The following is a 56,671-nucleotide window of genomic DNA, read 5'->3' on the forward strand; positions in this document are numbered from 1 at the left end:
GCTGGTGACGTCATTGACTTCGCGCTGGCCGATCTCGTCGGGCGAACCACAGTGAAGTTCCGTCCTTTGCTCCTTCGAGGAGATGCGGGCGGGGGCAAGAGCCGATTCGCGCGAAGGCTGGGGGAAGTGTGCGGTCTCCACGTTTGGCGGACCGACGCCAGTCGTTCCGACGGCGCAGTGTTTGGGGGGACCGACCGGCGCTGGTACTCGAGCGAGCCTTCCCATCCTTTTTTGGCCATCGCGCGAGGCAAGACAGCAAACGTGCTGGTCCTGCTCGATGAATTGGAGAAATGTGCAACGAGATCCGACTACGGACGTCTTTGGGATTGCCTGCTCGGTTTCCTCGAGCCGGAGACCAATTCCAGATATCCCGATCCCGCATTACAGACCAATCTCGACCTGTCGCAAGTGAGCTACATCGCCACGGCCAACAGTCTCGATCCGTTGCCGAGCCCTATCCGGGACCGTTTTCGCATCGTGACGTTTCCGAAGCCGACGGCGAATCATTTGGACGCTCTGCTGCCGGCGGTGATCGCCGACCTCGCCAAAGAGCGCGGCCTCGACCAGAGCTGGGTGCCACCGCTCGATAGCATTGAGCGCGAGGCCGTCGCAAAGCACTGGCCCGGCGGCTCGGTGCGGCGCCTGCGCCGCATTGTCGAGGCGATCATGCGCGAGCGCGACGTTCGCGCATGGAGGAACTGATCATGGCGGAACAGAACAACGGAAAGACACGGCCGTCATTGCCGCGGCCGCCGCAATTGCGCGGGATAACCCGCCCGCAGGGCTTAAACGGCGCAGCCTCGCCCAGTACTATCGCGGTCAATGCTCAAAGGACCGATAACGTGACCGATCCCCAGATCGTCTGCCCCAACTGCCGTACCGAAATCAAGCTCACAGAATCGCTCGCCGCGCCCCTGATCGCAGAGACGCGCCGGAAATTCGACCAGCAGCTTGCTGCCAAAGAAGCGGACTTTGGCCGGCGTGAAGATGCTGCTAAAGCAGGAGCAAGAGGAAATCGCGAAAGCTCGCGAGGCCGTTGACGAACAGGTCGCCGCGAAGCTGAAGGCGGAGCGGTCCAGTATCGCCGAAACCGAAGCGAAGCGAGCACGCCTGGCGATCGCCGATGAACTCGGCGAGCGCGACCGGCAGTTGGCCGATCTGCAGCAGATGCTCGCCGCCAACAACGAGAAGTTGGCTGCGGCCCAGAAGATCCAGGCGGACATGCTCCGCAAGGAGCGCGAGCTCGACGATGCCAAGCGCGAAGTCGAGCTCACGATCGAGACGAAGGTCCAGCAGGCACTTGCCGCTGTGCGCGACAAGGCCAAGCTGGAGGCCGAAGACGGCTTCAAGGCAAAAGTGGCGGAGAAGGAAGCCCAGATCGCCGGCATGAACCGGCAGATCGAGGAACTCCGGCGGCGTGCTGAACAGGGCTCACAGCAGCTGCAAGGCGAAGCCCTGGAGCTCGAACTGGAATCCCTGCTCCGCAATCAGTTTCCGCGCGATCTCATCGAGCCGGTGCCGAAGGGCGATTTCGGCGGCGACGTCCTGCATCGCGTGTTCGGCCCGGGTGGGCAGACCTGCGGCACGATCCTTTGGGAATCGAAGCGGACCAAACGTTGGAGCGACGACTGGCTGCCCAAGCTCCGGAGCGACCAGCGCGTAGCCAAAGCGGACGTCGCCCTCATTGTCTCCAGCGCGCTTCCAAAGGATGTCGAAACCTTCGGCTTGGTCGACAACGTCTGGGTGGCGGAGCCCCGGTTCGCCGTTCCGCTAGCGATCGTGCTCCGGCACGGGCTGATCGACCTCGCCGGCAGCCGTCAGGCTCAGGAAGGCCAGCAGACCAAAATGGAGATGATGTACGGCTATCTGACCGGTCCGCGCTTCCGCCATCGCATCGACGCCATCGTGGAGAAGTTCACCGATATGCAGGCCGACCTAGACCGCGAGCGCAAGACGATGATGCGACTATGGGCGAAACGTGAGGAGCAGCTCCGCGGCGTGCTGGACTCCACTGCCGGCCTCTATGGCGATCTCCAGGGGATCGCCGGTCGTGCAATGCAGGAGATCGAGAGCCTTGATGTGCTGATGATTGAAGCGAAGAGGGAGGCGGCGGAGTAGATTGACCAAGCAAATTTGGTTCAAGCACTGACTAGCGGCGGCGACCAGACCACGCACTTAATGGCGTTTGGGCAGTCTCAAGACGGCCTTACGAAGCTCTTCCAAGCAATCTTCTCCACGCAACATGCGGCTCATCGCGTTCAGGAGGACTTCGTCAAAGTCGCCGTTGTTTATTGGCGACTGATTTGCCGCAATGATGAAATTGTAGGGCGTCACATACCGCACGCGGAGCTCCGTCCGACCGCGCACATCTTCAAGCTTACCTTCAACCTCTGCTGCACCATCATCATATTGCGATCGGCCGATGACATGCTTGCCGTCGACCAAGCCATATTCTTCCCAATAGTAACCGAAGTGTCCCTCGTCACTCATTTCTTCAGTGATACGCTCCGCCGTCTGGGAACATATGCCGATCGGCTCCATCGGATCGAGCTCGACATAAAGGAAGTCGCAGTAATAGGGGCCCGGCTTCACGGCAGCGATCCGGCGGATCAAGAGCTCGCTCTCATCCATCTGGTACAGGCGGTCGCGAACGTGCCCGAACGCACGTATTGGCAGATTGCTTGGTCCTCGAAACCACCAAACGGGCTGAGCGTCAGCGTACTCGAGCGGCGGCTCCAGCAGCCTGAGAAGACGTGTTTTGACCTGTTCCGGCTCATCGAACCATTGGACACCACGCACGCCGGGGAAGGCTTGCGCAAAGCGTTCCGAGAACCAAACCGTGCTATGCTTTCCTCGCAATGAGGCAAGCTGTTCATCCGGTTTGTTCAAGCGTGCAAGCGCGGCATCGCCGATTATTTCTGCGAATAGCAAGTGGTCACTCGCTTCGAGAGGCCCAACGTCGCCTCGCGCTCCCCGTCGTATCGAAAGCCAGTGATGCAGATAGCGGTATGCGGATGCAGCTCCTCGCTGTCGATACAGCTCGTGAGTCAAAAAGTCCAAGCCTTCTTGAGTGTCGTATTCCGCGCCCGGGTCCGCATTGCGATCGTCCGAGTGTGCCGCCATGGCCGCATGGCGCATGATATCCTTCGGCGCCGGGTCAGCGCCGGCGTAAGGTGTAATCCCGCCCTCCCCCTTGGCATTCACGGCCAAAAAGGCGTTACGCTTCTTTTGGGCGAACCGTAGTCCTTCAATGGCTAGGCGGTCCTTGATTTCACGCGTGCCAGCCCCGGGAAGGCCTTTCAGTTCCTTGGCATTCAGAAGGCTCAGATATGCATTTTCCTTGAAAAAGCCCCGCGCGCCGTCCTTGTGAATGTCTCCTGTGATCTCGCGAGGCGTCGGCACAACGATACTGCACAGTGGCTTTCCCGGATCTGCCTCGATCAAGACGCTAGCCAGCTCTGCTTCGAGACGGATCTTGTGCTCGAGCAGCTTTTCGAGCCAGGCGCGCCGCGCGAGCGCATCCATAGGCTTGTCCGGGAACAACACGACGAGATCAACGTCGCTGCCGGCGCCAAACTGCGCCCCGTCCCGGTAGACGAGACTTCCAAATAGAAATACGCCGGCGGTGTCGATATCTTTGGCGACGCCATCGCTCCAGGCGGTGAGGCGTTTCTTGAGGTCAACAACTAGAGCTGTGTTCGTCATGACATACGCGAGTAATTGCAGCCTATAGGACGAGGTCGAGCAGCATTAACGCGACGTGGCAGAAGGGTCAAATACCCCCACTTCATCGGCGCCTCGGCGATATTGAGATTTCCCGCATCGCGCTCATTACGGAGCCGGGACCAGAGACGATCGCTCTGAAAATTAGCGCCAAATTTCACCGAGCTTGAATGTGAGGGCTTGTGCCGCCGGCCAGCCGGCGCGCACAAAGACGTCCAGGCAGTCCATCAGATCGTTCAACCTGGCGCGATCAGCAAAGATCGCACGATAGTCCGCCAAGTACCGCTGTGTGATCCGAACGATAGGATCAGAGGCCGCCGATTCGTTGCTATAGCCACCTTGCTCAGCCGATTTCACAGCTTCAGCAATCAACGCGAATACGGCCGAAGGCTCGATTGGAATGAACGTCTCAAGAGTTTGAATAAGGTGATGTGCGATCGGGGCGACGATCGCGGTAGAGAGCCGAGTTAAAATCGGCTTCGTTTCCCGATACAATCTCACACGCTCTGGCGAGACATCGTCGGTTGGGGCCACGCCGTCATAGTGAGTGCCGGCGGCAAAATGGATACGGATCGATACTTCGTCCAAGATGCCGAACATGTCGCGAACCGCGGTCTTGTCGGCTTCCGGCCAGCTATCGAACACGCGCATATCGCGGCGTGCCGCGCGGTCTTCGATCTCCCGAAAAGCTAATTCTGTAACGGTTTGGTAGAAAGCAATGGTCTTCTGTCGGGGAAGGTTGTTGGCATCTTCCGGCTTTTCGATGCTTCCCTTGAGGAGATTGTCGGAATAACGCGCCGTAAGATTTCGGATGATCCCCGCATTGCTGATGACATTACCCATCACGGCCGCAGCGAACGTATCCGCTTCGGCATTTAAGTCCCAGATATGGAGGTCAAAAATAAGAGTTTCGGCTTCGGATCGGCACGCCGCCATGCCGGGCTTGTTTTTGTTGCCATAGCGACGGATGACGCTTTTGGCGGCTCGAATGGTGCGTGGATAGTCCTGGTGCGCCATGCGCGACAGAGCATCGATAGCACCGCCGACGACACCACGAGTGACCTCCTTCGCCAAGGCATATTCCAATTCGGACCAGGCCCAGTCTCGATCAAGGAATCGAACGATCCAAAGATTCTGAACAATCTGAAGCCGCACCTCGGGGACGGGATCTCTGGCGAGCTTACGTATGGCTGCCATGATCGCGGCATCACGCCTTTTCGAAGCTCGCGTCAGATCCATCAATCCGTGCGCTGCAGCCGTACGAGCCGAGGGGCCTCCCCATGAAACACTTTCCTGGAAGCCTCTTTCGTGTTTGGCGCTGTAGTGCGGGTTTTTGCTTGCGGCACAGAAGAACAAAATATCCTTCAAGGACCGTTTGATAGAAGGGGTTGCCAATACGTTGGGCTTACCACGTGCTATGCGCGACGCCGCCTCCGCCAACTGTCCCGTTGCGTGCTCAAACAGCTTCGCCGGCACCTTGCCTGCAAACCGCTTGCTGAGGCCTACATGGCAAGCCTTCAACAGCTTGATCTGACGCTGGACAGACTCCAGAGAGAGATGGGCCGTCCCGTTGGGCATCGCCACATTTTCAACCTCCCGCAACATCTTACGAAGCGCCGCGTTTTCCGGATCTTCCAGCGCTACGCCTTCCGAGGCGAGATAGGCGTCGGTATCGAAAGCACGGGACCCACTAGTAAAGCGAACGGGCGGCACGTTCGGCCGCAGTTCCCCCGCTTGTTCCAGAGCGTTAACATAGTCTCGCATCTCGGCCGTCGAGATGAGCGCTCTTGGAATGCAGCCTGCGAGAGTGGACTTGCTCCTCTTACCTGATACGTCATCAGGGAGGTTTAGAAGCGCTCGTTCAAAAGCGTCACGCTCGGCCTGCGTCAGATGCTCATAGGCTGCCGCAATGAAGCCTCCCAATTGAAAGCGCGTGTCGGAGCTCCGCATGATGGGAGGCGCACACGACAAGGGCGAAAGCTGCCGAGCAAAAACCGACGGGTGGTTCGTGCCTGCAACCAGGAGGCTTCCCCAAACTGCGCCAATGACGACGGGCTCTTGCGCAAGCGTCGTGAGTATCTGCTCAATTTTGACAGCAGCACCATCCTCGCTCGCAAGGCGCCCTAGGTATTCATCGAACTTCTTCAGAAGGACGGGTCCATCCTGAACCGGCTGGAATCCGCCAAGATACCAGGTATGGCTCCAATCAGCCTGAAAGTTCGCCGTGAAAGGGCCGAGAGAAAACGACTCTGTCGAAGGCTCTCCCGGATAGGGTTCATAGTGCCGCTCTCGTCGAACATAGCCATGCAGGCCACGCACAACCGCACGGATTCCCGCGTCAAGATCGTCCCGAATAATCGCCGGAACAGCTTCCGACAGGAGATGCCATGCACTCTGATAGTCCTGACGGCGATTTGAGCGCAGCGACAAAATCACGCTATTGCCCATGTTCGTGGAATCGTCAGAGCTTTCAGCAAAACCATAGGCCGCATCGTAGATATCGACGGCGAGCAAGCGCCAGCACGAACCTCAGCGCATTGTCGGCGACCTGCTCAACGCCGAGATCAACGAGAAGCAAGCCCGCTCGATCAAGTACCAGCTCACCATTGCCAAGCTGCCGCTTGCCAAGGACATCGCCGACTTCCACTTCGACGGCACGCCGATCAATCAGACTCTCGTCAATGATCTCGCTGGCGGCGGCTTCATCGCCCAACTACGCAACGTCGTGCTGGTTGGCGGCACCGGCACAGGCAAAACCCACCTGGCCATTGCCATCGCCAGAAACGGCATCCGATCCGGTGCCCGCGGCCGCTTCTTCAACGTAGTCGACCTCGTCAATCGCCTCGAGACCGAGACCCGCAACGGACGGCAAGGACGGCTCGCTGAGCATCTGACCCGGATGGACTTCATCGTGCTGGATGAACTCGGCTATTTGCCCTTCGCCCAGTCCGGTGGCCAGCTTCTCTTCCACCTCGTCAGCCGGCTCTATGAGCGCGCCTCCGTCATCGTGACCACCAATCTCGCCTTCGGCGAATGGCCGAGCGTGTTCGGCGACGCCAAAATGACCACCGCGCTGCTCGACCGATTGACCCATCACTGCGACATTGTCGAGACCGGCAACGATAGCTGGCGGTTCAAGAGCCGCGACGACGATCACGCCACCCGCGCTCGTCTCGCCTCCGCTATCCCGGCCAGCTCCGACGAGACGAGCGCTACCAGCAAAGCTCGCCGCGCAAAGGGGTCAAAATTGGGCTCTGACGCAATTTTGGTGCAGCTCCGATTATTCTGCACCGATTAGCCGGGCCTGGAGCAGATCGATCTTCCCGCGGCCATACATTTGACGCCTGACGAGCTTGAGGCGCGTGATCTGTCCTTCGGTTTGTCCGTTGGACCAGGGCGAAGTGATCGCCGCCCGCACCGCCGCCTCATCCTTGGCGACGCCGTTGGCGAACGAAGCGACGAGACTGCTGCGGGCGCGCTCGATCCATGGAGTTAGTCCCGCGTCAACCTTGCGCCGGACCATCAAGTGGAATTCAGCGATGATCTCGCGTGCCTCGACCAGAGTCGGTATCCCAGCTTCGATTGCCGCTACCGTGACGGTCTCCGCTTTCGTTAGCAAGTCCCGGCCGATTGTCATTAGCCGCGCGATCGTTCTGGCCGACGGAATCCTCTGAAGATTTCGCGCGTCGGCCTTTTCAGCCCGTCGTCTGCGAGTTGCCCACTCGCTGATGACACGGAGCGAGCCTCGGAAGCCACGCGCTGTTAAGCGGCGCCAAAGTTCAGCTCCATTGCGGCAGCCGGACGCCCATTGATCGTCGAGCCATGGCAAGTGCAGATCCAACGAACTTTGCCGGGTTCGGAAGACGTCGTGGCGTTCGTCGCGGACCACCTGTCGCACCAGCTTCCTGCTATGGCCGGTCTGACGCACGATCTGCTTGATAGGTATGCCGTTCTTCGACAGAGCCAGGATAGCCGCGTTGGTCTCCTCGCGGCGCAGATAGCCCTCATACTGGAGGCGCTCGGCGGCCGTGAGCAGCTTGGGATCGATCGTGGTCGCACCGATGACGAGGCGTATCTGGCGCATCGATTTGCGCACGGCATCGAGGAAGGCCCGACTGGCGTTCTCCATCAGATGCCAACGATCGGCTACCTGCACCGCGTGCGGCAGGGCCTTTGCTGCTGCTTCGCCATATCCCCCGCCACGATCGCGAGCGATGATCGCGATCGTGGGGTGAGCAGAGAGCCAGGCTTGAGCGGTCGCTGGTTCACGATCCGGCAGCACGGTGACCACCCGGCGCCTTTCCAGGTTGCAGATGATGCTCGCGTATCGGTGATTGCGCCGCCAAGCCCAGTCATCAATGCCGATAACCCTGAGCGGGTGAGCTGGGGGACGGCTACGGCGCCGAACTACCCGAAGAAGCGTATCTTTGCTCACCGGCAGCATTAGCCGCTTTGCAAAGCCCGCTGCCGGTCGACCGCCAAGCGCCAGACCGAGGTGATGGACGATGGAGTCCAGCCTTGCCGTCCGTCGCGCCGATGGCGCCAGTACCCCTTCGGCGAAGCGCTCGGTGAAGATTTGGCGCCCGCATAGGACGGCATCACAGCGGAAGCGGCGGGCGATCACCACGAGCTCCACGATCCGCCCGGACAGCGGCAGATCGGTCACGCGTCGCCGATACCGGCTATGGATACGCCGCGAAACTGTCCCGCACGATGGACACAGACCAACACTTCCGGACGCCCGGACCGTGATGACGGCCTTATCACCCTCGTAGCACGCACTCTCTACAACAAACCCACGCGGCACCAGACTGGAGCGGTGGAGTGCTTGCTGCATGGCGCTGATTCTCCCCTAATCAATGCGCCAAACATCCCTCGAACTGCATCAAAAGTGAGTCAGAGCCAAAATTGGACGCCGATGAGGGGTCAAATTTGCAAGCCGATTGACAAGCTGACGAAGCTGAAGGGGGAGATGGGCAAGCTTGTTGCCTACGAGAAGCAGATGCTTGCTTCGCCGGATCAGCAAATCTCCCTGACCGATCCGGATAGCCGTTCGATGGCAACCAGTGGCCGCGGATCCGGCGTGGTCGGCTACAATGTCCAAGTCGCCGTCGATACCGACAATCACCTGATCATCGCGCATGAGGTGACGAACAGCGGCTCAGATCGGGCACAACTTGCCAATATGGCCAGGCAGGCGAAGGCTGTTCTGAAGGCTGAGACGCTCGAGGCCGTTGCCGATCGCGGCTACTTCAGCAGCCCGGAGATCCTCGCCTGCCACGAGGCCGGCATCACGGTAACTCTGCCTAAGCCGATGACTTCGGGCGCCAAGTCGGACGGACGCTTCGGTAAGCAGGACTTTGTCTATTTGCCGGAGGAAGACGCCTATCGTTGTCCGGCCGGGGAGCGATTGCCGTATCGCTATACAAACGAAGAAGCCGACAAGATGCTGCGGCGATACTGGACCAGCGCCTGTAAGAATTGCTCGATCAAACCCCAGTGTACGCCCCGGTCAGAGCGACGGATCACGCGATGGGAGCACGAGGATCTGCTCGACGCCGTGCAGCAGCGGCTCGATGCGAACCCGCTCGCTATGCGCCTTCGTCGCGAGACTGTCGAGCACCCGTTCGGCACGATGAAGGCACGCATGGGAGCAACGCACTTCCTGACCAAAACCCTCCCAAAGGTAGCCGCCGAGATGGCCCTCTCGGTTCTGGCCTACAATCTGACCCGAGCAATGAATATCCTCGGGATCAGGTCGCTGATCGCCGCGATCGCGGCCTGAGACCGGACCAGTTTTGGCTTCAAGACTGATGGTCCTGTAAGGCCGTTTTTACACGGCCAAGACCCAATTCGGACTTGGTTCGCGATAAACGACTTAAGCCGATCCGAAAATGAGATTAACCGCCCTCAGTCTGAGTTTTCGCTGTATGCTATAGGGCCTTCCAGCTCCGCAACAACATTAGGGAGGAGGTTAGGATGAACAAGTCCTTTGTCGCCGCCACTTTGATCGCGTTGGCGAGTTCTGCGATGGCTCAAGATGCGATGCAGGTGGTCAAGCCCGATGAGCTGACGTGGATAGAACATCCGGTCTTCAGGGGCGTGCAAACCGCCATCCTGATCGGTAACCCAACAAAGGCCGAGACGATCGTTCAGCGGGTGAAATTCCCGCCGAATTATAAAGTGCCGCCACACACCCATCCTTATGCCGAGGTCGTCACCGTGATGAGTGGCAGCTTTGGGAACGCCATGGGGAAAAGTTTGATCTCGCGAAAGGCGAGATATTGAAGCCGGGCTCCGTCTTCGCGCTGCCGGCAAAGCACCCCCATTATGTTTGGACGACAAACGAAGAAACGATGGTCCAAATTGTGTTCACCGGGCCGGGTGGCATCGAGTTCATCGATCCAGGCGACGATCCGCGCAAGAAGTAAAAACGAAGCGCCGAAGCATAAAAAAGAGGCCATCTCAATCGGTGGCCTCTTTCGTCATTCCGCACAGGCGCGATGTCGGTTGTTGGCCGTGGCTGACTTCCCATTCTCGGCCTCGCACGGTCCGCTTCCGAGGACTGAGCGGAACGCCTTCGTGAAGCTGCCGAGGGCAGCCTTTGACCCCAATCGGTCCTCGGCTGGCTCTGACAAGAACGCATATTGACACGCGCGCTTGCTGTTTGTTCCGAGTTTAGGAACCTCGCTGCGCGACTTCGCATTATCCTCAAGTATTCGCAATTATCCTCAAGTAGGAGGATCAGCAATGGCGAAAAAGGCGAAAAAGCAGACCGCCGGAGGCGGCAAGCAAGTCCGGCGCCTTGTGCGTTATCCGGCGAAGAAGGCGCGTCGTTCGGCCGGCGCCGTAAAGCGTGCGGCCAGGTACTCGGTTGGCGGTTCAAAGCGTGCGGCCAAGTACTCGGCTGGACCAGCAACTGGAGCGGTAAAGCGTGCGGCCAAGAAAGCTGCTGGCGCCATAAAGCGTGCGGCCACGTACTCGGCTGGAGCTTCAAAGCGTGCGGCCAAGAAAGCGGCCGGCGCCGTAAAGCGTACCGCTAGGAAAGTAGAGACAAGCCTAGAAGGTTGAATTCCGGACTTTGACTCATCAACCAAGCTTGTGACTTGCCGATGCCATGGCGTAAAGCTGGGTGACATTGGCACGTAAGCCATTTCGGCTTGTGGCCATCGCGTCATTTCGATCGTGTCCCGTGGCGTGGTGTAGCTGGGCGGGTGTCACCACGTTCGCCGGCATGGGCCGGATCGGTCAGCTGGCGATTGCCGGGAAGCTGACGGCGGGATCATCGCCCATTGGGGCGATGGTTTCCAGTGTCATGTAGCGGCCGCGTTGGACCGCCCACTCGTCGTTCTGTTCGAGCAGGATGGCGCCGACCAGGCGAATGATGGCGTCCTCGTTGGGGAAGATGCCGACCACTTCGGTCCTCCGCTTGATCTCGCCGTTGACGCGTTCGAGCGGATTGGTCGAGTGCAGCTTGGCGCGGTGCGCGGCCGGGAAGCTCATATAAGCCAGCACGTCGGTCTCGGCCTCATCGAGGAACGCCGCGAGCTTTTGCAATTTGGGACGTAGCTGGTCGGCGATGCGCCGCCATTGCGCCCGTGCCGCTTCGGCGTCGTCCTGGGCAAAGGCGGTGGCAATGAAGGCGGAGACCACGCGCCGCCCGCTCTTGCCGGCATGCGCCAGCGCGTTGCGCATGAAGTGAACACGGCAGCGCTGCCAGGTGGCGTTGAGGACCTTTCCGACCGTAGCTTTGGGGGCCGCTTGGATTCTGAGAGCCGAGCGTGCGGCGTCCGAAGTCGAGCGGTGGCGGTGAGGCTGTCCGAACTCGAAGCCGCGGTTCGTCTGCAAGCATGGCGCAATTCGCGGCGGCGGGTCAGAACCGACGATAATGAGCGTCTTTCCAAGCTCGAATTGGCGCGGTAGGGCTGGCCCATGAAACTCACCGCTGAACGTCCCTTCGCCAACCCGGAATCCGCCGCACGCAAGCTGGTCGAGATTGCCAGTGGCATCGAGCCCGTGCAGGACGGCCGCATCCACATAGAGAAGATCAACGCGTCGTTCCTCTATACCCTGAAGGGCAGCGGCACGGAGTTCGGCGCTGGCATCAGATGCGCGGTCGAGAAAGGCTGGTTAGAGCTGCACGAAAGCGGGACGTATGTTCGGCTGAAGACCGGGCAGCGAATGGGAAACCGCCCTTAGCCAGGCTGACGCGTGGGCCCGTCCTCATTCCCAAAACCTAGCGGCTTACCTCAACTCGCTCTTGGCGGAAATCTCTCTGCCATGGGCACGATCGTGAGAGGTCATCTGGGCGGCCGGATCACCGGCGCGAAGAAAAGGCCTCAGCTCCGGGCAATGGGATGAACTGAGGCCTCCAGAAATGGCCCCAGCTCACGGGGATATTTGGGGGCATTAGAGCTGGGGGCCACTCGGGGCCACCCTTGGGGAAGGGCACCGGGGAAACTCGGCAATTGCGTGGAACGTTCCCTGTCCGATTTCAGGTATAGAGCAACCGCGCCACTAGCGGGCTCGCCGCCGTCTTACCAGCCAGTACACGCCGTATCCAATCGCGAGAATAGGAAGGCCGGCACCTGCAATCGGTCCGGGGGCTCCTCTCGTGTGGCCGGGCGGGTCGGCCCATGCAGATGGCACGGTCGTCATCGCCAGAGTTCAACGCAAATGCCGCTGCGGAAAGAACGCCCCAATTTATCTTCATCGATCTCTCCGTGCTCCGCCAAGCGTCTTGCGAATTAAATTCGCTTATATTCAATTTAAAATTAAAACAATAATCGGAATTAAATCGACATTGTGACTGAATGACGCACCGAACGTCTTGTTCCTACGGATTTCATTGGCATCACTCAATCGATTGTCTAGATTCTGACCATGACCGACGCCGATCCTGTCCGCCTGCTCAAGCAGGAAGCCGTCCCCGATGCCGGAAGTTACGAAGTTCGCTTCGCCGATGGCCGGCCCAGCATCTTTGTCTATTGGGACGATATGCCGAGCCGCCGCCTCAGACCGGATCTGCTGACCCGCAGCGATGCCGAGGCCAAAACAATCGCCCGCATCGAAAGAGACAAGTTCGCTGGACACAGCGCATGAAACACGTCGAGGCACGTCCCTACTCCGATCCGGAGATTTGCCGCCCGTAAGCTGGTCGAGCTCACCGCCAATATCGAACCCTCTCAAGGTCAGCGGCCCGGAGTTCGGCGCCGGGATCAAGCACGCGGTCGAGCACGGCTGGCTCGAACTGCACGAGAGTGGAACCTATGTCCGGCTCCTCAACGGCGGCCAGATGCTATAATTGAGACACGTCGACCGGCGCACGGGACTGATCCATGGCGAAGGAAATCAAACAGTTGCGCAAGCAAGCTGAAAAGGCCGCGCACGCCGCAAAGGCAGCCGCAGATGCGGAAGTATCGGAGCAACTGCGGACGCTAGCGCGCGCCTTCCAAAGCCAGGCCGACGTTCTGAAATCGAAAAAGAGAGCAGGCAAGAAGCACAAGAAGCAACGGTGATGCTGACGTAAAGCCCCGCTGCCTGGCGTCCGTTAGATCATACCCAAAAGGATGAAAGTCCGATCTCAACCAGCAAGACCGTCCCTGTCATCGCGGATATGAGAAATAGGTCACCCGCCGATAGGAACTGCATGGTTCGCCTCGCATTTTGCCCGAACCATTCCTAGCCTAATCCAAATTTAAATAATGTGCACGATTTAAATTGTTTAATTGGTATTATGTTTTGCTTTATTTCTCAGTTTAATAGCGCAATATCGATGGTGGAACTTGCGATTTTGTTGGAGTTTTCTGGATATGGGCCGCTCCCCGTCGATTGTGCCTCATGTGGCAGCCCAGGATGTCTACCTTGTGGTCGAGGAATTTGCCGGCCGGCGAGCCTGGTGCGAAACAGCCGAAGAGGACACCGGACGCGCGACGCTGATGCGGCACCTGATGGACGGCTTATATGAGCATCCCACTCGTATCGTAGCATTCAACACGACAGAGGGGTGGTCGCGCGATGTAACCGTAGAGATCGCCGATGAGCTACGCCGCCGCGTTGTCGAGTTCGACGAAGTGGCGGCTTGCGTCCTGAAGTTCGTGGAGAGAGCGGCGAGGCGCTGAGGCAGGGATTCGCAATTTCGCGCCGGAACTATGTATCTGCTTAGTATGTTTAAGGCATACAAGCTGTGCCTGGCGACCGCCGGCAAGCAGGTCCCATCCGGACCGGACTGGATTCACGAGGTGAAGCACGACGGCTACCGGATGCTGGTCATCCGGGAGGATAAGCGTGTGCGCCTCCTATCCCGTAACGGCAGCGACTGGACAAAACGGTATCCCTGGATCGCAGATGCCGCGCTGAAAAACCGGCAGAAGCATTTCGTGATCGACGGCGAGGCCGTGATCCTGGGCGTCGATGGCATCTCAGATTTTAACGCGCTGCACTCGCGCAAGCACGACCCCGAGGTGCAACTTACGCCTTCGACATCCTCGTGCCCCTCCACATACGCAAGGCCAACCTGGAGAAGCTACTGGCACGCCGGCCCGATGGGATCACAGTGGCGCCCTTTGAGCGCGGCGAGATCGGGCCTGATCTATTCCGAGCAGCCTGCCGGATGGGACTTGAGGGGCTAGTCTCTAAACATCGCGATCGGCCTTACCGCGGCGGCCGGCAAAAGTTCTGGATCAAGGTCAAGAACCGCAGCCACCCCGCGATGGAGCGTGAGCTTTGACGCCCTAACCCGCCAACCTCTTTTGGAAAGGATTGCTCGTGACCGTCGAGGATGACGATGACACTCGAAGAAAAGCTCGCCCGCTTGCGCACCCACCGCAATAACATTCACCGCTACCACCGGCTGCTCAAGACCCGCCTTTCCGATCTGGAGCGCGAGTACATCGAAAGCCGTCTCTCCGAGCAACGAGCGGCGCTGGTAAGCCTCGCGCGCACGACGTTCCCGATTCCTTTTCAACCGCCGCCACCAGAGCAGCAGCCGCAGACCTGCAAGCCGGAGGTAGCTTGAGCTTGCCCGAGCGCATCAGGAGGTCGTTTCCGTGCGACAGCGGCCCATCAACGGCGTCGAGCCGGAAAGAACCGAAGATGACATTACGCGTGAGCTGCTCGGCCCGCGGGGCGTTCCGGGCGCTCCCGACCCCGCCCGCATGGTCCCGCAGGTCGAGAAGAACACGCCAAAGCACATAAGGTGGAGAACCCCAAGCTCCGGCGATGAGCGGGGCGCCAGAAGCCGAAACCTTGTTGACCTGGTCGAGTGCGGAGAGGTGGAGCAGGCAGGGACCAAGCACCATTGTTCCGAATTGCGGGACGCCTTTGATTGCGGTGAACCGATGCAGAAGGCTCAGAAGTACATCAACATTGCCGCTCTAATCGCGCTCGCTGGTTGGCTTGGTCTCTGCTTCAAGATGGGTTGGTACTGATGGCGAGGTTTTAGGGCAGTTTACTTCGACGGGGGCTGCCAGCTCGGCGAGCCAGGGAGCGCGAGCTTCGACGAAGGGGGTCGTCGGCCAAGAGTACACTTTTTGAACAATTCTTTGGAACCGGAACCCTATGGCGCGCGTAATTTCGGATTGCCCAAGTAGGCCGCGGGAATGGAATGAACGAGGACGAAGATGAGTTGCAGCACCTTCCTCAAGAAGCCTTGAGAGATGCAGGCTTTGATTTCACTTCGGCTGTTTCCGGCGAACAAGCAGTGACCCTGCTGAAGAGTGGGGTGATCCACTACAGAGCACCGGTAACCGACATCAAACTCGATGGCCACATCGGGGAGTGGGAAGTCGCGCGACAGGCCAGACTGATCGATCCGGCCTTCCCTGTCGTATACATGACCGGTGGTCATGGTGGCGAATTGCCCGTGCAAGGCGTGCCCAATAGTGTCCTGCTGCACAAGCCGTTCGCGCCCGCGCAGCTTATCACCGCCATTTCACAACTCTTGAACGTCGGCACCTCTATGCTTGGCCCGCCCCAACCATCGCCTTAAGCCGATCGGCGAACGATCCAGCGCCGGGGCCGGCGCGCACCACCATCGGCCCCAAACCCATTAACGCGCCGAGCAGCAAATAGGCCCACTCGACCGTCGTCCCGCTCGACGGATATTGCCAGCGCGGCGCATAGGCCGCCCGGATGATCAGCACGATCAGCGGAATTCCGAATTGGTGATAGATCAGCACGAACAGTTGCGAGAGCACCGTCGCCCACACGCGCTGCATTAGCGGCGATTGCGCTATCGTCGTTATGAATGCCTGATACGTCTGCGCCAGCGCTTGCGCCTGCGCTACCTCGATCGCTTTCACGCTTTCGAGCATCGCTTCGTAAAGCCGCGTCCTCAACTCCTCGATCGAGATCGTCTTGTTCTCATATGCCATGAAGGCGTCGAGCGCTTTGTCGAGCAAGCCGTTGATGATCCCCATGCCGAATTGCGAGAAGATTGCGGTGAGCATCGCCCTACCCTTTCGGCAGCGGCTCGCTGGTCGGGACTAGCTTCGTCACTTCAACGTGCCCGACATCGGGGATAAAGGCTTGCGCCGTGACGACCTCGGTTCGCAAGAAAAGCAGCGGGTGAATCGTTCGAGACATTCCGCACGGCCTGTATCGTGAGGTCGGCTCTGCCGTCGGCGGTCCGGAAGCGTTGCCCATAACTGTCCGGTCGGCCCGCTTCTTCGGTGAAGATCGAAGAAGGAAAGGCGACCGACGTGCCCGTCTGCGGGATGCGGTAGGTCGTCCACGTAATGGGCTGCGCCGAAACCGAAGCGGCCGGGACAGCGACGGCCACCAATAAACGCGGCAGGAGCTACTCGCCCTCGTCGACCTCGGCGGAATCGAGAAGCGTCAGCGCAGTCTCGATCTTGGCGAGGAGCGGCGCGATTTCCTCGCGCGCGTTCGGCCCGGGATCGCTCTCTAGCCGCCCAGGAGCGCCTGCTTCCGCGCAAGCATTGCGCCTGTGGACATCAGGCCTTCCTCCGTTGCTCGGCCGGCAAGGTCAAGAAGGACTTGGCGTGCCGACTCCGCCGCCAGTGGCCAACTCGGGTTCGGGCCAGTCTTTGACGATAAGAAACGCTAACGCGGATGCGCCCGCACTTGGACGCGCAGACCCGGATCCAGCCGCTGGTAGGCGATTTCGCCCTCCAGCTGCTGGGTGAGCAGAAGCACGATGCGGGAGCCCAGTCCGCCCGGATCTGCTCCCTCGCGGAGGCCGAGGCCGTTGTCGGAAACCGACAGCTCGATGCCGCTTCCGCTCGAGAGCGCGACCACGATATGGCCCGGTCTGTCGCAGGGAAAGGCGTACTTCAGCGAGTTAGTGACCAACTCGTTCGCGATCATACCGATCGCGAGCGCGTGGTTGTTTGCCAGGTAAACGTCCTCGCAAACCACCTGGAAAGCGATCGGTCCAGACGGAGCCAAGGACTGGAAGACCTTCTCGACGACGTCGTTCAGGAAGTAGCGCATGTTCACTGAGCGCGAATCCTGCTTGAGCGAGAGATGATCGTAGACCTCTGCCATCACCTGCAGCCGGCGCGCCGTGGCTTCCAGCGCGGCCGCGACTTCCGGCCCGCCGTGCCTTGCCTCCAGCCGGATCATCCCGCCGAGGATTGCGAGGTTGTTCTTGGTCCGATGCGCCATCTCCTGCAGCAGCACGGCCTTTGTCTTGTCCGCCAGCATGACCCGCCGCAGTTCCGCGCGCTGAAATTCCGCGACGGTGGCCGTCCCGGCTGCGGTGATCGCGAACAGGGCGTTGGTCGAAAGATAATCGATGCCGTTACTGCCGGCGTAACTGAGGTAGGCGCCGACGCCGATGGCGATGATCGCTGCGAATATTCCGGAGCCGCGGTCGAAGACCAGGCCCGACAGAAACACGCCCGGGAGCAACAGGAAATATCCCGGCGCCCCGGTCTGCATCTGCAGGGTCATTTGCAGCACGGCGCAGGCGACCATGATGCTCGCCGAGATGCCGTACCGGATGGGGCCCGGAAGCCGGTGCTCCAGAACCAGCGGGTAGAGCCTATTCATGGATTGCAAAACCACGCCCATGGGATAGCCGTTCCTGGCCCGCTGCAGCAATTCTAAGCAACCAGCTGGCATGTCCTGTAAGCTCGACCGGAACCGGACCCCTGGTCGATGGTTTACTCCACTCCGCTCAAGATTGGCCTCGAACCCCATCGTTGCCGGGGCCAATCTCGTTCGGCGCAAGCGGAAGTAGCTGCCTTGCAGGCGCCAAGTCGCTTCACGCTAGGCACTGCTCGACAAATTCAGGAGCTTGCGCGCAATGGCGCGCCGGCGAGAGGTGCGGGCGCCGGGTCATGAAATGGATGCTTGTCGTGTTGGTGGGCGGCGTAACGCCGGTCAATACCGACCTGGTGTTCGACAAATTCGCCGAATGCCTCTCCGCCGAGGAGCAGATGCGAAAGCACTACGCGGACGCGTTCGAGGCATGGGATCGATGGGCCGCAGCCAACATCGACCGGCGACGCGAGTATTCGAAGGCACGTGACCTCCAAGCCAAACGGCTGTTGAGCAACATCGGTACATGTGTCCCGCATGGCGGAGGCGATCAGCCGTCTGCCGCGCCTCCGCAGCAGCCCGCGACCGCCCCTGCACCGCAGCCCTCCGCGTTGCAAGCTTCGCCAACGCCGCAACCAGCCCCGAAACCCTGAGGCCTCCGCGAGTCCCGAACTCAAGGGGACTTCCGCAGCCGGTCATAAGGCCAGGCAGAACAGGCTTCCACGTCGGCGGGCTACCCGTCAGGAACGGCCACGCATTTTGGCCGTTCGACATCCGTAACAAGTGAGCCACCAGTGAGCGTACTTCTCGTCGAGGACGACCCTCTAATCCGCGAATTCGTCGCCGAAGCGCTGCGCGAAGCAGGCTATCACGTGATACACGTGAGCACCGGGGAGGAAGCGCTGGCCTGGTGCCAGCGCCACGTCGCGGACGTGCTGGTCACTGACGTCAGGCTGCCCGGACAGGTCGATGGGTGGCAGATCGCGGAACGCTACCGAGAGCAGGATCCGGAATTGCCGGTCATCTACGCGACGGGCTTCTCGCCCGCCACACCACGCCCTGTCCCGGGCAGCCGGATCGTGCAGAAGCCCTTCCATCCGGAGGAGATCGTCCGCATGATCAAGGAGCTCGGCGAGGAAAAGGGAGCGCGGCCGGGTTAGATGCTCTACTCGGTGGCCGAGCCGTAGCGCACTGGACCGCCGTCGGATCCATCGCTTGGGTACATCCGCCTCTCCCGTGGAATCAACCTTTCGGTAGGCCTAATTCCTCGACGGCCCGACCGCAGATCGCAGCGGGATCCTTGAGGCCGGTCTGACCGATCTCGATGATCTTCTTGGCAATCAGTTCGGTGAGGGGGTCGTTGCGATCCTGTACGCCAATCGTTCGCAGGGCCTGTTCGTAAGCTGTCGAAAGCCGCGTGATCTCTTCAGGCCCCAGAGGCGAGTTTTGAAGTATTCGGTAGATGGCCAATTGTTAGTCTCCCCGCTGGAGCGCCTCGTCGAGGGCTTGAAGGACGAGGTCCCGCTGGCTCGCGCAAGATGTGATCGCCGAGCGACCGACGGGCCGTTGAGGATGCAACCATCTCGGGGCAAGCCGAAGATGCCATCTGGAAATGGGCCGCCCTGAGGGCGGCCCATCGGCCGTACAGTTTACCAACGGCCGGTGCCGAAGCTGAAGCCGATGCTCGGGCCACCGCCATAGTAGCCATAGCCGCGATCGTAGTAGCCCGGGCCGCCATAGTAGCCGTAGCTGCGGCGGACCACATAGCCGTCGTCTCCACCGTAGTAGCGTTGGACATAGCGGGGACCGCGGGTCCGGTAGCAGCGGCCATACTCGTTGCAGACGAGTTCGGACCTGCTCGATGCCCGCGACCTCCGTCGACGCGATGGCCGCGGGTGCAAGAGGGGCGGCACTCGCAGACGACGCCATCAGGGCCGCCGCGAAAGCTCCTAGCGCGATGGTCTTCATTGGGTGTTCTCCTTCCTTGGCGAGATCAGTCGATCTCTTCGATGATGCGACGTTCATGGGGTTCGACGATGTAGGTGCGGCTGTCCCGGTTGATGTACCGGTACTCGCGAAGGGTCGGAGCATCCCGATAGACCTCTTCCGGGAACGCTTCGATCTCCACGCCTTCCGGCACGCGCTCTCCGGTGCGGATCTCGGTGCGAACCGTGCTGCCGGTGGTGCGACGCTCGCGCTCGACCGGGCGCGCCTTGGCGTGCTTGCGGATCACCTCGCGGTCTTTGTCGCTGAAGGTCGTCTTGCGCTGCTCGCTACGCGCCGGCGCGGCCGCCGTGGAACGACCCGAGTACGGCAGGACCGCGACGATCTTGTAGCTGGAGGGCTCCACGATCACGATCTCGTCCTTCACCAGCACGAAGTTGTAGCCCCGGTACTGCGGCACAATCTCCACGACATCCGCGGGCAGCGGCTGCACGCGGACGTCGCGCGGCACGACCGTGCCCACCGACAGGGAGAAGTTCACGTTGGTGAGCGGCTGCACGTTCAGGTGCGAAATCGACGTGCTGATCCGGGTCCGCTGCTGATCGTTGATGTTCACCGACGCGTTCACGTTGGTGGTCGACGAACGATCGGCCGTGTTCTGCTGATTGTTCGGCTGCTGGGCCGTGTTGGTAGACCCGGTGCCCGTCGGCGATTGCGCCTGGTTGGTGCCCGAAGCCGGTGGGTTCGCGCTCTGCGTCTGATTGTTCGCAGGCGGGTTTGTCTGCGCTTGGTTCGACGGCGGATTGGTCGGATTGGCCTGGTTGGAGGGCTGGCTGGCCTGCGCCTGGCTGGTCGAGTTGTTCGACGTGGGCGCCTGCGTGGTGTTGGTGCCCGTACCGGAGTTGGACGTCTGGCCCGTTGCGCTTTGGCCAGTCGATGACGGAGGCTGCTTCTGGGCCGAATTCGTCGAAGAATTGGTCTGCGCGGATCCCGAAGAGGAGTTGGACGACGGTGTCGACGTCGAAGAGGACGGCGTCGTCGACGTGGAATCCTGCTGACGTTGCGTAGCCGACGGATTGGAGTTCGACGTGCTCGGAGAAGATTGCGCGAAAGCCGAAGTCGCGATCGCAACTGCTGCAGTCGTGGCCAAGAATAAACGCTTGTTCATTTGAAACCTCCTAAATGCGGACATCGATCAAACCCCGGATGCACCGCGCAGTTCCTTTCCGGGAAATGTCGGCAACGCAGAGTCAGCATTTCTTCCGGGCGACGGAGGATTGCTGTGTAGCGAAATGAGACGCACCGCCCGGAGGTGGGAACACCGGAACTTCGGTCACGCCTCCTTGTTGGCAGTGACTACTTACAAACAACGAGGAGGACATCTTGAAGAAGCTGATCGTATGCGGCGCTCTCGCCGCCTTCGCTCTCGGCACCCAGGCCGCCAGCGCTGCCGAGTTCTACATCGTTCGCGACGCGACTACCAAGAAGTGCACCGTCGTCGACACCAAGCCGACGACGACCACCACGACGGTCGTGGGCGATACCGTCTACAAGACCAAGACGGAAGCCGAGTCCGCCGTGAAGACCACCAAGGTCTGCACCGAGCAGTAAACGGTTCTCGCAGGGCCAAGCCGGCCTCGCGAAGCAATTGGAGGAGAAGATGCCTGTACTGATTTTATGGGCCGTTCCCGCCGTGCTCGTTGTTGGCGGCGTCGGCTATTGGATAGTTCACATGCACTGAGCGATTAGACGCTCGCACGAACGGCTCGTCCGGCTCCGGGCGGGCCGTTTTGTTTTGAGCCTATCCGCCGGGCGCGCAAACAAGAAGGGCCTCCTGACGGAGGCCCTTCGATCTCTAACGCTTCGTCCTGTCAGTTGTAATCCGAATACTTGAACTGCGGGAGCGCCTTCAGTTGCTCCTTATTGCCGCTCATGACGGCGTGATCCGGGACCCAATCGTTCGCGTTTCGGCTCGTCGAAGCTGCGCCGGTGGTCGTCTCGCGCGATGTGGTCGAGGTGCTGGTCGAACTCGTCCGGACCGGCTCTTCGACGAACTTCAGCTTGTCCATCGAGACGGCGATGTCGTGTTCGCCCATGCCGAGGAAACCGCCGATACCAATGACCACCGCGTTGATCTTGCCGCTCTTGTCGACGAGCAGTTCGTTGATGTCGCCGAGCTTCTCGTTGGCCTCGTTGTAGACGTTCAGGCCCATGAGCTTCGAGGCGCGCCAATTGCCCTTGAGCGCCATTTTCGAATTGGCCGGGTGGGCGGTGGCCGCCGGCGCTGCGCGATCGGCCGGCTGAGTGGATTGCGCGAACGCGGCGCCGCCGATCACGGCAGTACCGAGCAGAGCGACGGCAAGAAAGCTTTTCATCGATTATCTCCTCCAACTTGAGAACCGCACCCGTTCAAGATGCCGGCGCCAACGCCGGGGATTGCCACTTGTTCCTGATGTCGGAACAGCGAGTGACGCAAGGTCCGTCACGCGCCCGAGGCGATCGAAGGACAAGGGGGCGACGCCATCACCATCATTGTCATCAATCATGTTCGCGACTTCAACTTGAGCGCAGAGACGACGCTCGAACTGGTCGACGAGTTTTGGAACAGGACGAAGGCAATCCCGCCGTGGGATTACGATGATCTCGCCAAGAAGGTGCGGAGCGCCTCGAAATCTCGCAAGAATTCGGTCGGAGTGAGGGCGCCAGAGCACGAGCTCGAGGCGGTTGAACTGAAAGATCATCGGAAGGATTCTTCCAAGCCTCTTCCCGGCGCATGGGACGAGCCGACCGATCTCTGGAAGCAAGAAAAGCCACCCGGAGACATGCTCGAGCGAAGCATGCGCAACGAACAGGAAGTCCTCAACGTCGCAGAGCCATTCACCGGCGCGCCCAACGAACCATTTCCGCCCCCTCTGCCCCACGATCACGCCAGCAATGAACCTCAGGATCCGCGGCCGCTGGAAGCGCCGCCCGCTCTAGAGCTCAGCGTACCCCACGAACCTCCCCCACGTCGGGATAATCGCGCCAGTTGCCGGCGATCCATCGGGGCGCCCGAGATACTGCGCCGAGACAGTCGATCACCTGGCCGCTCCGCAGCAACGTATCAGGCTCTCCGACGCCCTGTGGTGGGACTTCGACCTGAACAGACCCGGCTACGTGCCCGACGGAGCTCCATGGGCGCGCGCCGTCGACTTGCCCTTCTATCCGTTCGAGCAATCCTGGGCCCGGCGCTATTTCAAGCTGAAGAAGGCGTGCGCGCCATTCCCATATCCCTGCCCTGAGCGTCTGGCGCGCTACCGATCGAGGATGGAAGACCGGGCGACCAAAATCTTTGAGCGGAAGCACGGGATCAAACGGCCACCGAGGACCCGCGGTATCGATGTCAGCATTCGCGGCTCGCAGGTCAAGATAAGCCGGGCGAAGCTCCGAGACTTGGTGTGGAGCAAGACGATGATCCGTCACGGCGCCGACCTCGAGATCACCGAGACAGCCCTACGCCACCTCTGCAAGCGATATATGATCCCTATGCCAACCCGCGGGCACTTCAACCATAAGGATCCAAAGAAGCGGCCGCCGAAGCCGAAGCTGATGAAGATCCTGCGGAGCAACCCGAGGGACGGAGACGATTAACGCTTCGGCTCGGGGAAGGGGTGTCTTGTCAACTCTATTGATTGGACACGCTTTTCTGCGCAGGTGCGAATAAATACTACGGTGTTTGCAACGGTCGAGTCAGCACTACCGAAACCGTAGTTTTTGTCGCAGCAGGTGGACCCCCTTCCTGGCCAAAACGGGTGAGGTGCAATTTTGCTGTCTCTACGGCAAAGTGCGTAAGAGAGCGGACTGCTGAGCCCTGCGAGCCCTCTCAAGTGCCGCCGGTTCACGCGGCGGGCTTGCTGCACGCGACTGTGATGACTGTTGAGAAACGCCGTGTGAAATAGTTCACAAGCGGGAGGTATCTCTGCGCGTAGCATGAGCGCTTCCACTGGAGGGAAGCGCAATGAAGTGGAACTTGGCAACCTATCGAACGCTCGCGCTGACCATCGCTGTTCTAGTGGCGGCTGGTACTACTATGGCCATCGGTACTCCTCGTGGAGTCCATGAACCAATGTTGGGATCCGATTGGCAATGCAGCCGGACCATGCTGCTCGTGACCACGTGCGCACTGAAGCATTGAGCGGAATAGCCGCAGACGCGCGCTCGGTAAAGCTAGCGGGCGCTCGTTCACACATCTCGGCCCTAATAAATGTCGGCCTAACAATCGGTTAAGGAAGAACTCATAGCATGTTCCGCCGTTGACCTGCATCCCGTCACCGCATGACGGGTGGGTCCAGGACGGGGCCGATACCATGGCGGACCTCAGGGAAAAATTGGACAAACTCCGTGCCGACGCCGCGGATTTGGCCCTTATGAGCAGGCGAACGAGCGACTCGCAAAAGCGCGCACTTTTCGAACGCTTGGCAGATGAGCTCGCCATAGAGGCTCTCGAACTCGAGCAGGTGGTGAAGCTGCAAAGCCGGCGCTCCGGTCACAGCGACATGGACAAAGTCGTGCCCCTCCAGGCGCGTCCAGATCGTCGCTGACACAGCCACCGCCTCAACTCGCGGCCTCTCGTTCACAGCTGGCGAGCCTTCATGCTGCAACGGCTCATGGTCTGTCCGGTCTGGTCTACAGTCCAGACTCCTCCGGCTCCCAGGCCGGCGGGTTTTTCAATGGATTAGCCGTCCTGACAGGTGATGCCGAGGCTGTCGCAGGTGAGTGCGAATAGCTCTTTTGACTTAAAATCTTCAAAGCAGAACCTGGTGCCGATCTCCGCTCGGTCGGTCCACCAGCCGGCGTTAGCTCCCTTGGCGATGCGGGCAGCTTCGCCTCGTAACAGGTCCAGTCGTTGCCCGGCGGCACGAACAATCAGGCAATTCTCCTTGGGCATAAACGTCCTCCAACGGCAATTTGGATTCCGCAAATTGTCGGTACAGAAAACGTAGAACTTGCGGCGAGGGAAACAAAGCTTGTTGGTGATTAAAAGCAGCCGGCCTGCACGAAGGCCGCAGCGATGTTCTCGCTGCGATCCGCGCATGGTCGAAAGACACCGGGTGAAAAGATCTAAGTGAAATATACAGCCAGCCCCGGTGCAATGATCCTATCGCGACATTTCCGGCTCGCAATATGATCCATTTCACAATCGGCCGCACCATGCATCAAGGGCCGCCGCCGATGGTTTGCTGGAAGACTACGGTCAGAAGCTTCGAGAATTCAGGCTTTCGATAGCCGATGTGACTAGCCCGCTACATCAACCTGAGCACGAACAGGTTACCTTTTTGAGACAGGTGGGCGTTCGTGCCATTTTGCGCAACCAACGCTACCATGCTGAAAGCGCCCCGGCACGCAACTGCCAAAGAGCAGAGAGCTATCACGACCTGTTTGGGCATGGTGGCCTCCTGACCCACAGCCGCCTCTAGTTTCACTGACGTACGAGCTTGGATCGCATGCCGATCAGCATTGTGTAGGCAAGTCGTCGCCAAATCAGGTTCATCAGGACTAGCATGGTGGCATCCCCGCGTCTGATGTCGTCAACCTACAACCTTGCCTGTTTCCGGACGACTTCGCCGATGGCGTAAAATGGTTTTCGTTCATCGGCGGTGGCCGCACCAGCGGCTGGCAACGCCAACTGGCTGTGGGCGCGCGCCGGCTTTTCCGTTCGGCCGGCTGCCCGGCGACGATCCAAGCATCAATCCGCCCATTGTTCCTGTCTCGAGCAACGGCGTCGGGCGCATTGCTCAAGAATTCGCCTTGCAATTGTGTCCGCCCACTGTCGTAATGCTATGATTGTCGAGATATTTTTCAGTCCAGTAGTGTTGAGGTCGTGATGAGTATTTCCGATCGAACTTTCGATGCCGCTTTTGCTCTGCACCAACGTATCGTATTTATCGAATGTCAAATGGCTGAATTAGGTGTCCTGCGAAACCGACTAGCGCAAGCTCAGTTGCGCCGCTCGCGGTCAAGGTCGAGTCGTTCAGCTTCCCAGAAACTAGGTCGGCGCCGTAGGTGTAGGTAACTCTCCGCGCAACCAACCCCCAGTTGCCATGTGCCCCTCGTAAGCCCAAGCTATGGGCAATTCGTGAGTCGGGGGATTCATGGAACGGCAGCCGTTTGAGAGCATGTCTCTCGAAGAGCTTTGGCGACTCCATACGGTCGTCAATGACATTTTCGCCGCGCAGACTCGTGGCCAAGAAGGAAGAGCTTGAACGGCGTTTGGGGCTGCTCAACCGGGAAGACAAGCCTCCCAATTAATAAGATCACCTGATTGGCGGGCCGCCGCGCTTCACGCTGACTACCTGTACTAGCACTTGCAGTGCCGCGCCGATCGTGCGGAACGTCGCGGCGCCGGCCGCAGGAGACGTCCTATAAGCTTTTAGGCGCTCCTGCGGCCCTTCGTCGTTGCTCCGGCGCTCTTACCCCGCAATTGGATCGGCAGCCGGGAGCATTGGGGGCTGGTAGACGATTCATGCCATGATCGCCGATCAACGACAATCGGCAGAACGCCCTGCTCCGGTAGTTGTACGGAATCCATTTTCGCAACGGGGTGTTCTATGCAAAGAACACCGGCGCGATTTAAGTACCAGCCAATTTCGAGTTTCCCGGGATGGCCGCAGTGGGGGCTGGAACCACGCTGCGGCTTTTCCCGTTGCGCAGACCGCTGAGACGACCCCGACCTGGGGGCTTCAACGGGGATATGGGCCGGGGCCGCTCCGCCAGCTTGGGCAAGCCAGCGAAATGCAAACCAAGGTCTATGGTTCGGTTCCTATCGAAGCGCCAAGAGGTCCTGCCCGGGCGCCAGCAGGCGGACGTAGGTACCGCTCTCATGCAGTTCTAGCCAGCCCTTCTCGACCGCGCACCTGATGCCAGCGCCGAACTCCGTGCTGCCGCCCTTGAGGGTGTAGAGGAATGGCGCGTTGATCTTCTCGATATGGATGCGGCCGTCCTGGACTGCGTCGATGCTCTTGGCGAGCTCGATCAGCTTGCGCGCCGCGGCCTCCGGATCGGAGCAAGGACGGTCATTGGTCAATTTCAGTAATCTGCCCCCAGCCGGAAAATTGCCAGTGAGATATAGGGCGATTCTCAACGAGCGGGGCCATGTCACTTCCAGACTGGTGCGCCTGTCCGAGCTCGCTCACTCCGGGCGATCTCCTTGGCGATCTCTTCCGCTTTCCTTCTTCCTCGGCACGCCTTTGATCGAGCGCCGGCCCGGATTACGTCGAACTGCACAAAGGTCGAGATGCGGATCTCGTAAAGCTGGTTTCCCTCATCAAAACGGGTGAAGTGCAATTTTGCTGTCTCTACGGCAAAGTGCGTGAGAGAGCGGACTGCTGAGCCATGCGAGCCCTCTCGTTCTATTTTGAGACTAGTGAGACAATCGCCAGTCGTGAACCGGCTAGCGTCCACCCTTAGATTCTTCAAGCACGAGGGGCCCGCTCACACGTGCCTATGCAGTCCCCAAAACGCAATAAGCAGAAGGGCCACGGCTCCAATTCCCAGCAGCATGAGAATAGCTTCCAGCATGACGAATCAAGCTCCGCCCGAGCACAGGCTACACCCCGGCGGGAAATTGTCATCAAAGGCTGAGCCGCGCGCCCAGATTGAAGGTTCTGCTCAGTTGGCACGCGCGCTCAAATCGACCTATATGCGCGCCGGGCGGCTGTCTTTCGCGATCCCGTCGTAGCGTGCTCCAAGATGAGCGCACCGAGCATCGCAATAGCCACCCGTCGCGAGCTTTCAACGTCCGGAAAATCTGTGCAGAGAGAGACCTGGCGAGACGGAAACTGAAAGGCCGAGATGGATCTCGCTGAGCGGAAAAAGACAGGAGCAGTTGCTTCATGACTATCGGCGCAGAGTGGAATTCGGCGAAGCGACGCCGATGATCAGCGGGCCTGAGCCGGTCTTCGGCGCTTTGCAGGCGCGCGTCGCGAGCTCATGAAGCTGTCGAAATTGCTGGCAGCCATACCTCATCCGTTGTCAGTGGATATTAGAAGTCGGACCATCGGGGTAAGCCGTGGCCCATCTTCGTAGCTACTCACCGTAGCTATTTGCACGACGTCCCCGTTGATCTAAAGAAGTCGATGTCTTTTCAGCATCCTGTCGTTGTTGGTGTGGAGGAGCGGATGTCCGCCACGTCAATGTGAATCGACAACGCGCGCTCCGCGCACACGCAGAGCTGCACTAACCTGTCTCGAGCTCGTACAATTCGACAAGATGGCACTTGCATGGAAGCGTAGCATGAATTCAGCATGCTCCTACCGCGCAAACGATCGAGCTTGAGAATGCGCTTGAGGTGCGCGAACAACATCTCGATTTTCTTGCGGAGCCGGCGCGAGGTGCCTCCCTCCCACGATCTCGCGATCTGGCGGGCCATGTCGCGAGCGCCCTCGTAGATCGAGCGCGGCACTCTCCGTGAAGCCTGCTTGGGGCAACACCGAGCCTTCAGTGCGCATCGATCACAATCGCGCTTGCTGGCGAGGTAAAGCATGGTGGCACCATCATTCACCAACGTTCCGGTCGTGGTAAGAACTTTGCCACTAGGGCAACGATAGATGTCCCCAGCATGGTCATAGGTGAAGTCGTCGCGCGAGAAGATCCCGTCTGTGCGGGCCGACTTGTCGAAGACTGTAACGTGCGGCTCGATCCCGTGCTCATAGACCAGCCAGGCGAGCATCTCGGCCGAGCCATAGCCGCTGTCACCGAGCAGCCGGCTCGGATAGAGATCAAACCGCTCCAGCGAGCGCTCAATCATGCGCTTAGCGGCCAATACCTCCGCCTGCCGGATTGCCGTCGTTGCCTCAACATCGACGATGATCGCGTTCTCGATGTCGACCAGATAGTTCGTCGAATAGGCGAAAAATGCTTGGCCGCCGTGCGCCCCCGTCCAGCGCGCCGCCGGATCGGAAGGTGATACGAACTTCGGGGTAACCTCGGTCGCGGCTCCGAAAGCGGCATCATCAAGGACAGCCAGATACTCATCGATTGCTCGGCCGGCAGCCTCCGGCGGAAGTCCCTTGTCGCCTTCGATCCCCTTCTGCCGATTGGCATCGGCCTTGATTAGGCTCGCGTCGACGGCAAATCCTTCACCCCCGACCAGTCGCTCCTCGATGCAGCGGCTCAAGACGCTCTCGAACACACGGCGGAAGAGGTCGCTCTGCCGGAAGCGGCCATGCCTGTTCTTGGAGAATGTCGAATGATCCGGCACCGCTCCATCCAGACCGAGCCGGCAAAACCACCGGTAGGCCAAATTGAGGTGAACCTCATCGCACAAGCGCCGCTCCGATCGGATGCCGAAGCAGTAACCGATCAGGAGCATCCGGATCATCAGCTCGGGATCGATCGAAGGCCGACCGATGCTGCTGTAGAAAGGCGCCAGGTCCCGCCGGACCTGTTCAAGATCGACAAACCTGTCAATCAACCGCAGCAAGTGATCAGTCGGGACATGTCTTTCGAGCGAGAACTCATAGAACAACGCGACCTGTTCGACTTGCCGATGCCCCATCATGATCTTCAGTCCTGCCAATTAGACAGACTGAATCACTGATATCTCTGCGTCGCAACAGCTGCCTTTTTCAACAGAATCGGCCCGTGACTGCCATTCGCCCGGATCGCCGCAATGTCGGTTTCCGGAAGGTGAGCCGAACAGCATGATGTGAGCCGCCGAAGGCAGTCTTTGACCCATACCGGACGATGCCGCCATGGCCGAAAGCTAGCTTTTCGCCTAGAATTGGACGTCGGTGGAACGGTAGAGTGCGACCATGCGGCAACGCGGTGACAAGGTTCGACCTGGGAAGGCACGACGTCAGCAGAGAACCAAGGCTGGTAAGTTGCCGGTGTCGGTCCTTTCCAACGACGCTCTAAGACATCGACTTCGACAACGGGCTAGAGAACTCGACGAGGCACTTCAGCAACAGGCTGCCACCAGCGAAGTGCTGAGCATCATTCGCAAGTCGCCGGTGGATGCCCAACCTGTATTCGAGGCGATCGTTGAGAGCGCTGCGCGTCTCTGCGGAGCCATATTCAGCGTTGTTTATCTACAAGATAATGATCGTCTTCGCTTAGCCGCTACGAAAAATTTTTCCGCCACGGCAATAAATCAAATTCAGGGAGCGTCAGGAACTCAGACAGATCAATCGTTCCTTTGTCGGCGGGCGCGCCATCCTCGACCGTGCGATCGTCCAGATCCCCGACGTGCTTGCGGATCCCGAGTATTCGCGGGAGTTCGCGCTAGCCGGAGGATGGCGGGCGGTGCTCGCGGTTCCTCTACTTCACGAGGGAAAATCTGTCGGGGCCATAACGGTCGGCAAAGCGGAGCCGACGGCATTTTCAGAGCAGCAAATTCGACTCCTGCAAACATTCGCCGACCAGGCCATGATCGCGATCGAGAATGCGCGGCTGTTCGACGAAGTGCAGGCCAGAACCCGCGACTTAGAGATGTCCTTGCAGCAGCAGACCGCGACCGCCGATGTGCTGAAGGTGATCAGTCGCTCGACGTTTGACCTGCAACCCGTGCTTGATACATTGGTCTCATCGGCATGTCGCTTATGCAAAGCCGATATCGGAACTGTCCGGTATCAAGATGGCTCAACCTACCGTCTTGCCGCGGACTATGGCTGTACTCCTGAGTGGCGCGACCATTTAGCGCACCAATCGTCCAAACCGGACCGAGGCACGATTTTTGGGCGAACCATTGTCGAGGGGCATACCGTCCATATCCCGGATGTTCTTGTTGATCCTGAATTTACCCGGTTGGCAGCTCAAAAGCTGATGGGTTTCCGCGCGGCTCTCGGTGTTCCTCTGATACGAGAAGGTCGGGTTTTTGGAGTATTAAGTCTTCTTGGGCCAAACTCCTTCACCTCGAAACAAATCGAGTTGGTCGAGACTTTTGCCGACCAGGCTGTCATCGCCATTGAGAACGCGCGGCTGTTCAACGAGGTGCAGGCCAAGACTCGTGATCTCACCGAGTCTCTTGACCAGCAAATTGCGACAGGTGAGGTTCTAAAGGCAATCAGTCACTCGGCCTTCGACCTTCAGCCCGTTTTTGACGCTATAGCCGAAAATTCCGTCAAGCTTTGTCACGCCGAAAGAGCATTCATCTTTCGATTCGACGGCCAATTCCTGCGAGCGATTTCCTCCTTTAACGTTGGCCCGGAGGTCAAGCGGTTCGTGGATCAGAACCCGATTGCGTTGGGACGACACAGCATTTCCGCGCGCGCGGGCAGCGAGCGGCGCACGGTACACGTGGCTGATGTTCATACCGACCCGGAGTATGGCTACGCTGTACGGGATGTAGATTTGATCAGGACAATTCTCGCTGTTCCCATGTTGAAGAGCGACGAACTGGTCGGCGTGATTACGATCTACAGGCTGGAGGTCAAGCCGTTCACCGAAAAACAAGTCTCACTTGTTGAAACCTTTGCCGCACAGGCGGTGATCGCCGTTGAAAACACTCGGTTGATTAATGAATTGAGGCAATCGCTTGAGGACCTTCGCGCCGCGCAGGATCGCCTGATCCAGACCGAAAAGCTCGCCTCGCTTGGCCAGCTCACCGCTGGGATCGCCCACGAGATCAAGAACCCGCTCAATTTTGTGAACAATTTTTCCGCATTGTCGACCGAGCTGATCGACGAAATGAAAGAGACGCTTGCGGACGCTGGACTTAGCGAGAAGAAGCGCGAAGTGCTTAACGAGCTGACGCAAACACTGAAGAGCAATCTTGAGAAGGTGGTGCAGCATGGCAAGCGCGCCGACTCCATCGTCAAAAACATGCTGTTGCATTCGCGCGAAGGCTCCGGCGAGCATCGCCCGGTTGATATCAATGCGATTGTCGATGAGAGTTTGAATTTGGCCTATCACGGTGCGCGCGCTGAACAGACAGGATTCAACATCACCATGCGGCGCGATTTCGATCCGACAGTGGCCGTGGCCGACGTGTTTCCGCAGGAGATCACGCGCGTTCTGCTCAATCTGATTTCAAACGGCTTTTACGCCACGGCCAAGCGCAAGGCGGAAGCTGGTGACGGCTTTGAACCGATGCTGACCGTTACGACAAGAAATCTCGGTGACAAGGTTGAAATCTGCATCCGTGACAACGGTATCGGAATTCCGAATGAGGTAAAAGACAAGATATTCAATCCGTTCTTCACGACCAAGGCTGCGGGCGAAGGCACCGGGTTGGGTCTGTCGATGAGCCACGACATTGTTGTGAAACAACACGGCGGTACGATAGACGTCGATACCCAGGTTGGCACATTCACCGAGTTCAAGATTGTGTTGCCGCGTGCCGGGGCATCCCTCGCCAACTCGGGAGGGCAACGGTGAATTTGCTGATTCTCGTGGTCGATGATGAGCCGGATGTTGAGGCGCTGTTTCGCCAACAGTTTCGGCGCGACCTCCGGGCTGGTCGTTTTGCGATGGAATTTGCGCAATCGGCCCCCGCGGCACTTCAACAAATTGACAATGCCGGAGATGCGTCGCTCATCCTGATCCTTTCCGATATCAACATGCCGGGAATGAGCGGCCTTGAGCTTCTTCCCAAGGCAAAGGCCGTTCGCCCGGATGTTCCGGTCATCATGATCACCGCCTATGGTGATGCGAATACCAAGCGTCGCGCGCTCGAAAATGGTGCGGAGGCGCTTCTGACAAAACCGATCGATTTCGGCGCGCTTCGCAGTCAGATCGACAGCTGCGTTGAGCGCGCGGTGTATTCGTCAAATACCCCTTGATCGGCTCCGGTGTATGAGTCCGGAAATGGTCCAGGATCGCGGTAGGGATGCCCATTGCTGGACACCCCCCGCACAGAATCCGGACAAGCCCGATTCGAGCATCCGGCTCTTACCTCGGGTGTTTAACGGCGAAGCGCCGGTCGGGCCATGGATGAAGGATGCGCGGCGCGGGAAGCCAGTCGGCGACCAACTTCGTCATTCGCTCCCACGTGAAGCCGTCTTTCTGGCTGCGCCGCCGAAGCGTGCGGCGCCAGAGGTCGGCCACGTAATGCCGGAACGCTGAGAGCGCCCGACTATTTGTGGGCACGGCATAATAGGCGAAGTGGCCTGTAACGACTTGCCTCAGCCAGTGTCCCTGAGACGGGATAGGCTGATGCATTCTTTGCCGCAGCTCCGCCTTGATTTCCTGCAGCTTCGCCCGCATGCGGTCGCGCCGGGTCTTCCGCTGTAGTTGGAAGGCACCCCGTCGAGATTTCCCGCAGATGAAGGTGAAGCCCAAGAACGCGAAGGTCTCCGGTCTACTGATGCCACGCTTCTTGCGCTCGACTGCCGCATGGCGTCCGAACTCAATCAAGCGGGTCTTGCCCGGATGGAGCGACAGCGAGAATGCCCCGAACCGCTCACGCAGTGCATCAAGGAATCGACGGGAGTCGTCCTCATGCTCGAAGCCTGCGACCAGATCATCTGCATAGCGCACGACGATCATGCCGCCGCGGGCCTCTTGCCGTCGCCAGCGATCGGCCCACAGGTCGAACACGTAGTGCAGGTAGATGTTGGCGAGGAGTGGTGAGATCACCGAACCTTGGCCAGTCCCACTGTTCAGCTACGGATACGATCCCGTCTTCGAGGATGCCCGCCTTGAGCCATTTACGGATCAGACGGATGATGCGCTTGTCGCCGATGCGGTGCTCCAGGAAGCGGATCAACCAGTCATGGTTGACGCTGCCAAAGAAGTCCCGGATGTCGGCGGCAAGTATGTGGTTCACCTTCCGGCTGGTGACCGCCACCGCCAAGGCGTCCAGCGCATCGTGCGGCCCTCGTCCAGGTCGGAACCCGTACGAGAACCCGAGGAAATCCTCCTCGTAGATGGCGTTGAGCACCATGGCGCAAGCGCCCTGGACGATCTTGTCCTCCAGGGCCGCGATCGCCAGCGGCCGTTGTCGGCCATCCGCCTTCGGTATGTATGTCCGACGCGATGGATGAGGCCGATACGCTCCTCGGTGGACTCTTCCGTGGAGATCCTCGAGATTGCGCTCAAGGTTCACTTCGTAGTCCTGCCAGGTCACCCCATCGACTCCAGCGGCAGCTTTGCGTTTGAGCGCGTAGAATGCCACCTGGAGCGTGTCGACGTTGACCTGATGGAGAAGCGCGGTGAACCGCTCCTTCTTCCTTTGCCTTGCGGCTTGCCGTACGCGGCTCAGCGCCTGGGTCACGCGCGCCCGGGTCTGCGTCCGGTGCGTGCTTTGCTGATCCGCATTCCCCTTGGTCCCTGCCCTTTGCTCCGCCGCCTCCGCCGCCGGTGGCCCGGCTTTGTTCGGCGACTTCCCAGCTACTACGGCAGAGTCAGACTTCTCCGGATCGTGCATCGACGGCTACGGCTCCTCGCCTTCCCGTCGCGGACCGTCTACCCAGAGGGGCTTTCGGCCAACCCGGAGACCTCCCGGTTCCCGTGCAGGGAGCGTGCGTGCATGCCAAGTTCTTCGACCACGCCGGGTTACCCAAGCGCTTGCGATGACGCTCTTGAGCATGTTGCCTTCCGCTACACAGACAGCGTCGGCACCCGGGATCACTTTTCTATCGCGGCTCAATGGTTGGCCTGCACGTCCCCCTACCGACGCTTCGCCGACATCCTCGCGGATACCTGCGCACGGCTCGGGGGCGATGCGGTTCGCTATTCCTTCATCGTAGTGGACTTGCACCACCTACTCCTTGCCGGTCTCCCGGCGCACCTGTGTGAAAAGGCTCTGTTTGCTGTGATTCGCGCGATAAGATTCCCGGCGATTTTGCGGGGCATCTGATGAAGCGCTTTGTTGAAGGTTTGGATCGGGGGCAGAGCACGCTGTTTCCGGCATCGCTCGACGACTATGTGACCGAGGATAACCCGGTGCGAGCGGTCGACATGTTTGTCGACGGTCTCGACCTCGACAAGCTCGGATTTGTCGGTGTCCAGCCACTCGATATCGGCCGACCCAGCTATCACCCCGCTGTTATGCTCAAGCTCTACATCTACGGCTACCTCAATCGCGTGCCGTCGAGCCGACGCCTGGAGCGGGAATGCCAGCGCAATATCGAAATGATCTGGTTGGCCGGGCAGTTGGCGCCGGACTTCAAGACCATCGCGGATTTCCGCAAGGACAATGGCAAGGCCATTCGTGAGGTCTGTCGCGAGTTTGTCGCGCTGTGCCGCAAGCTTGATCTGTTCAGTGCAGCGAGTGTCGCCATCGATGGATCGAAGTTCAAGGCCGTCAATGCGCGGGACAAGAATTTCACCGAAGCGAAGATGAAGCGGCGCCTGGAGCGGATCGACGAGAGCATCGCCCGGTATCTCTCGCAGCTCGAGACTGCCGATCGACACGGCGATGCAGTGCCAGAAGCGAAAGTTGCGAGGTTGAAGGGCAAGATCGAGAAGCTCAAGGAGGAGATCGTCCGGCTCAACGCCATCAATGCGGAGATGATGAAGAGCGAGGACAAGCAGATCTCGCTGACCGATCCTGACGCGCGATCGATGGCGACGAGTGGCAAGGACACCGGGATCGTTGGCTATAACGTGCAGATTGCAGTTGATACGCAGCATCATCTCATCGTGGCTCACGAGGTGACGAACGTGGGCACCGATCGCCACCAACTCGCCAACATGGCCAGGCAGGCTCGCGACGAGATGGCTGTCGAGTCGCTCGAAGTCGTGGCAGACCGCGGCTATTACGATGGAGAGGAGATCAGGGCCTGCGAGGAAGCCGACATCACGGTGACGTTGCCGAAGCCGATGACTTCGGGCGGCAAAGCTGCTGGCCGCTTCGGCAAACAGGACTTTGTCTATGTCGCCGCCGACGATGTTTATCGCTGTCCCGCCGGCGAGCGGCTAACTTATCACTATACGAACGTAGAGGACGGAAAGACACTGCGCCGCTATTGGACAAGCGCCTGCAAAACCTGTGCGCTCAAAGCTCAGTGCACGACAGGCTCCGAGCGCCGCATCTCACGCTGGGAGCACGAGGCCGTTCTGGAGAAGTTCAGGATCGGCTCGACCACAACCCCGATGCAATGGGGGTCCGCCGTCAGACAGCAGAGCATCCGTTCGGCACGATGAAGTGTTGGATGGGAGCAACGCACTTTCTCACGAAAAAGCTGCCAAAGGTGGCCACCGAAATGGCGCTCAACGTGCTCGCCTACAACATGAAGCGCGCAATGATGATCGTGGGCGTAGGCGGATTGCTGGAGGCGATGCAGGCGTGAGGCCGGCCTCTGCGCGACCAAATCAGCGCCTACCTGAAGCTCCTGATTGCCGCTGAGACGACTGGAGGTCGATTCCACCGAATTAGAAGCTCGGCGGCCGTGAAATGCACCGGAGCGCTCCAAGTTGCAGGATTTTCACACGGCCTGGGTCCTTAGCGGACCTGCTGAGCTCCAGAGCTGACGTCCGCATTATGGCGCGAAGCCGAACTTAATTCCAAGAAGGCTCTAATGCGTTCGGGGATCCGTCCCGGCCGCTGCGCCACTTCGCCATTGCGCCGCCCTCCTCCGCACGGTGCTGGCTCGCAATATTCGGGACCTTGTTTGGAGCAGGTGCATCGGTCATTTCGGCAACGTGGTTGATTGTGCCGCTGGCGCCGACGCGAACGACGCAATCGATCACCGACGGGCCGACTCCCTCGGCAGCTATTAAAAGGCGCTCCGCAATCGCTTTTCGGACCTCATGGTCTCCGCCGTTGGGCAAGGTCATCTTCGGAAAAGGCTTGCTGATCATCGGAAACGCATAACGTCGTTGCTCACGCCCGCCTCATTTCAGCGTCACCTTGAAAATAATGCGAGGCGGCCCGCAGCGCTGTCGCCCCGCCGCCACTGCCGAACACAAGCCAATGCACCCAGCGGCTGGCCTGACCACACCCTTGACCAGTGCCCTTGCCTCGACAACGCCATCGACGATCGGTTTCATGAAAGATATCGGAAATGGCCGCCCTGATCAGCCCCTCGAGCGTGCGCAGATCCTCGACCAGCGCATCGATCTTCTGATGCAGGTCGCGGCGACCGAGCGAGGCCTTTCCGTCTTGGTCGCGCCATTGCTGCGTCAGAGTCTTTACGGTCGAACTCGAGCCCGCCGATCGACTTCGCCATTTCGCGCAACGTGGCTTGGATCGATCCACTTTCCGTCATGCTCGCTCCCGCCGCCGTAGCTCTCCCTCACGCCGTCGCACCAGGCCCGCCCGGCCTCGAGCCTGCCGTTGGCCGCCTTCAGCGCATCGCGCGTGCGCGCCAGGCGCTCGCGCGCATCGGCGCAGGCAGCGGATTTGATGCGCATCCCGCGCGGGTCAGCGCAATTAAGGCAGCAAGCGTCGGCACCCAACAAGCGCACCCGCTCCGATAATGAAAAGCCTCAGCCGCCATCCGCATCCCAGCTTCGTAGCAAACGGCCGTAGCTAACTGCGCGCCGTTTCATTGATCTGCCAAGAGGTGTTGCCTTCACAATAGCTTGCTACCCATGGTGAGGAGGAGTGGATATCCGCTGCACCTTGCTCATCGGAGTTTGCGCGTCCTGACTGACTGGACCCGAAAACACTTATAGCGGAGCATAAACGACTGATACAACATATGGTAGCAACTTAGGCTAGTGAGCAAAATGCGCCATCTCGCGGTATCACTGTTCATGGTTCTCGCTTGCGCTATGCAGGCGGAAGCCGCACCAACATCTATTCGCTGCGATGGCAAATATTACGATCAGCAGCAATCGTATTTCGTGACCTACGACTTCGAGACAAATCACTTTGTGTATGAGAAGCCTGGTGCAAGGATGCTGCCTGGGGAGATCATCGCGGTAAGCGACGCACAATTGGACCTCAGCCTCAGGGCCGATGGAGGACGTATTCTTCTTTCTTTTGATCGCAAGCGCAATGTGATGACGTGGCCGGGAATGGCCGCCCATGAACTGGGAAGACCTTTGTTGCAACACGCCTGCACGGAGGTAGCTGGGAGGACAATGCTGTCAGCATTCCGCCAGCCCGAGCAATTCGACCAGAAACGTCTCGACCCGGTTGATCCGTTTTCGCTGACCTGCCCAGGCCAGTACGGCCCATATTTTGTCACTCTGGATCGCTCCACAAGAATAGTCGTTCTAGAGGCTCAATCCGCGGCCGAGACCATGTCGGGCAACATCACTGGGGCGGGCGATGACTCCATTAGATTTGCGGTCGCGGGTCGCTCCGGCCAATTCGATTTGGTATGGGATGAGCGCAAGCGATTGCTAACCTGGATTGGCGTTACGGCTAATCCAGCAAGGCCGACAACCAGCCACGAATGCACCGTCACAACACCGCGATCAATCATGGAGACCTATGCCAACTTAGTTCGCTGGCGCTAAACGTGACACGGTCGCTCACGCGTTTAAGACTGCTATGGGTCACTAGCGTCATTTTTGGCCGTTTGCCGGATGTCTGCTCCTCCCCAGATAGCGGCTGAATAGCAGACATCCACCAACCGCTGCCTGGGGCCACAAGCCGACATCCAAGGTGAACGCCCAACGCCCTTCTCACACCGGATTGTATCGAGTTCGTCGGGTGCCGTAGGGTGTGGCCTAGTTCACAATGTAGTACAAGCAGACGAGGTAGTCTGCAGGACGCGTCTGGTAACGGAGAGTTCCATATTACACTCTCCTTACGTTTGCTCGATTGAATAGCAAGGCATATACCTCGCCGGCGGCATTATCACCGGGCTCAACGAGATAGATGCCGCTAGTGTCTCCGTCTGATGGAGGTGCTGATGGCGTGCGAAACTCATGCACTGCTCAACGAGCTGCGGCAGTCGGTTGATGGCAAGGCGATGGATGCTATTGAGCGGCTCATCCGTGAGGCTCCTGACCACAAGCTATGCCATATCAACGTGCTGGATTTTGCATCGAAGGTCGGCCTTGATGAGGAGCGCGCCATTGCAGCATTTCTGCATGCCACGCAGATGGGCATATTCGAGCTATCTTGGAACGTGCTCTGCCCCGCCTGCGGAGGGGTTCTCAACACCCACGCCACGCTGAAGACCGTGCGCCGTGAAGAATACGCATGTGAACTGTGTGCGGCGGGATTCAAGCTCACACTCGATGAATTGGTCGAGGTGGCGTTCACGGTGGCCGCGCGCGTGCGCAGGATTGCGGGGCACAGTCCGGAAACACTTCCCATTTGGGAGTATTACCGACAGGTTCTTTGGAGTTCGGGGGTCGATCTCCCCGAAGCTTTTGAGCCAGTAATGGAGAACGCTATACTTGATTCAGTCGAGCTGCCGGCTGGCGAGAGGGCTCAGTTATCCTTGCCGATCCCAGCGGCATATGTGGTTGTCTTTGAGCCGGTGATACATGCAGCCCAATTCCTTGACGTGAGCGGCGAGCCCACGAGCGAGCGCCAGAATGTTTCGGTCGTTTACAACAATGTGAGAGCCCCAACCGAGGCTATACAACTGCGTCCGGGGCCATTGCACCTTTTGCTGGAGAATCGCACCAATTTCCGGATATTGCCCACAGTGTGGGTTATGGGTACCGCGGTCCACAATCTCCTTGCCCACCGGAAACCCTTCTTAACTGGAAAGCGTCTGCTGTGTAACCAGACCTTTCGCGACCTTTACGGTACCGAAACGCTTGACGCCGACCAGCAACTACAAATTACCAACCTCACGTTTTTGTTCACCGATCTCAAGGGATCCACGGCGCTCTACAAGCGCCTTGGCGATTTGGCTGCATTTCATCTAGTCCGCGAGCACTTCCACGTCCTAACTGAAATTGTTGCCGCCCAAGGCGGCGCAATCGTACGGACCATCGGTGACGCAGTGATGGCGACTTTTCCGACCGCCGATCGGGCGGTCGCTGCGGCGCTCCGCATGCGCGAGGCGATGCTGAGCCTTAATGAAGAGCATAAGAGGGAGGATCTCGTGCTCAAAATAGGGATTCATGAAGGGCCATGCCTCGCAGTCATCCAGAACGGTCGCCAGGATTACTTTGGTCAAACGGTCAATATCGCCGCGCGCGTGCAGGAGCTGGCAGTCTCGCGCTCGATTGTAGTCACCGGACGCGTGGTCGAGAATCTGCAGACGTCCATGCTGCTGGACGCCAACAATCTCAAACCAGTGGCTAAGGGAGCGGCGTTGCGCGGCATCGCTGAGGAGATGACGGTCTTTGAGATTCCGTGACGGGGATGAAACACCTAGTCGTCGAGGCCACTGCAAACCAAGCCGCGCCGTTCAAAGGCTGCCCTCCGTGGCCGGCATGACCTTGGTCGGGTCACCTGTATGAAGCGGACATCCCCGCGCTCTGGGCTGAGGTCAGCCAAGGGCCAGAGGACTAAACCGCTCGCGCGGTAGGGCATGGTAGCTGGCAGCGCAGCTGAGAGGATAGCGCGACGAGGCGTCCTGTCTTGAGATGAGGGGTTCGCAACCTTCACCCAAGACAGGAGCCCCCCATGACCGACGAGGCAGTAAGCCCACTGCGCCGGCGCATGATCGAAGACATGACGATCCGGAAGTTCGCAGCCAAGACCCAACATGACTACGTTCAACGGGTCAAGCATTTCGCCGCGTTTCTCGGGCAATCACCCGATCTTGCGACCTTCGAGGACGTGCGTCGCTATCAGCTGCATCTGGCGACGGGCGGCGCCGGCGTGCCGACCATCAACCAGGCTGTCTCGACGTTGCGGTTCTTTTTCAAAGTCACCTTGAAGCGCCACGATATCATCGAGCACACTCAATTCATTCACGAGGCACGCAAGCTGCCGGTGGTACTGAGCGTGGAGGAAGTGGCACGGCTGCTCGATGCCGCACCGGGGCTCAAATACAAGGCGGCTCTCAGCGTGGCCTACGGTGCCGGGCTGCGTGCCAACGAGGTCGTCTCGCTCAAGGTCTCCGATATCGACAGCAAGCGGATGATCATCCGCGTCGAGCAGGGCAAGGGCGGCAAGGACCGCAATGTCATGCTGTCGCCCAGCCTGCTCGCGCTGCTACGGGCCTGGTGGAAGATGGCTCGGCCGCAAGGCTGGCTGTTCCCGGGCCGCGATCCGGCGCAGCAGATGACGACGCGCCAGCTCAATCGTGCCTGTCATGCCGCCGTGCAGATGGCGGAGATCAAAAAGCGCGTGTCGCTGCACACATTGCGCCACAGCTTCGCTACTCACCTCCTGGAGCAGAACGTCGACGTCCGCGTCATCCAGGTGCTGCTCGGCCACGCCAAGCTCGATACCACCGCGCTCTACACCCGCGTCGCCACCAAGACCATCAGCGAGGTCATGAGCCCGTTGGAGCACATCGCTCTCAAGCTCAAGGAGGCGCGGCCGCCCGGCTGACGCTGGGCACCTATGTCTCGCCCGGCTCTGGAGGTTGCGGATATCTTCCGCAGCCATGGCCCGGCATGGCGTCACGCCCATGCCGGCCATGTCAGCCTCGACCAGTTGAAGGTGATGTCGGCGATCGAGAGTTGCCGCACGGCAGCTCTCGGCGGCCATGTCGCGCGCTGCGAGGACTGTGCCTACACGTCCATCGCCTACAATTCCTGCCGCAATCGGCACTGCCCGAAGTGCCAGGGCGCCGCGGCGAAGCAGTGGCTCGCCGACCGTGAGGCCGAACTGCTGCCGGTGCCGTATTATCACGTTGTGTTCACGGTGCCGGCCCGGATCGCCGACATCGCCTATCACAACAGGGCCACCATCTACGATCTGCTGTTCAAGGTCTCGGCCGAGACCATGCTGACGATCGCCGCCGACCCGAAGCATCTCGGCGCCAGGATCGGCATTACGTCCGTGCTGCACACCTGGGGCTCGGCCATGACCCACCACCCGCACGTCCACATGATTGTGCCGGGCGGCGGCATCTCGCCCGACGGCCAGCGCTGGGTGGCCTGCCGGCCAGGGTTCTTCCTGCCGGTGCGTGTGCTCTCACGCCTGTTTCGGCGGCTGTTCCTCGAGCGCCTTGCCGCCCTCCACCAGGCCGGGCGCCTGAGCTTCTTCGGCAACGACGCTCATCTCGCCGGAGCACAATCATTCGCCGCGTTGCTCACAGCGTCGCGCAAGACGGAATGGGTCGTTTATGCCAAGCGTCCGTTTGGCGGTCCCGAGGCCGTGCTGGCCTATCTGTCGCGCTATACCCACCGCGTCGCTATCGCCAACAGCCGCCTGATCGCCCTCGGCCGGCACGGCGTCACCTTCAGCTGGAAGGATTACCGGGTCGAAGGCTACGACCGTCAAAAGCGGATGACGATCGCTGCAGACGAGTTCATCCGCCGCTTCCTCATCCACGTGCTGCCAAAGGGCTTCCACCGCATCCGCCACTACGGTCTGCTCGCGCGGAGCGCCTGCGCCGACAACGTTGCACGCGCGCGCGAACTGCTCGTCGTCAAGGATCGTAAGGATGAGCCGACCGAGACTGTCGTCGACAGCGGCAGGCCGCCGTGTCCATGCTGCGGCGGCCGCATGATCGTCATCGAGGTCTTCGAACAAGGCACAACGCCTCGCCATCAAGCGACCCCGCCAACCAGCGCCATCAGGATCGATACCTCATGAGCGCGCAACCGTCGCTCTGCAAAGCAGTTCGCCATGCCCGCCGCTCATCGACCGGCCACAACGGCATACGCCCCAACGGTCAGCTGTCGTCGCCAATCCGCCGACGATTGATCACGTTCGAAGCCATCTACCCATCATTCACCAGCCCCGCTACCCTCGCGCAGCTCGCTGCATTGCTTCGAACTCCATCGGCCAGTTCGCCCGCAGAGCTCAAATCCCCATAGAGCCCGCCGCACCCTTCCTGCCCACCATGCGCGGTTTCCTCCCTTGGAGGCTTTCGGACGCCGGCCGCCGAATGTGCCGCGCCATCAGTCATGCGGCCGGCATCCGAAACCCTTCACAACAACGGAAGTCGCGCTTATTCGATCATCTCGTCCCAACGGGCGAGCATCTTTCTGCGCTGGTCATTCGGGCAGCCCGGCTCGCCGCAATCCTTCTTCGTATCGCGAGAGGTCTTCGGCCCGCCAAGGGGCCACCAAGTCTTTGAGATTGGAAACACGTAGCGCGGGATTGAGTTGCCGCAGCCGAGCCATTGCCCTGTGTGCCTGCTCTAGCCGTCCGGCCATTGCATTGCTTGCGGCAGCGATCCGTAATCCAGGTTGATAGGCCGGACTGTCCTGCAATGCCCTTGCCGCCCACGATGCCGCCTCGTCATAGCGGCCCAGGAAGAAATGTGCATGCGCGGTCCCGCTTCGCATTCTTAACAGCGACGGATCAAGTGGGCTCAGACGCATGGCACGCGCGAAGCGCTCGATCCCCGCTTCCGGCTCGCCGAGCCAATTTTTTACCCAGCCGCCGAAACTCCATGCCTCGGCCAAATTGGAATTGAGCCCCAGCGCGCGGTCGATTAAGCCGGCACCTACCTCGAGATCGCGAACGACATACGCTAGCGCATACCCGCTGGCGGCGAGCGCGGTCGCGTCATCCTTGCCCAACTCAACTGCCCGCTGGGCGAGCCTCGTCACTTCGGCAATCTCGTTCGCTGTGACTGAAATCCAGCCATTGACTTTGGCAATAGCGTAGCAATGGGCGGCACGACCGTAGGCGGAGGCAAAATCCGGGTCGAGCTCGATCGCGCTGTTGAACAGGCGCAATGCCTCGTCGTTCGCTTGCCGGCTTGCAAACTGATAAAGCCTATCCAAACCGCGTGAATAGAGGGCATAGGCGTCGAGACTCTCGGTCGGCTTGCGCTTGGCACGCTCGATCTCGGCTTTCTCAATTGCCGGCGCGATCGCCCCGACCACGCTCTCGGTCACCTGGTCCTGCAGATCGAAGATGTCGCCGATCCCGCCATCAAACCGGTCTGCCCAAAGATGTGCCCCGGTGGCGGTATCGACGAGCTGTCCTGTGATGCGCACCCGGTTTGCCGCTTTGCGAACGCTGCCTTCCAACACGTAGCGCACCCCAAGCTCGCGCCCGACTTGCTTCACGTCGACGGCGCGCCCTTTGTAGGTGAAGCTCGAGTTGCGGGCGATGACGAACAGCGCCTTGAAATGAGACAGCGCCGTGATGATGTCCTCGGCCATTCCATCAGCAAAGTAGTCCTGTTCCGGATCGGAGCTCAGGTTGGTGAAGGGGAGAACAGCGATCGAGGGTTTATTGGGCAGAGCAAGGGTCTCATCAACAGGCCAGCGGTTCGGCACGGCTGGCACGGCGCGACCGTATGGGACGCGCCAGACCCGCATCGGTTCGGCGATATTCTTCAAGGATTGCGAACCCAAATCCTCAAACGTTACATCTATCTTGCCACGAATTTGCCGACGAGCGTCGTCCGAAATGCTGATGCCGCCCGGCTCTGCAATCCCTTCGAGACGCACTGCAATATTGACCCCGTCACCAAAGATATCGTTTTCTTCGATAATTATATCACCGACGTGAATGCCGATGCGGAGTTCTATCCGCTTGTCCTGCGGCACGTCGATATTTTGTTTGGCCATGCCGCGTTGAATTTCGTCGGCACATCGGACCGCGTCGACCACGCTGGCGAACTCAGCAATAGCGCCGTCCCCGGTATTCTTGACGATACGTCCGTGACGCTCAGCGATTTTGGGATCGAAAATCGTTCTTCTAAGCGCTTTCAGTCGCGCCAGCGTGCCTTCTTCGTCGATCCCCATCAAGCGGCAAGAGCCCGCGACATCCGCCGCCAGAATAGCCGCCAGTCGCCGCTCTACATAATCGCTGCTCAAGATGCACCCCAAGGCTGGGGGAAATTGAATGTTCATATAGCAGAATTGTAGGCCGATGTCCGGCCCTGCCCACGTCCGAAATGGGTAAGCGGCCGTCGAAGCGAGCGCGGCCACACGTCTGCTCTACCGACGATAACCGACATCACGACGGGATTACCGTGGTTCGACTAACGGCCAACAACGCTCTACCGCACTTGCAGCATGCATTATTCCATTACCTCGTCGGCGTTGGCGATCAATGTAGGAGGCACGGTCACACCGAGCGCGTTGGCAGTTCTTAGGTTGATGAGCAGCTCAAATCTGGTCGGTTGCTCCACGGGTAATTCGGCGGGCTTTTCACCCTTTAAAATCCGATCAACGTAAACCGCCGCACGGCGGGCCATCGCCCGCTGGTCAGATCGCCCTTCGTCGCGCGCGAGCCCTTGGTGGTCAGCGCAGCATTCATGAACGAACGATTGCGGACGGTGACTGACGACGGCCACGTCGTCTCGATCAGATAGGACCGGGTGCTATCGGCGGCCATGTTGAGCGTGGTCGCCATGATGTAGGGGATTTGATCAGCGGTCGCGCCGAGGTCCATGGCGCGCTGCTTGATCTGCGAGAAATCGAAATCGATCCCGAGCGTCGGCATGGGTAGTAGGTGTGCTCATACCGGGACCAAGCACTCAAGATCGAACTGCTTGAATTGGACAAGGCCCGCGCCCGGCAATGGCATGGCTGACGATCATCATCGATGCACTGCAGTCACTACTGGCATTCGGCACTTGACGCGCCCGATGGCAATCAGCATTGCCGTTGATTTAGATCAAGCTTGGATGCATCCGATCTAAGAGGATTTGGCAGGGAGCAAAGTGCGGGCTGTCCAATCTATCGGGGGAACGACAGCATGAAATGCTGGGCGGGGTTGTTGATCGTCATCCTCTTAGTATTCTGCCCTCCCGCCAACGGTGCCGCCGTGCGGATCACAGATGACCCCGGTGGACGAATAGGTAAATACATCTACAAGTATGAACGCCTCCGCGCTTCGGGCCAGAATGTGATCATCGATGGTTTCTGCGCGTCGGCTTGCACCATTGTGCTTGCGACCATCCCAACGGACAGGATTTGCGTGACTTCGCGAGCCGAGCTAGCGTTCCACGCCGCGTGGGATATTGGTCCGCGCGGACGGCCTGTTACTAACTTCGGCGCGACCCGCACGGTCTATTTGATGTACCCTTCGCCGGTGCGCCGCTGGATCGCCCAGCGCGGCGGCTTAACGCCTCGCACCATATTTCTGCGCGGAAATCCACTACAGGCTATGTATCGCTCATGCCCATCCTGAGCCCGCGAGGAAGAAGAACCAACGGGCGGCGGCCCCAAGGCTCGCCGTCCGCGCTGGATCGATTTAGTCAGTACCTATATCCATAAGGATACTGACCCGGGCAAACGTAGTTGCCGTAAGTGTCATATGTGCAGTTGCTGTTGTAGTTGTTGTAGTAGCCGTAAGCTCCGGCTGCAGCGGCGGCCCCAACTGCGGCTGCACCATAGCCCCAACCCGGGCGATAGTAGCCGCCACCGTAGCCCGGATAACCCGCGATCGGACGACCCGGACGGTCAGCGATCGGACGACCCGGATAACCGGGGCGACCCGCTATTGGATGCGAAGGCCGAGGACCTCCGGCCACGCGGTACCCGCGACCACCATGGATGCGTCCGGCATGAACGGCACCGCCCCGGACGTGGGCGGCCCGCATGCCGCCGCCATGGAAGCTACCAGCGCGCATCCCGCCGCCGTGAAATCCTCCTCCACCGCGAAAGCCGCCACCTCCACCACGGCGAGCAAATGCGTCATCGGGAACAAGGCTTGCGGCAATAAGAACGATTGCTGCGAGAGCGGCGAGTGCATACCGAAGCATGATACTCCTCCCTCCTATTTGGATTGTTGAACGGTGAGTTCCGCGAAGCGCTGGCTGGTCCGAACAAGCTCGCGAAGACAAAGCCGTTCAGCAGCGTTATGCGCTCTTGCATGAAAGATTTGACGTAGATCAACAGCAGCGACAATCATTTGGTCTGCGGTCAAGTTCCCAAAAGGAGAACTACCATGAGTGATCTAGTCGTGATCGCGTTTCCCACGGAAGCAAAGGCGGAAGAAGTTCGCCAGAAACTTCTGGCAATGCAGAAAGAGTACCTGATTGAGCTTGGTGATGCGGTAGTCGCGGTGAAGGACGCTCAAGGTCACATCAAACTTAACCAGCTCATCAACACCACCGCCGCGGGGGCAGTTTCGGGCACGTTCTGGGGAGCGCTTATTGGCTTGATCTTTTTGATGCCGCTGGCGGGCGCTGCCCTCGGTGCGGCGTCCGGCACTCTTGGCGGATATTTGACCGATATTGGACTCGAGGACAAATGGATGAAGGAAACCGCTGCCGCCATTCAGCCCGGAACCGCTGCCCTCTTCGTGCTGGTTCGCAAGGTGACGGCCGACAAAGTGCTTGAAGGTCTCAAGGGTGAAGGCGGCACTGTGTTGAAGACGTCGCTCGACCATACGAAAGAAGCGGCTCTCCAAGCCGCTCTGGCAGGCGTTCAGGCAAGTGTGCCTTCTCCGTCCTCCTAAGTGCAAGTTCTCTGCGGCTCGGCACCATCTGCTCGCGAGGATCATACGAAATGCTTACGTCACCTGCTGAAACCTAGCCATCAATGCCAAGTTGCGACCAGCGCAGGGAACTTTGAAACTGGAGGCTACCTATGCGTAGGCTAAAGCTTGTTGCAACGCTTTCAATTGCGGGAGCGCTGGCCTCTATGCACCCGTTCAGGCCGCTCCCATCACGCCTCTTTCCGCTTCTGCGAAGCCAAACGCAGAAGAACGCAGCTCCACCATCCAAGTCCGATGGGGCGGCTGGCATGGCGGCTGGGGCCATGGCTGGCATGGTGGCGGCTGGGGCCATGGCTGGCATGGTGGCGGCTGGGGATGGGGTGTAGGTGCGCTCGCCGCTGGCGCCCTGATCGGTGCCGCAATAGCCAGCCCCTACTACTATGGCGGCTACTATCCGTACGACGACTACGGCTACTACGGATACGGCTACCCCTATGGCTATTCGGCGGCTTACTATCCGAGCTACAGCTACGGCTATTATCGGCCATACCGGCGTTACTACGTGGCCAGCCCGTATTGGCGGCATAGCTACGGCATGTACCGGGTGCGCCATTATCGCCACTGGTGAATGCGCCGATAACCTCAGTTTAGATATCGACGTCTAAGGCACGCGACCATCGATTTCGATCACGGCTGCCACCTCATCGACGGGATCTGATCGGCGCGAGCTACGGCAAGGCGAACGGCGAGACCGCCTAGCGGTTCCCCCGGGTCGCATAATGAGGCGCGGGATCGCGGGACCGCGCACCTTGCGCATAATCAGGGCCTTTCCGTTTCGGGCTTTGATTGAGCCCCGGAACCCCGGGAACGGCCAATAAACCGGCAAAATCATCGGACCTGAATTGGACGCTTTGATCGATAAAGCCGCCGTTGAAGTATGGCCGATCGGGCGCCTGCGGCCTGCGGCCCAATGAGCGCAATTCGCGGCGCCATTCGCCCGAGCAGATTGAGCAGATCGCGGCATCGATCCGCCAATGGGGCTGGACGATGCCGATCCTCGCGGCGGATGACGGCATGGTCCTAGCCGGTCACGGCCGACTGGCGGCGGGCAAGCTCCTCGCCATCGCCGAGGTGCCGGTCATCGTCGCGCGCGGGTGGACCGATCAACAGAAGCGCGCTTATGTCATCGCCGACAATCGACTCACCGACGCGAGCGATTGGGACGACGAGATGCTGCGGTTCGAATTGAACCATCTGCTCGCGGGCGGCTTCGAGCTGTCCCTGACCGGCATCACCGAGGATGAGCTTACCAAGCTATCGGTCGGCGTGGCCGCGCTTGAAGCGATGCCCGAATTGCCCGAGGGCGATCGGTCGCCCTTTCGGGACATGACGTTCATTCTCTATGGCGAGCAGTGGGACATCGTCGAGCGCGCCATCGCTAAGGCGACTAAGCCGCGCGACCCGGACAATCCCAATCGATCGCCGCAAGGCAATGCGCTCGCCGCGATCTGCGCCGAATATCTAAGGCGCGTCTCATAGATCGAGATTGATTGGTGCGGCTTACTCGATGTCCGCTAGGCATCTTTGGGGGGTTCATGGCAACAATCTTACAGTGGCAAAACGGCAGCCGACCGTAAGTGCCGCACGCGAGCGTCCGCCATGAATAGCGGTATCCAGCTGCTCAGGAGCTTGCACCACGCCCGCTCCGGTTGCGTCGCTCTGCTTCCTGCTCAAGCCTACGTTTCACGTAGGCATGGATGCTGCGCCAGGTCACCTTGCGCGACGACCCTTCCAAGTAGGACTTCAGCTCACCCGAGTTGAGAAGCTCGTAAGTTTTTGCGCGGGCAATTTTGAGAGCATGCATCGTCTCGTTGACGCTCGCGACAAGAGCGAGCGGGTCTCGACCGCGGATTCCCGGCTCTTCATCCTGCGCCGTCATTCTTCCCGCCCCTTCAGTTGCTCTCTATCTACTTGTTTAAGCGGCTGTCCTTCAGTCAGCAGCCGGTCCCACTTTGCAGCGGGTACCCGCATCTTCGATCCGAAGCGAATGACGGGAATCTCGCCGCGACGCGCGGCGGCATACGCTGCGTTCCTGCCCAGCCCCGCGCGTTTGCCTGCTTCGGGAACGCTGTATGTCAAAGGCTGGTTCGTCACTGTCGACGCTCGTGTCGGGCCGTACCGATTTAGCCCGACTTAGCCCTTTCGGAGCCGTCCAGTAACGGCTAAACTTCTTATCCATTACATAGCCGATGCACATCATGACCGCCCTCAAAATCGAACTTGAATGGTGTCGAGACTCAGCCGGCTATGAGCTGGTTGACGTGCCCAACCGAGGTAAATGGATCATTGGTAAGGGCGGGTCTCCTTTCCGATATAATCCGTTCAAAATGGAGGACGTGTCTGGGCAGCCCTCGATCTGTCGTGCATCAACGACGATGACGCGAAGCGGCAGACGGAATGTCTATTGGATCGACGAGATATCGAGTTGTGGCGAGATGACCACAAAGTCGCGGTGCTGAAATCGCCAGACACATTCGCACCCTCGACCCGGAACGGAAGCTGAGCTTCGGAATCTTGCTTCCTGTCAGGAGAGGTTCGAGGGAAGATGATAGACAACGGTTCTCCTTCGCCGGGACTCAATCCAGAGCAAAGGTCGCAGTGCCCGTATTGCGATGGCAACCTGCGACGTCTCCAAACGCTGCTCGATTCTGTCCACGGCAGGCCCGTTCGCATTTTTGAGTGCCGGGATTGCACGAAGCTCGTTTGGGATGAGCAGAACTCGTCGCCTTAGTGTGAGTCAGTCGACAGCAGCCACAAAACGTTACAGCATCACCAACACGACCAACAGGAATGCCGAGGCTGCGGCGAGCATCCAGATCTCGGCTGATCTTAGCAAGCTCATGCGCTAGCCACCCTGCGCGACATGAGCCGCAACGCAGCCATTTGCCCGGCGTTCGTTAGCCCAATGAGGGTTCGATCACCATCATCCGCGCATTCGATTAGCCTACTGGCAATGTAACGGCGAGCGTCATGGTCATCGTTCGCCTTTGGCAGACACTGACAGCCTCTCTCCAGCGCGACATCCATGTTGGCCAGGGTCCGTGCGTCAAACCTCTCTGCAATGAACATGATCGATCTCCTAAAAAGAATCATTCGGCGAGACGAGTCCGCCGCTCTTGATCCATCGCATCGCCTCGGCGCCAAGCGGATCGGCGTGAACCTGAGCTTCGTGGATGTTTCCGCACTTATCGCACCGCAGGAGCCAGTGTTCGAAGCCCGGCGGGGCTGGAATCATGTGGGGCACCGTCATTGGTGCACCGCATCTGGGGCAGCGCGGGTGCTGTGTTGCGCGTGGCGAGAGGATGGACGATTGACTGTTGGACATGGTGATCCACGCCTGAAAACAACGTCAAAAACCAACCGTGCTTAAACAGCGATATTAAGCGCTCGAAACTTCCGCTTTTCAATCGCATTTGCGAACCAGGGTCGTGGTCGGACAATGAGGCTGTCTCATAGGTCGTCGCGGTTCTCCCGCTGGATCATCCCTGGCGCAGTACAGACTGGAACAGATACCATCAAGCTCCGGTTGGCAACGGGAAGGAGTCACGCCATGAGTAAAGCTATTCGCAAGGCAGTCGCCGATCCCCGATCATCACCGTAGGCGAGCTCATCGATGAACTCTGCCGATTGCCAGATACAGCGTTCGTCAGTTTTCACTGCCCGATGCTCGAACATGAACTTACATTTTACGCCCTTCGAAAGCGGTCAAAGGACGTTGTCGAAATCGAAATCAGTGCCTATCCGGAAAGTCGCCCGGTTGTGGCATCGGCCGCCGCTGCTTGAACATGGCAGCACGCTTTTGACGGACATGGTCCGCGGGAACGAACTTCTCGATCCAGACTTTAACATATGAGACCGTCGCCCGCTGTTCCAACCAACGGCGCAGGTCGTGGGATAGCCAAAGGTCGTTGCCGCAAGGACCCGCTGTTTAGCGCCCGCGCAGATAGCCAAAGGCGACGGTCTCGGCCTCCACTTGGAGACCATGTGGGAATCCGAGATTGTCGGGGGTTTTCGGCCGGAGCAAAGAGGTTCGGCTATGCGGAATCCTGTCGACATCGACGAAGTTCTCCGCCGCGCCCTCATTCGAGAGATCGGCGAAAGATTGCAGGCGTCTCTCGGGGAAGAAAAGGAGCTGCCGGCGGGCCTTCGACGTCAATGAATCGGCTCCGTCAACTGGATGAGCAAGCACCACCAATCGCTCCCGATCTGCCAAGTGATGGGAGCGGAGAGACCGTGCTGAGGCGAGCACCGCGCCTACGGACGCGCCGATAGCGGTGAGGGCGTGACCGTCCGCAGGCGCACCTGCGACCAGAGCGGTTACGAAAGTTACGGCCCTGACCTCACAAGGAGGTCAGGGCCCTTCGGAAGGCGTGCCGGGGGCTGGCAACGGCACGGGCTCCAACGCGGAAAGATCCCAGAAGGTTCCCGGATCAGAACCGCAACGGCAATGATCAGATCAATCCCAAGGCAATGAAAACCCCGATCTCGATGAGGAGGGCGAGGCCTGTAATCGCGGAGGTTAGAAACACATCACCCAATGTCATGGTTGGGTCCTCTCTCTGCGAGCCCCCGCGCAATGGGCTTGAGTTAGAAAGCCTTCGGCTCCCTCCGTGAACGACGCCGAGGCAGTTGCTGGGCGATCTCGGCCTCGCGCAATACGTCCAACGGCGCCCAAGGTTTTGCCCAGAACTTGGCGCCATCAGGCAACGGCTGCGGCAGGGGATGGCCAGAGGTGACGACGACGTCAAGGCTCGGATTGCGCTGCTTGGCGATTTCGGGCGAGTTCGACACCATCCATTGGTCCGGCGAGCTGCACGTCCGTCATTAGGAGACGCAGTGCGGCGCCGTTCTTTTCAAGAACATCCACGGCGGCTTCCGCACGCTCGCACGGGATGACGTCGTATCCGCTCTCTTCCAGCAATAATCCGAGCATATCGCGCTGCATGGCATCATCCTCGACAATCAATGCCATTGCGCGGAGTGGTCTTGCCCGTCCCATCGGCAATCTCCGAACAATATTGAACCGGGCCGCCCAACCCTCGGGTAAATACACGCATGTTAAAAAAGTTTCGGGTTCCACCTTGAACCGATGAGCCGAAAGATTCGGCGGGCGCTTTACGGGCCCTGCTCAAGGCGTGTGCACGTTAAGCCTAAGCGCGCTTCGGTGGTTTCCCGGAATAGACTCCTTCGGCAAGTCCGATGAACGTTCTCACCAAGTCATATCGCAGGTTGTACTTGCTTTAGCCCGACGGATGATCGCGCCCTGCGCATCCGACGGCCCGGCGTCCCGATCCAGATTTCGATGAACGCTTTGCGGCGTAGGGCTTGGGTTTCTGAGATGACAATGTTCATTTGCACGTCTTCAATGGAGAGATCGGTCCGACTTGAAACGAGAGCTACGCCCCGCCACGCGGTCTTCCCGTCAGCCGATCCGCAGATCTTCCGCGGACATTTTACCCGAGCGCCCCGCCCTCAGCTCGTAGCTGATCCGCGCGCTCTCGGCCAAGCCCGTGTAACCGACTTTCTCGACTGCACTGATGTGCACGAAGACGTCTGCGCCACCGGTCCATTTCCACGGTGAGAAGATATTAGCCCCACATAGTGGGTGAATTCAGGGCCTTGTGACCTGCCGCTTTCAACGCGTCTATCGAGAGTTGCCCCTGTGCCGCAGCTTCGAGGATCTTCGACGCAACGCGCGTTCTGGCGCCGATCTCATCGACGGGAATATTCTCGCACACTTCCTCGAGCACTGCCCTGAGAAGCGCAGTCATTTCGGGTCAAACATGCGACCGCCTCGGCATTGCCTGCGAATGACTCTTTTGATTTAGGGCCAAGGCACAATGGGCCGCCGACTCGTGAGCCCGCGGGAGTTTTGGGACGGTAGATTGCGCCGGACTTCCGACTGCAAACCGGCGCCCCTTGTCCAAACCCGCGACAGGCTCACCGCCGTTCCGAGCCCCAGAATTCGATAACTTACGAGGTACTTACGATGCGGCTTTGCTCGCGGCATGCCCGACCTCACCGCCGCCGTAGCAAGGACGCTGCCCAACCGGCTTCTGCGGCGAGGTAGTCACACACATTCTCGCCGCACACCGCCAGGCTGCCGCGTGGAGCCTCACTGCAGAACATCCCTTAGCGTTGCAGCATCGATCGAAGCCGCTGTCGGTTCTGCTGACGCTGCCGCTGGTTCTCGCGCATTACTTCCAGTTCGGCCTGCGCGCTGCTGACATCCTGGTGTCGCCGTTTCAGGTCGACGATCATCGCCTCCTGCTCGGCCAGCCGCCGCTCAGCTTCGACGACACTGCGCTGCAGCTGCCTCAACTCATCGAAGAGTCATCGTTAAACATGAGCAAGCGCAACCAAGGGCAGAAGGAAAAACGGCCCCAGCACAACCCAAAAGCCGGGGCCGTTGGAGGTCTTGCCTAGGGGGCAAAGCACAGCCAGCCTAGACCCGCCCGGAATTTTGTTATGTCCACTTTTGCACAGAGCCGGTTGTAAGGTCCTGCGGCAAGCGTGGCGCCATCAACCGGTGGGCCAAGGGAGTAGAAAAGTTGGCGGAGACTGCGTGGCTATCTCTTTTCGCAAGCTTGAAGTTGCCGCACTTCCTGATGATCGCAGGGACCTTGCTAGTAGTCACCGGCTCCATTGGCGTCCTCGTCAGCAGGAGGAAGGCGGAAGAGGTTGATCCCTCTCCTGACCAACCGATCGATACTCCCCGCCCGCAGATGCCGCCCCTGCCCAAGCTCCTCAGTTCCGGAAAGAGAAGCAGGAGCGAAGGCCCGCCGGCGTGAACCAGCGGGTCTTGTGAGTGCGAGCCGAAGATAGCTCTAACGGGAAGCTCTCGCGCGCGCAGCATTCAGGTCTGCTTTTACGCCTGAGATTGCTGCGTCAGCCGGCGGTCGACTTGGGGGCGGTTCATTGAGGTCTCGCGCCCATGGTGCCCCTGATCTAACTGTCGAACCGGAAGTGACCCGATCAGAGCTCACGCAAGCAGAGACAAGTAGGACAGGAAGGCCGACCAAAACCGCCCGCATTATCGCTTGGATGCCCATGCCCGCCTAACCGAGATGCCTCCGAATCGATCCTCCAGATCATCGCCATGAAACCATTTTCCCTGGGCTGCGAAGTCGGCCTGAAACAAACGAGGCCCACCCTCCTCCCTTCCAGCGCATGTCCCAGAAGGGGAACTATCTCAATGATTAGCCCAACGTGGACTCGCAAAGCACGCAAGCTCGTTGTCGTAAATTTGCTGATCGGCGCGGCCGCTCTGTTAGGGTTGGCCGCTCACGAGCCAGTCTCAAGTGCTGCTCTCGGTAGTGAATGGCAATGCAGCAGGGCGGCATTTGTCCTAACGACGTGTCAGCACGTGGCTGCCGAAGTTGTGACGCAAAAAACGACCGCTCTCGATTAGTCGACAGCACGACCATGCGTTACGTGGCATATGCAGTCGATCTCTGGGGCGTCGCTCATGCGACCTATGAGTTGGAGTGCGGCTGCGACGATGATGCTAAGCGTCGAGCTGTGAAATTCCTCGAAGCGCACCCGGTGACAGAGGTCTGGAGCGGTCCCCGGCGGGTCGCAAGATTCACGATGGATACCGCAGGCGGGGCGCCGGCTACGGCGGAAGCCAACCAGCGCCGAAGAACCGGGTAGGACTTTGCTCCCCACCTGATGTCCTCCGAAGCAGCGGCCGGTCCGGCTCCCTCGCCCTATCCTTATCCATCTTGAAACAAGATCAAGCCTCTCTAAGTCTTGCGCCGGAGGGGCTCCTCCGACCTCTTTTGGAAAGGATTGCTCGTGACCGTCGAGGATGACGATGATGACACTCGAAGAAAAGCTCGCCCGCTTGCGCACCCACCGCAATAACATTCACCGCTACCACCGGCTGCTCAAGGCCCGCCTTTCCGATCTGGAGCGCGAGTACATTGAAAGCCGTCTCTCCGAGCAACGCGCAGACCGAGCTCCTTGGCAACCGATCCAATCGATCGACCGCTCGATACCGCCAGCTCAACCGCCTGGCGCTTGTAGTCGTCCGTGAACGACCGACGTTGACGTCCTTGCATTCGACACCTCCGGGCTCTCTGAGCCTACTACAGGTGTCCACTGATTCGGAGGAGGTTCAAGTGTTTGACGTCTATCGCAATGGCAAGCGGGAATTGCTCGTTCGAAGCACAGGAGCTACGACACCCGAAGGTTCCCCTGCAAACAATTGGCGCAAGAGCAGAAACGGAATCCGCAAAATAAGCGACGCAATTAGGTCAACCGTCCAGAACGGTATTACGTCCCTAGCCTAGAGGTCACCAACAAGGAATGATTAGTTTGAGCGCATCGGCCAGCGGAGGTGCTCCACGAGCAATTCGACAGTGTCGCCAGGACTACCCCGTCGTTGCAGCCGTACCTGGCGTTCCATGCCCGGAAACGTCCGCCAGCAGTTGCCGAGACCCCTGCGCTCGCGGTTCGATCTTTCCTGAGCCCTAACCTGCTCTCGCCTGTGGCAGTGGCGGAGACCAGCGAAGCTAAAGCTTACGGTAAGTAATGTGCGCCGTCGCAAATGGGATGCCAGCACGGCCAGCACGGCCGCGGACTATGCAAGCTCGTTCATCGATTCCATAAAACCAATCGTCGAAGTTCAGCTTGAACGATTTACCGCCCCCTTGCGGTGTATCGCGCGTATACTTCCAATGGAATGCGCAACCGGCTTGCTCGCCGATGGCCTCACCTTCCAGTCGGTTTTCCAAGCCGGTGTACTTGCCTTCCTCACCTTTTCGGATCGTCCAATGCAGAGTGTCGGTATGACCATCGTCAAATGTATATGCCTCGACGAACAGCACTGTATCAGTGTCGGCATCTAGTTCGCCGTGGCCAGCAATTGTTGCGCGCTTCAGTAGTCCGCCAACTAGACTTTCTAACACTGCCCAACCTTCTAGCCGCCCTACGAAAAAGCGTTCTGGAAGAAACAGCGGCGTTGTTCCTCTAAAAGCATCGATCGCCATTGGTAGACCCTTCGAAATGCATCTAGTAAACTAAATCTCCTTTCTCCGGCCGGTTCCTACTTGGCTCTCCGGCACATGCTCCGCTCGGAGCGCTCAACCATCCACAGCCTGCTCTTGCATTTATACGATCGGAATACCGCTCGGCAGTCGGTTCACTGTTGATGCCGGGTTTATCGCAGGCGTCACCGGCATAGCTTTCTTTGGCGGCGTTGCGATGGCCTCTTCTTGTCTTGAAACTTCGCGACTTCGGGCGGATACTTGGATCAAGTCCTTGGCCATCATCATTCCGAGGAAGACGATCATGGCGATCCAGATCGTGATGGATAGTACCGGCGACAGCCGTCACTTTTTCAATCCAGACGACGCACGAGAGCTCGCGAAGGCGAAGCGGCGGTTCTACGAACTGACCGATGCCGGCTTCACCGCGGCGGTCCGGACGGGTCTGGGTCAAGTATCGCAAATGCGATCGTTTGCCCCGAACGCGGAAGAAACCGTCTTCTTCCCCAGGCTGGTCGGCGGGTGATCGGCCCGCGCCATGTTGGGCTTCAGATCATCTCGCCGACATGAACGCCGGCGCGCGAGAGCCATTCGGGCTCTCTTCATCAGGTACGGCGCCGAGAGAACTCCGGAGGGCCGCTCGCTGCAGCTCTTGCGGACGTGGCTATCGCCCGCCCAGCGTGCACAGTTCGCG

Annotated in this window: 51 protein-coding genes and 10 pseudogenes (1 of these 61 only partly in view); 31 read left to right on the top strand and 30 right to left on the bottom strand. The window is 59.5% G+C overall.

All coding sequences use genetic code 11. From position 1 onward, the window contains the following. Both ACSKB8_RS17355 and ACSKB8_RS17360 read left to right on the top strand, forming a co-directional pair. Positions 1–702, top strand: the 3' portion of a protein-coding gene (locus ACSKB8_RS17355) for an AAA family ATPase (protein ID WP_438105410.1). 336 nt of this gene lie to the left of the window's left edge; 702 of the gene's 1,038 nt are visible here — the last part of the coding sequence; its start codon lies beyond the left edge, outside the window; its stop codon occupies positions 700–702. 140 nt (positions 703–842) lie between these two features. Further along, positions 843–2,118, top strand: a pseudogene (locus ACSKB8_RS17360) (DUF2130 domain-containing protein). A gap of 57 nt (positions 2,119–2,175) precedes the next feature. On the opposite strand, the gene ACSKB8_RS17365 reads toward ACSKB8_RS17360, so the two are convergent. Next, complete coding sequence (locus tag ACSKB8_RS17365; protein ID WP_438105411.1) at positions 2,176–3,705, bottom strand: nucleotidyltransferase domain-containing protein; 1,530 nt, start codon at positions 3,703–3,705, stop codon at positions 2,176–2,178. Positions 3,706–3,867: 162 nt separating this feature from the next. Beyond that, positions 3,868–6,237 carry a hypothetical protein gene (locus tag ACSKB8_RS17370; RefSeq protein ID WP_438105412.1) on the bottom strand — a complete coding sequence of 790 codons (2,370 nt, stop codon included), beginning with the start codon at positions 6,235–6,237 and terminating at the stop codon, positions 3,868–3,870. On the opposite strand from ACSKB8_RS17370, the pseudogene istB reads away from it, so the two are divergent. Next, positions 6,221–7,021 (top strand): annotated as a pseudogene (istB, locus tag ACSKB8_RS17375) (IS21-like element helper ATPase IstB); the annotation flags it as partial. The gene ACSKB8_RS17370 and the pseudogene istB sit on opposite strands and share 17 nt — an antisense overlap. Here the strand turns inward: istB and ACSKB8_RS17380 are convergent. Further along, positions 7,004–8,560, bottom strand: a complete 1,557-nt coding sequence (locus tag ACSKB8_RS17380; RefSeq protein ID WP_438105413.1) for an ISL3 family transposase — start codon at positions 8,558–8,560, stop codon at positions 7,004–7,006. The pseudogene istB and the gene ACSKB8_RS17380 sit on opposite strands and share 18 nt — an antisense overlap. Positions 8,561–8,668: 108 nt before the next feature. Between ACSKB8_RS17380 and ACSKB8_RS17385 the strand changes: the two are divergent. The 3 genes and pseudogenes from ACSKB8_RS17385 to ACSKB8_RS17395 form a co-directional block, all read left to right on the top strand. Further along, positions 8,669–9,508, top strand: a pseudogene (locus ACSKB8_RS17385) (transposase); the annotation flags it as partial. A gap of 194 nt (positions 9,509–9,702) precedes the next feature. Next, entirely contained in the window at positions 9,703–10,011 is a 309-nt protein-coding gene (locus ACSKB8_RS17390) for a cupin domain-containing protein (protein ID WP_438105414.1), read from the top strand. Then, positions 10,008–10,154 carry a hypothetical protein gene (locus ACSKB8_RS17395; RefSeq protein ID WP_438105415.1) on the top strand — a complete coding sequence of 49 codons (147 nt, stop codon included), beginning with the start codon at positions 10,008–10,010 and terminating at the stop codon, positions 10,152–10,154. The genes ACSKB8_RS17390 and ACSKB8_RS17395 overlap by 4 nt, the downstream gene beginning before the upstream one ends. Positions 10,155–10,971: 817 nt before the next feature. On the opposite strand, the pseudogene ACSKB8_RS17400 reads toward ACSKB8_RS17395, so the two are convergent. Further along, positions 10,972–11,475: pseudogene (locus tag ACSKB8_RS17400) on the bottom strand (transposase); the annotation flags it as partial. A 180-nt stretch (positions 11,476–11,655) separates the two neighbouring features. Between ACSKB8_RS17400 and ACSKB8_RS17405 the strand changes: the two are divergent. From ACSKB8_RS17405 to ACSKB8_RS17440, 8 genes are all read left to right on the top strand, one after another. Further along, positions 11,656–11,922 (top strand): hypothetical protein, encoded by a 267-nt coding sequence (locus ACSKB8_RS17405; protein WP_438105416.1) that lies wholly within the window; start codon positions 11,656–11,658, stop codon positions 11,920–11,922. 684 nt (positions 11,923–12,606) lie between these two features. Continuing rightward, positions 12,607–12,825 (top strand): hypothetical protein, encoded by a 219-nt coding sequence (locus tag ACSKB8_RS17410; protein ID WP_438105417.1) that lies wholly within the window; start codon positions 12,607–12,609, stop codon positions 12,823–12,825. Positions 12,826–13,061: 236 nt separating this feature from the next. Next, positions 13,062–13,241 carry a hypothetical protein gene (locus ACSKB8_RS17415; protein ID WP_438105418.1) on the top strand — a complete coding sequence of 60 codons (180 nt, stop codon included), beginning with the start codon at positions 13,062–13,064 and terminating at the stop codon, positions 13,239–13,241. 294 nt (positions 13,242–13,535) lie between these two features. After that, complete coding sequence (locus ACSKB8_RS17420; RefSeq protein WP_438105419.1) at positions 13,536–13,844, top strand: hypothetical protein; 309 nt, start codon at positions 13,536–13,538, stop codon at positions 13,842–13,844. 45 nt (positions 13,845–13,889) lie between these two features. Continuing rightward, positions 13,890–14,354, top strand: coding sequence for an ATP-dependent DNA ligase (locus tag ACSKB8_RS17425; protein WP_438105420.1), 465 nt, complete (start codon positions 13,890–13,892; stop codon positions 14,352–14,354). A gap of 155 nt (positions 14,355–14,509) precedes the next feature. Next, positions 14,510–14,740: a hypothetical protein gene (locus ACSKB8_RS17430; RefSeq protein ID WP_438105421.1), complete on the top strand. Its 231-nt coding sequence runs from the start codon at positions 14,510–14,512 to the stop codon at positions 14,738–14,740. 31 nt (positions 14,741–14,771) lie between these two features. Beyond that, positions 14,772–15,152 (top strand): hypothetical protein, encoded by a 381-nt coding sequence (locus tag ACSKB8_RS17435; RefSeq protein ID WP_438110894.1) that lies wholly within the window; start codon positions 14,772–14,774, stop codon positions 15,150–15,152. A gap of 176 nt (positions 15,153–15,328) precedes the next feature. Then, entirely contained in the window at positions 15,329–15,712 is a 384-nt protein-coding gene (locus ACSKB8_RS17440; protein ID WP_438105422.1) for a response regulator, read from the top strand. Here ACSKB8_RS17440 and ACSKB8_RS17445 read toward each other — a convergent pair. After that, positions 15,681–16,172, bottom strand: a complete 492-nt coding sequence (locus tag ACSKB8_RS17445; RefSeq protein WP_438105423.1) for a hypothetical protein — start codon at positions 16,170–16,172, stop codon at positions 15,681–15,683. The two genes, ACSKB8_RS17440 and ACSKB8_RS17445, sit on opposite strands and share 32 nt — an antisense overlap. Before the next feature lie 616 nt (positions 16,173–16,788). Further along, complete coding sequence (locus tag ACSKB8_RS17450; RefSeq protein ID WP_438105424.1) at positions 16,789–17,760, bottom strand: sensor histidine kinase; 972 nt, start codon at positions 17,758–17,760, stop codon at positions 16,789–16,791. A 269-nt stretch (positions 17,761–18,029) separates the two neighbouring features. On the opposite strand from ACSKB8_RS17450, the gene ACSKB8_RS17455 reads away from it, so the two are divergent. After that, positions 18,030–18,383 carry a hypothetical protein gene (locus tag ACSKB8_RS17455; RefSeq protein ID WP_438105425.1) on the top strand — a complete coding sequence of 118 codons (354 nt, stop codon included), beginning with the start codon at positions 18,030–18,032 and terminating at the stop codon, positions 18,381–18,383. Positions 18,384–18,524: 141 nt separating this feature from the next. Further along, positions 18,525–18,890, top strand: coding sequence for a response regulator transcription factor (locus tag ACSKB8_RS17460; protein WP_438105426.1), 366 nt, complete (start codon positions 18,525–18,527; stop codon positions 18,888–18,890). 82 nt (positions 18,891–18,972) lie between these two features. Here ACSKB8_RS17460 and ACSKB8_RS17465 read toward each other — a convergent pair whose 3' ends face one another. From ACSKB8_RS17465 to ACSKB8_RS17475, 3 genes and pseudogenes are all read right to left on the bottom strand, one after another. Then, complete coding sequence (locus ACSKB8_RS17465; RefSeq protein ID WP_438105427.1) at positions 18,973–19,200, bottom strand: hypothetical protein; 228 nt, start codon at positions 19,198–19,200, stop codon at positions 18,973–18,975. 179 nt (positions 19,201–19,379) lie between these two features. Continuing rightward, positions 19,380–19,698, bottom strand: a pseudogene (locus ACSKB8_RS17470) (hypothetical protein). Between the two features lie 25 nt (positions 19,699–19,723). Continuing rightward, the gene (locus tag ACSKB8_RS17475; protein ID WP_438105428.1) at positions 19,724–20,842 is read right to left on the bottom strand and encodes a DUF1236 domain-containing protein; all 1,119 of its coding nucleotides are present in this window, start codon (positions 20,840–20,842) and stop codon (positions 19,724–19,726) included. Positions 20,843–21,057: 215 nt separating this feature from the next. Here ACSKB8_RS17475 and ACSKB8_RS17480 point away from each other — a divergent pair, with 215 nt between their 5' ends. Further along, positions 21,058–21,285: a hypothetical protein gene (locus ACSKB8_RS17480; protein WP_438105429.1), complete on the top strand. Its 228-nt coding sequence runs from the start codon at positions 21,058–21,060 to the stop codon at positions 21,283–21,285. Positions 21,286–21,545: 260 nt separating this feature from the next. On the opposite strand, the gene ACSKB8_RS17485 is transcribed toward ACSKB8_RS17480, so the two are convergent. Continuing rightward, positions 21,546–22,049 (bottom strand): PRC-barrel domain-containing protein, encoded by a 504-nt coding sequence (locus tag ACSKB8_RS17485; RefSeq protein WP_438105430.1) that lies wholly within the window; start codon positions 22,047–22,049, stop codon positions 21,546–21,548. A 1,971-nt stretch (positions 22,050–24,020) separates the two neighbouring features. On the opposite strand from ACSKB8_RS17485, the gene ACSKB8_RS17490 reads away from it, so the two are divergent. Further along, on the top strand, positions 24,021–24,254 hold the full coding sequence (locus ACSKB8_RS17490; protein ID WP_438105431.1) for a hypothetical protein: 234 nt from the start codon (positions 24,021–24,023) through the stop codon (positions 24,252–24,254). A gap of 134 nt (positions 24,255–24,388) precedes the next feature. On the opposite strand, the gene ACSKB8_RS17495 is transcribed toward ACSKB8_RS17490, so the two are convergent. The 4 genes from ACSKB8_RS17495 to ACSKB8_RS17510 form a co-directional block, all read right to left on the bottom strand. Continuing rightward, positions 24,389–24,601, bottom strand: a complete 213-nt coding sequence (locus tag ACSKB8_RS17495; RefSeq protein WP_438105432.1) for a hypothetical protein — start codon at positions 24,599–24,601, stop codon at positions 24,389–24,391. A 355-nt stretch (positions 24,602–24,956) separates the two neighbouring features. Then, on the bottom strand, positions 24,957–25,100 hold the full coding sequence (locus tag ACSKB8_RS17500; RefSeq protein ID WP_438105433.1) for a hypothetical protein: 144 nt from the start codon (positions 25,098–25,100) through the stop codon (positions 24,957–24,959). A 1,373-nt stretch (positions 25,101–26,473) separates the two neighbouring features. Continuing rightward, positions 26,474–26,743 carry a hypothetical protein gene (locus ACSKB8_RS17505; protein ID WP_438110573.1) on the bottom strand — a complete coding sequence of 90 codons (270 nt, stop codon included), beginning with the start codon at positions 26,741–26,743 and terminating at the stop codon, positions 26,474–26,476. A gap of 1,053 nt (positions 26,744–27,796) precedes the next feature. Continuing rightward, complete coding sequence (locus ACSKB8_RS17510) at positions 27,797–29,212, bottom strand: transposase (protein WP_438105434.1); 1,416 nt, start codon at positions 29,210–29,212, stop codon at positions 27,797–27,799. A gap of 686 nt (positions 29,213–29,898) precedes the next feature. On the opposite strand from ACSKB8_RS17510, the gene ACSKB8_RS17515 reads away from it, so the two are divergent. Together ACSKB8_RS17515 and ACSKB8_RS17520 are read left to right on the top strand one after the other, a co-directional pair. After that, the gene (locus ACSKB8_RS17515) at positions 29,899–32,028 is read left to right on the top strand and encodes a GAF domain-containing protein (protein WP_438105435.1); all 2,130 of its coding nucleotides are present in this window, start codon (positions 29,899–29,901) and stop codon (positions 32,026–32,028) included. Continuing rightward, positions 32,025–32,432 (top strand): response regulator, encoded by a 408-nt coding sequence (locus ACSKB8_RS17520; protein WP_438105436.1) that lies wholly within the window; start codon positions 32,025–32,027, stop codon positions 32,430–32,432. The genes ACSKB8_RS17515 and ACSKB8_RS17520 overlap by 4 nt, the downstream gene beginning before the upstream one ends. Positions 32,433–32,541: 109 nt before the next feature. Here the strand turns inward: ACSKB8_RS17520 and ltrA are convergent. Next, positions 32,542–34,018 (bottom strand): annotated as a pseudogene (ltrA, locus tag ACSKB8_RS17525) (group II intron reverse transcriptase/maturase). 431 nt (positions 34,019–34,449) lie between these two features. Here ltrA and ACSKB8_RS17530 point away from each other — a divergent pair. Further along, a pseudogene (locus ACSKB8_RS17530) lies at positions 34,450–35,885 on the top strand (IS1182 family transposase). A gap of 208 nt (positions 35,886–36,093) precedes the next feature. Here ACSKB8_RS17530 and ACSKB8_RS17535 read toward each other — a convergent pair. Together ACSKB8_RS17535 and ACSKB8_RS17540 are read right to left on the bottom strand one after the other, a co-directional pair. Continuing rightward, entirely contained in the window at positions 36,094–36,396 is a 303-nt protein-coding gene (locus tag ACSKB8_RS17535) for a hypothetical protein (RefSeq protein ID WP_438105437.1), read from the bottom strand. A 22-nt stretch (positions 36,397–36,418) separates the two neighbouring features. Continuing rightward, positions 36,419–36,793: a DUF1515 family protein gene (locus tag ACSKB8_RS17540; protein WP_438105438.1), complete on the bottom strand. Its 375-nt coding sequence runs from the start codon at positions 36,791–36,793 to the stop codon at positions 36,419–36,421. A gap of 473 nt (positions 36,794–37,266) precedes the next feature. On the opposite strand from ACSKB8_RS17540, the gene ACSKB8_RS17545 reads away from it, so the two are divergent. The 4 genes from ACSKB8_RS17545 to ACSKB8_RS17560 all read left to right on the top strand — a co-directional run bounded on the left by ACSKB8_RS17545 (position 37,267) and on the right by ACSKB8_RS17560 (position 42,169). Beyond that, the gene (locus ACSKB8_RS17545) at positions 37,267–38,004 is read left to right on the top strand and encodes a hypothetical protein (protein ID WP_438105439.1); all 738 of its coding nucleotides are present in this window, start codon (positions 37,267–37,269) and stop codon (positions 38,002–38,004) included. Positions 38,005–38,390: 386 nt separating this feature from the next. Continuing rightward, positions 38,391–39,812, top strand: coding sequence for an adenylate/guanylate cyclase domain-containing protein (locus ACSKB8_RS17550; protein WP_438105440.1), 1,422 nt, complete (start codon positions 38,391–38,393; stop codon positions 39,810–39,812). Positions 39,813–40,081: 269 nt separating this feature from the next. Next, positions 40,082–40,957: a tyrosine-type recombinase/integrase gene (locus ACSKB8_RS17555; protein ID WP_438104197.1), complete on the top strand. Its 876-nt coding sequence runs from the start codon at positions 40,082–40,084 to the stop codon at positions 40,955–40,957. Between the two features lie 12 nt (positions 40,958–40,969). Beyond that, on the top strand, positions 40,970–42,169 hold the full coding sequence (locus tag ACSKB8_RS17560) for an IS91 family transposase (protein WP_438104195.1): 1,200 nt from the start codon (positions 40,970–40,972) through the stop codon (positions 42,167–42,169). Positions 42,170–42,573: 404 nt separating this feature from the next. Here ACSKB8_RS17560 and ACSKB8_RS17565 read toward each other — a convergent pair whose 3' ends face one another. The 3 genes and pseudogenes from ACSKB8_RS17565 to ACSKB8_RS17575 form a co-directional block, all read right to left on the bottom strand. After that, positions 42,574–44,355, bottom strand: a complete 1,782-nt coding sequence (locus ACSKB8_RS17565) for an adenylate/guanylate cyclase domain-containing protein (protein WP_438105441.1) — start codon at positions 44,353–44,355, stop codon at positions 42,574–42,576. 206 nt (positions 44,356–44,561) lie between these two features. Continuing rightward, positions 44,562–44,732: pseudogene (locus ACSKB8_RS17570) on the bottom strand (ABC transporter substrate binding protein); the annotation flags it as partial. Then, positions 44,699–44,986: a hypothetical protein gene (locus ACSKB8_RS17575; protein ID WP_438105442.1), complete on the bottom strand. Its 288-nt coding sequence runs from the start codon at positions 44,984–44,986 to the stop codon at positions 44,699–44,701. The gene ACSKB8_RS17575 and the pseudogene ACSKB8_RS17570, both read right to left, overlap by 34 nt. Positions 44,987–45,241: 255 nt before the next feature. Between ACSKB8_RS17575 and ACSKB8_RS17580 the strand changes: the two genes are divergently transcribed. Then, complete coding sequence (locus tag ACSKB8_RS17580; protein WP_438105443.1) at positions 45,242–45,676, top strand: hypothetical protein; 435 nt, start codon at positions 45,242–45,244, stop codon at positions 45,674–45,676. 309 nt (positions 45,677–45,985) lie between these two features. Here the strand turns inward: ACSKB8_RS17580 and ACSKB8_RS17585 are convergent, their stop codons facing one another. Then, positions 45,986–46,240: a hypothetical protein gene (locus ACSKB8_RS17585; protein ID WP_438105444.1), complete on the bottom strand. Its 255-nt coding sequence runs from the start codon at positions 46,238–46,240 to the stop codon at positions 45,986–45,988. Between the two features lie 195 nt (positions 46,241–46,435). Between ACSKB8_RS17585 and ACSKB8_RS17590 the strand changes: the two genes are divergently transcribed. Both ACSKB8_RS17590 and ACSKB8_RS17595 read left to right on the top strand, forming a co-directional pair. Further along, positions 46,436–46,948, top strand: a complete 513-nt coding sequence (locus ACSKB8_RS17590; RefSeq protein ID WP_438105445.1) for a DUF1269 domain-containing protein — start codon at positions 46,436–46,438, stop codon at positions 46,946–46,948. Between the two features lie 909 nt (positions 46,949–47,857). Further along, complete coding sequence (locus ACSKB8_RS17595) at positions 47,858–48,466, top strand: ParB/Srx family N-terminal domain-containing protein (protein WP_438105446.1); 609 nt, start codon at positions 47,858–47,860, stop codon at positions 48,464–48,466. Between the two features lie 142 nt (positions 48,467–48,608). On the opposite strand, the gene ACSKB8_RS17600 is transcribed toward ACSKB8_RS17595, so the two are convergent. Continuing rightward, a complete protein-coding gene (locus ACSKB8_RS17600; RefSeq protein ID WP_438105447.1) occupies positions 48,609–48,866 on the bottom strand; it encodes a helix-turn-helix domain-containing protein in 258 nt (85 codons plus the stop codon). After that, entirely contained in the window at positions 48,863–49,081 is a 219-nt protein-coding gene (locus ACSKB8_RS17605) for a helix-turn-helix domain-containing protein (RefSeq protein ID WP_438105448.1), read from the bottom strand. Before ACSKB8_RS17605 ends, ACSKB8_RS17600 begins: the two co-directional genes overlap by 4 nt. 967 nt (positions 49,082–50,048) lie before the next feature. On the opposite strand from ACSKB8_RS17605, the gene ACSKB8_RS17610 reads away from it, so the two are divergent. After that, on the top strand, positions 50,049–50,357 hold the full coding sequence (locus ACSKB8_RS17610; protein ID WP_438105449.1) for a hypothetical protein: 309 nt from the start codon (positions 50,049–50,051) through the stop codon (positions 50,355–50,357). Between the two features lie 558 nt (positions 50,358–50,915). Here ACSKB8_RS17610 and ACSKB8_RS17615 read toward each other — a convergent pair. The 4 genes and pseudogenes from ACSKB8_RS17615 to ACSKB8_RS17630 all read right to left on the bottom strand — a co-directional run bounded on the left by ACSKB8_RS17615 (position 50,916) and on the right by ACSKB8_RS17630 (position 52,758). Beyond that, complete coding sequence (locus ACSKB8_RS17615) at positions 50,916–51,179, bottom strand: hypothetical protein (protein WP_438105450.1); 264 nt, start codon at positions 51,177–51,179, stop codon at positions 50,916–50,918. Positions 51,180–51,574: 395 nt separating this feature from the next. Continuing rightward, positions 51,575–51,986: pseudogene (locus ACSKB8_RS17620) on the bottom strand (response regulator). A gap of 423 nt (positions 51,987–52,409) precedes the next feature. Further along, positions 52,410–52,550: pseudogene (locus ACSKB8_RS17625) on the bottom strand (cold-shock protein); the annotation flags it as partial. A 25-nt stretch (positions 52,551–52,575) separates the two neighbouring features. After that, positions 52,576–52,758 carry a hypothetical protein gene (locus ACSKB8_RS17630; RefSeq protein WP_438105451.1) on the bottom strand — a complete coding sequence of 61 codons (183 nt, stop codon included), beginning with the start codon at positions 52,756–52,758 and terminating at the stop codon, positions 52,576–52,578. Positions 52,759–53,125: 367 nt separating this feature from the next. Between ACSKB8_RS17630 and ACSKB8_RS17635 the strand changes: the two genes are divergently transcribed. Next, positions 53,126–53,413, top strand: coding sequence for a hypothetical protein (locus ACSKB8_RS17635; RefSeq protein WP_438105452.1), 288 nt, complete (start codon positions 53,126–53,128; stop codon positions 53,411–53,413). A gap of 1,463 nt (positions 53,414–54,876) precedes the next feature. Here the strand turns inward: ACSKB8_RS17635 and ACSKB8_RS17640 are convergent. From ACSKB8_RS17640 to ACSKB8_RS17650, 3 genes are all read right to left on the bottom strand, one after another. Next, positions 54,877–55,050: a transposase gene (locus tag ACSKB8_RS17640; RefSeq protein WP_438105453.1), complete on the bottom strand. Its 174-nt coding sequence runs from the start codon at positions 55,048–55,050 to the stop codon at positions 54,877–54,879. Between the two features lie 453 nt (positions 55,051–55,503). After that, positions 55,504–55,980: a DUF3833 family protein gene (locus ACSKB8_RS17645; RefSeq protein ID WP_438105454.1), complete on the bottom strand. Its 477-nt coding sequence runs from the start codon at positions 55,978–55,980 to the stop codon at positions 55,504–55,506. A 120-nt stretch (positions 55,981–56,100) separates the two neighbouring features. Next, entirely contained in the window at positions 56,101–56,283 is a 183-nt protein-coding gene (locus ACSKB8_RS17650) for a hypothetical protein (protein WP_438105455.1), read from the bottom strand. Here ACSKB8_RS17650 and ACSKB8_RS17655 point away from each other — a divergent pair. Continuing rightward, positions 56,282–56,503: a hypothetical protein gene (locus ACSKB8_RS17655; protein WP_438105456.1), complete on the top strand. Its 222-nt coding sequence runs from the start codon at positions 56,282–56,284 to the stop codon at positions 56,501–56,503. The two genes, ACSKB8_RS17650 and ACSKB8_RS17655, sit on opposite strands and share 2 nt — an antisense overlap. The last annotated feature ends 168 nt before the right edge of the window (positions 56,504–56,671 follow it).

It is taken from the genome of Bradyrhizobium sp. BR 1432, assembly GCF_051547705.1.
Taxonomy (GTDB): Bacteria; Pseudomonadota; Alphaproteobacteria; order Rhizobiales; family Xanthobacteraceae; genus Bradyrhizobium; species Bradyrhizobium zhanjiangense.

Bases quoted from the DNA above. Each gene is read 5' to 3' on its own strand.
- ACSKB8_RS17390 (WP_438105414.1), top strand. From the start codon at position 9,703: ATGAACAAGTCCTTTGTCGCCGCCACTTTGATCGCGTTGGCGAGTTCT.
- ACSKB8_RS17475 (WP_438105428.1), bottom strand. From the start codon at position 20,842: ATGAACAAGCGTTTATTCTTGGCCACGACTGCAGCAGTTGCGATCGCG.
- ACSKB8_RS17500 (WP_438105433.1), bottom strand. From the start codon at position 25,100: ATGCCCAAACAGGTCGTGATAGCTCTCTGCTCTTTGGCAGTTGCGTGC.
- ACSKB8_RS17590 (WP_438105445.1), top strand. From the start codon at position 46,436: ATGAGTGATCTAGTCGTGATCGCGTTTCCCACGGAAGCAAAGGCGGAA.
- ACSKB8_RS17645 (WP_438105454.1), bottom strand. From the start codon at position 55,980: ATGGCGATCGATGCTTTTAGAGGAACAACGCCGCTGTTTCTTCCAGAA.
- ACSKB8_RS17585 (WP_438105444.1), bottom strand. From the start codon at position 46,240: ATGCACTCGCCGCTCTCGCAGCAATCGTTCTTATTGCCGCAAGCCTTG.
- ACSKB8_RS17450 (WP_438105424.1), bottom strand. From the start codon at position 17,760: ATGGGCGTGGTTTTGCAATCCATGAATAGGCTCTACCCGCTGGTTCTG.
- ACSKB8_RS17440 (WP_438105422.1), top strand. From the start codon at position 15,329: ATGAACGAGGACGAAGATGAGTTGCAGCACCTTCCTCAAGAAGCCTTG.
- ACSKB8_RS17555 (WP_438104197.1), top strand. From the start codon at position 40,082: ATGACCGACGAGGCAGTAAGCCCACTGCGCCGGCGCATGATCGAAGAC.
- ACSKB8_RS17410 (WP_438105417.1), top strand. From the start codon at position 12,607: ATGACCGACGCCGATCCTGTCCGCCTGCTCAAGCAGGAAGCCGTCCCC.
- ACSKB8_RS17545 (WP_438105439.1), top strand. From the start codon at position 37,267: ATGCGCCATCTCGCGGTATCACTGTTCATGGTTCTCGCTTGCGCTATG.
- ACSKB8_RS17550 (WP_438105440.1), top strand. From the start codon at position 38,391: ATGGAGGTGCTGATGGCGTGCGAAACTCATGCACTGCTCAACGAGCTG.
- ACSKB8_RS17600 (WP_438105447.1), bottom strand. From the start codon at position 48,866: ATGACGGCGCAGGATGAAGAGCCGGGAATCCGCGGTCGAGACCCGCTC.
- ACSKB8_RS17510 (WP_438105434.1), bottom strand. From the start codon at position 29,212: ATGATGGGGCATCGGCAAGTCGAACAGGTCGCGTTGTTCTATGAGTTC.
- ACSKB8_RS17445 (WP_438105423.1), bottom strand. From the start codon at position 16,172: ATGCTCACCGCAATCTTCTCGCAATTCGGCATGGGGATCATCAACGGC.
- ACSKB8_RS17455 (WP_438105425.1), top strand. From the start codon at position 18,030: ATGAAATGGATGCTTGTCGTGTTGGTGGGCGGCGTAACGCCGGTCAAT.
- ACSKB8_RS17495 (WP_438105432.1), bottom strand. From the start codon at position 24,601: ATGCCCAAGGAGAATTGCCTGATTGTTCGTGCCGCCGGGCAACGACTG.
- ACSKB8_RS17580 (WP_438105443.1), top strand. From the start codon at position 45,242: ATGAAATGCTGGGCGGGGTTGTTGATCGTCATCCTCTTAGTATTCTGC.
- ACSKB8_RS17405 (WP_438105416.1), top strand. From the start codon at position 11,656: ATGAAACTCACCGCTGAACGTCCCTTCGCCAACCCGGAATCCGCCGCA.
- ACSKB8_RS17560 (WP_438104195.1), top strand. From the start codon at position 40,970: ATGTCTCGCCCGGCTCTGGAGGTTGCGGATATCTTCCGCAGCCATGGC.
- ACSKB8_RS17630 (WP_438105451.1), bottom strand. From the start codon at position 52,758: ATGACTGCGCTTCTCAGGGCAGTGCTCGAGGAAGTGTGCGAGAATATT.
- ACSKB8_RS17380 (WP_438105413.1), bottom strand. From the start codon at position 8,560: ATGCAGCAAGCACTCCACCGCTCCAGTCTGGTGCCGCGTGGGTTTGTT.
- ACSKB8_RS17610 (WP_438105449.1), top strand. From the start codon at position 50,049: ATGAACATGATCGATCTCCTAAAAAGAATCATTCGGCGAGACGAGTCC.
- ACSKB8_RS17490 (WP_438105431.1), top strand. From the start codon at position 24,021: ATGGCGGACCTCAGGGAAAAATTGGACAAACTCCGTGCCGACGCCGCG.
- ACSKB8_RS17420 (WP_438105419.1), top strand. From the start codon at position 13,536: ATGGGCCGCTCCCCGTCGATTGTGCCTCATGTGGCAGCCCAGGATGTC.
- ACSKB8_RS17415 (WP_438105418.1), top strand. From the start codon at position 13,062: ATGGCGAAGGAAATCAAACAGTTGCGCAAGCAAGCTGAAAAGGCCGCG.
- ACSKB8_RS17430 (WP_438105421.1), top strand. From the start codon at position 14,510: ATGACACTCGAAGAAAAGCTCGCCCGCTTGCGCACCCACCGCAATAAC.
- ACSKB8_RS17650 (WP_438105455.1), bottom strand. From the start codon at position 56,283: ATGATCGTCTTCCTCGGAATGATGATGGCCAAGGACTTGATCCAAGTA.
- ACSKB8_RS17425 (WP_438105420.1), top strand. From the start codon at position 13,890: ATGTTTAAGGCATACAAGCTGTGCCTGGCGACCGCCGGCAAGCAGGTC.
- ACSKB8_RS17485 (WP_438105430.1), bottom strand. From the start codon at position 22,049: ATGAAAAGCTTTCTTGCCGTCGCTCTGCTCGGTACTGCCGTGATCGGC.
- ACSKB8_RS17640 (WP_438105453.1), bottom strand. From the start codon at position 55,050: ATGCAAGGACGTCAACGTCGGTCGTTCACGGACGACTACAAGCGCCAG.
- ACSKB8_RS17575 (WP_438105442.1), bottom strand. From the start codon at position 44,986: ATGCCGACGCTCGGGATCGATTTCGATTTCTCGCAGATCAAGCAGCGC.
- ACSKB8_RS17655 (WP_438105456.1), top strand. From the start codon at position 56,282: ATGGCGATCCAGATCGTGATGGATAGTACCGGCGACAGCCGTCACTTT.
- ACSKB8_RS17535 (WP_438105437.1), bottom strand. From the start codon at position 36,396: ATGATCAGCAAGCCTTTTCCGAAGATGACCTTGCCCAACGGCGGAGAC.
- ACSKB8_RS17365 (WP_438105411.1), bottom strand. From the start codon at position 3,705: ATGACGAACACAGCTCTAGTTGTTGACCTCAAGAAACGCCTCACCGCC.